This window comes from Sphaerisporangium sp. NPDC049457, from assembly GCF_055586705.1.
The window spans coordinates 1-44,879 of sequence record NZ_JBVJHR010000034.1 but is presented as its reverse complement, the minus strand read 5'-3'; the positions used below and the strand labels follow the sequence as shown (position 1 = coordinate 44,879).

Below are 44,879 nucleotides of genomic sequence, written 5' to 3'. Positions count from 1 at the left end.
GTGTAGTTGCCGTCGCCGAGTTTGCCGGAGGCGATCGCGGTGCCGAAGTACCGGCCGCTCTGCGCCGCCGCCGCACCAAGCGTGCTCTCGGCGGCACTGGCCGGAAAGGGCGCCGTCAGCGCGGTGATCGTGCCGAGTACGCCGAGCGCGCCGACGAGGAGGATCCGTAGACCTTTGCCAGGTCGCCGGGCGCCAGGTGGGGAGATGGCATTCGAGTCCATGCGTGAGCCTCCATTACTGGATGGACGAAACCGAAGCGAGAACGACAGAACGGCGGCATGCGGGACACGGCCCGCGAAATCGATACCGCACCTCGGGGACCGGAATGGCACCATAGGGACGCACGAAAGCACGGCTCCCGCCACGCACCACCTCTGAGCGGGCAGGAGAACACCGCCGTGCGACACAGTGTGGAAACCCTTCCGAAACATGTCAATACTCCCCAGAAAGTTTCGACCTTTCGGGGTGCCGCCGGACGCGCCGAGCTCGTCCAGGCCTTTCGGAATGGCCTATGGACCTTGCCTGGATGGGGCGGACGTGTTCATGAAAGTTTCAGGACGACGCCATCGCCGGTGAAGGGTGATGGCGCCGACAACGGCAGATGGGCCGCCCTGGGGCACCTCGTACACCTGCCATGCCGTGAACCGGCCCCTTGACGTCCCCTCCCGGCCTCGTATTTGCTCCGGTCACCACCCGCCCGGAGCGTCCGACGAGACAGGAAAGCGCCGACCGTCCGGCTGTGAGCGCTAACAGATGGCGTTACCCGGAACTGTTCGCCGATGCCGTGGAGAGGTCGAGCGCAACGGCGTCATCGCACGGCTCCGCATGGCTCCGTACGACGAAAGGACCCCGCGTGAGACGAAGGTTCAGAGCCTTGCTGGCGGCCGCCGCCCTGCCCCTGGTGATGATCGTGGGCATGCTGTTCGCGGCCCAGCCCGTCACAGCCGCGTCGCTGACCCGGGTGACCAACTTCGGTAACAACCCGACGAACCTGAACATGTACATCTACGTGCCGGACCGCGTCGCGGCACAGCCGGCGCTGCTGGTCCTGGTGCACTACTGCACCGGTACGGCGAGTGCCATCTTCAACGGCAACGGGCACGACTACGTCACCGCGGCCGACCGGTACGGGTACATCATCGTGCTGCCCGAGGCCACCCGCAGCGAGAAATGTTTCGACGTCTCAACCGCCAACGGGCTACGCCGCGACGGCGGCAGCGACTCGACCGGCATCATGTCGATGGTGTCCTACGCCCGGCAGCGCTACAACGTCGACCCGGGCCGCATCGTGGTCAGCGGCTTCTCCTCCGGCGCGATGATGACCAACGTGCTCGCCGCGCAGTACCCCGACGTGTTCTCCGCGGGTTCGGCGTTCTCCGGCGTCCCCGCCGGGTGCTTCGCCACCAACGACGGGTCGCTGTGGAACAGCCAGTGCTCCGGCGGCAACCTGATCAAGAGCGCCCAGCAGTGGGGCGACCAGGCCCGCGCCATGTACCCCGGCTACACCGGACGCTACCCGCGCATGCAGTTGTGGCACGGCACCACCGACACCACCCTCGCCTACCCCAACTACGGCGAGGAGATCAAGCAGTGGACAAACCTGCACGGGCTGAGCCAGACCCCGGCGTTCACCGACCGTCCCCAGTCGTCGTGGACCCGGACCCGGTACGGCAACACCAGCACCCAGGCCACCATCGAAGGCATCAGCATCAGCGGTGTCGGCCACCAACTGCCGATGAGCGGCCAGCTCGCCTACGCCATCTCCTTCCTCGGCCTCGACGGCACCTCACCGAGCCCCACGCCGACCCCCACACCCACCCCGACGCCCACACCCACGCCGACCCCGACTCCCACACCTACCCCCACGCCGACCACCGGCGGCGGTACCGGGCCGATGAAGGGTGTCGCCTCGAACCGATGCGTGGACGTGCCGAACAACAGCACCACCGATGGCACACAGGTGCAGTTGTGGGACTGCCACGGCGGCAACAACCAGCAGTGGACCTACACCTCCGCGCAGGAGATCAGGGTCTACGGCAACAAGTGCCTGGACGCGGCCGGCACCGGTAACGGGGTCAAGGTGCAGATCTACTCCTGCCACGGCGGCACCAACCAGAAGTGGCGCGTCAACTCCGACGGCTCCATCGCCGGCGTGCAGTCCAACCTGTGCCTGGACGCGGTCGGTGCCGCCACCGCCAACGGCACCAAGATCCAGCTCTACTCCTGCCACGGCGGCAACAACCAGAAGTGGACCTGGCTCTGATGACCCGCCGCCGGCCCGTGGCCCACTGACCACCACCCGGCGGACGAACATCGTCCGGTGACGAGGCTCCGGGTGACCAGCACCCGTGGCAGGACACCGGCAGAAGACGCCTCCGGTGCGACGCGACCCGTCGCACCGGAGGTCTCCGATCGATGCCGGGAGCGCGCCGACGACCCGCTCGCGGCCCTCCCACGTGCTGGCGGACACCGGGTTCCAGACGCGGTCTGACGGATCACCGGGCCCAGGGATCCGCCATTCGCGCCTGTCGCCCGGCGCTGCGGTCAGAACCCGAAGGACCGGCCGATGATCTCCTTCATGATCTCCGTCGTGCCGCCGTAGATGGTCTGCACGCGGCTGTCCATCCACGCCTTGGCCACCGGGTACTCCAGCATGTAGCCATACCCGCCGTGAAGCTGGAGGCAGCGGTCGATGACCTTGTGCTGCAGTTCGGTCGTCCACCACTTCGCCTTGGCGGCGTCCACGACCGTGAGCTCTTTGGCGTTCAGCGCGCGGATGCACTTGTCCACGTAGTGGCGGGCGATCTCCACCTCGGTCGACAGCTCCGCGATGACGAAGCGGGTGTTCTGGAACTTGCCGATGTTCCGGCCGAACGCCTGACGGGTCTTGCAGTACTCGATGGTCGTCTCCAGCACCGCCTCCGCCGCCGCGACCGCCGCCACCGCGATCGACAGGCGCTCCTGCGGGAGGTTCACCATGAGCTGGATGAAGCCCTGACCCTCCTCGTCGCCGAGACGGTTGGCCACCGGGACGCGGACGTTCTCGAAGAACAGCTCGGCGGTGTCCTGCGCGTGCATGCCGATCTTCTCCAGGTTGCGTCCCCGGGAGAAGCCCTCCATGCCGCGCTCGACCACCATCAGCGTGATGCCGCGCGCCCCCGCCGCAGGATCGGTCTTGGTGACGACCACGACCAGGTCGGAGTTGATGCCGTTGGTGATGAACGTCTTCTGTCCGTTGACGATGTACTGGTCACCGTCGCGGACCGCCGTCGTCTTGATCCCTTGCAGGTCGCTGCCCGCGCCGGGCTCGGTCATGCCGATGGCGGTGATCAGCTCGCCCGAGGCGAAGCCGGGGAGCCAGCGCTGCTTCTGCTCGTCGTTGGTGAGATCCACCATGTACGGGGCCATGATGTCGTTGTGCAGGCCGAATCCGATGCCGGTCGCGCCGAACCTCATGATCTCTTCGACGATGACCGCGTTGTAGCGGAAGTCGGTGATCCCGGCGCCGCCGTACTCCTCGGGGACCGAGAAGCCGAACATGCCGAGCTCGCCGGCCTTCTTCCACACCTCGCGCGGAACGATGCCGTCCTTCTCCCACTGCTCGTGGTGGGGGGCGACCTCGCGCGTCATGAACTCGCGCACGGTCTCCCGGAAGAGCAGATGCTCCTCCTCGAAGAGGTCTCGCTGCATTCGCTTCCTCCTTGGGGTTACCGCACCAGAATACGATTCTGGTCACCGCTGGACTCGGGGGACCCCGTACAGTCGAGAGAAGTTCCCCTTCGTCACAAATCAGCCACGTTATGCAGTGTTACTCCTGCATAAGCCCGCCATAACCCCTCAGAGTCATACGATCTACCTCCGGCTGCCAACAGCCGAACCGTGATCGGAGGCGATCGTGAACGGGTGGGGACCTAAGCTCCGCAGGTCACTGGCAACGGTCGCTGTTGGCGGCACTGCTGTACTGATGTCGTTCCCCGTCGGCCCGGCCGTCGCTGACACGGCCTATCACCATTTCGAGTACACCTGCGAACGAGGCGATTTCCTCCCGCCGGGCCCTCGCACTCTGCAAGTGCAGGTGGCGGTGCCTACGACCGTCCGAGTCGGCGAGCGCATCGCCTTGGAATGGACACTCAGCGGATCACCTTTGGCCTCGTCGGGGAGTTTCCCCGCTGGGGGCCGTCTGCTCGTCACCGGCAGTGCCGACGTCGCGGGACTCTTCCAGGGGAAACTTGACTCGACCGGGAGTAAGGATCAGGGACAGCTTCGCCTCAATGGGCCGCTGGAACTGCCGACGGCGATGCTCGGATCTGTCGGCAGCACCAAAGAGGGCAGGCTGCTGATCACGCCGCGTGACCTGGCCTTTGACTTCATTCCGCCTCAGCAGGCTGTCACCTTCAATGACAACAACACGGGGGCACAAGGACCGATCGCCTACAACGGAACTTGGGCGCCCTCTGGGGGTGACGAGCGCAAGGACTTCGGCGACCTTCTCGGCGATGTCCACCAGACGACGACGCAGAAAGACAGTGTCACGATTCCGTTCACTGGTACAGGCATCGAGTACATCACCGAGCGCCATCCCGATATGGGAGAGGTCGGTGTGAAGCTCGACGACGTCGTGCTAGATGTACACCCTGATGCCTCCCGAGAAGCTGATGGGCAGACCAACGTGACAGCCCGGAAAGCCCAGCAGGTCCTCTGGTCCGTGCACAATCTCGAGTACGGGGAACACGAGCTCACACTCACGAACGAGGCCCCCAACGGGAAGTACATGCTCGTCGACGCGTTCAAGGTGATCACCGATCAGATCTCGATCCCGCCGGTCCACTTCCGTACGAACTGTCATTTCGTCGGCAATCCGCGAGCGATGGTCGTGGACGTTGTTCATGCACAGAACAATCAGAGCGGCGGGAACGACGACGACAACGGGAACGACAACGGGAATCAGCAGGTCACGGATGGGGACGATTCGGCTCGGGGGGTGATTGTGCTGTCCGGGGGTGGATATGGGCATGGGGCTCCTACGGAGACCGCCAGTCCGACGCCGAAGGCTTCCAAGACCCCGAAGGCCCGTACGACTCCGCAGGTGCGGGTGACCCCGAGGGGCGGCGCGCACACCGGTGAGGCACCTCAATCTGCCCCGGGCGCCGGTGCGTTCCTCGGATACGGCTCCGCGCTGCTGCTCGGCAGCGTGGCGGGCGGGCTCGTGCTGAGACGCCGCCGGGGAAGCGCGGGTTGAGCGGGACGATCCCGCCGTTGCCGCAGGCCGAGGAGCCCCGGCGCGGGCGGTGGAAGGGCATGCTGGCGCCGGCGCTGGTGACGGTCGGCTGCCTGGCGGGCGTCGGGGCCGTGATGGCCGGGTCGCTGGCGTACCTGTCGCCGTCAGGGGACGCCGTTCCCGCGTCCGGCTCCGAGCCGACGCCGATCGTCGCGCAGATGTTCCCGGCCGGCGATTCCGGCGGCACCCCCGGCATCGGCGGAGATCAGGCCACGGCGGGGACGTCCAGGATGGACGGGTCCTCGGCGGGGTCCTCGACGGTGGACGGGGCCTCCATAGGAGCCTCTACGGTGGGCACGGCGACGGTCGGCCCTGGTGGAGTGAACGCGCCGTTGGTGGAGGCCGCGCCGGCCGCTTCGCCGCCGGCTCCGGTGGCCGCGCCGGTCAAGCCGTTGCGCAAGTCCGTGCCGACCCGTGTCCGCATCCCGGGCATCGGCGTGGACGCGGCGCTGGTGTCGGTCGGGGTGGACAGGAACGGCGAGATCGAGGTGCCCCCGCTGAGCAGGCCGAAGCTGGCGGGCTGGTACCGGCTCGGACCGGCGCCCGGGGAGATGGGCCCGGCGGTGATCCTCGGCCACGTGAACACTCGCAGCGGGCCCGCCGTGTTCAGCCGGCTGCGCGAGTTGAAGCGCGGCGACACGATCACGGTGCTCCGCGCGGACGGTTCGGCGGCCCGCTTCACCGTGGACGGGGCCGAGCAGGCGAGCAAGAACCGGTTCCCGACCAAGCGCGTCTACGGGCATGTCGACCGTCCGAGCCTGCGCCTGATCACCTGCGGCGGTGTCTTCAACGCCAAGGCCCACAGCTACACCGACAACATCATCGTCTACGCCACCCTCTCCGGCGCAGGCTCCTGATCCGGCAGCGTTCTCCGCCGATCGGATGGCGGCGCGAAAACTCGTTCAGATCGCATCGAACCGGTCACGCGAACTGCCCGTAGCTCCCCATGAACGGCCATCGTCGCAGCGGCGATGGATCGCGATCCCCCAGGGGAGAAGGGATCGGGTACAGATGCGACGCGCACGTACCACCTCGGTCGCCACCGTGGTTCTCAGCCTTATCGCGCTTCTGACCACCACAGCCTGCTCCAGATTTTCCGGCGAGCCGGTCGCGGCCGCCTCGACCGTGCCGAGCGCCTTGCCGGCGGAGCAGTTGGCGAAAGGGATCATCGCTTCGGCGCAGGAGGCCGCCCCTGAGGCTTCCGACTCCTCGGAGCAGGAACCCGAGGACGGATCGGCGCCGGAGGACGACGCGTTCCCGGTGGACGATGACGCGCCGGCGAACGGTGCGGCACCGGGCGACAAAGCGGTCCAGGACGGAGCGGATCAGGACAAAGCGACTAAGGGGACGGTCTCGACTCCGTGGGGCCCGCTGAGTCCGGCGGACCGTGATCTGGTGGTCAAGGTACGCCTGGCCGGCCTCTGGGAGATTCCGACCGGAAGGCAGGCTGCGAAGCGTGCCTTCCGGGCCGTCACCAGGAAGAACCTGGGGGAGATCGCCCGGCAGCACGAACTTCTGGACGCGGAGGTCCGGGAGGTGGCGGCGGAACTGCGCGTGCCACTCCCCGATGAACCCAACGAAGACCAGAAGGGGTGGATGGCCGAGATCTCCAGCAAGAAGGGACTCGCCTACGATCAGACGGCGGTCATGCGCCTGCGGATGGCGCACGGGAAGATCTTCCCCGCGATCGGCGCGGTCCGGGCCTCCACCCGAAACACCCTGATACGCGGCTTCGCCGAGAGCACGGCGAAGTTCGTGAACACCCACATGGGCCTGCTGGAGGGCACGGGCTTGGCAGGAGACCACGCGCTTCCCCCCGCCCCCACGGTGAGCCCCATTCCTCCGACGGTGCCCGAGGGAGAACCCGTACCGACCGCGCCCCCCGCCACCTCGCTGCTCGGCATGAAGGAAGGTCACCATTCCACCGACGGCCTATGACGCCCTCGGCAGACAGTGATCAGCGCGGGCGGTTCGGTGGGGATCTTCCGTACCGGTGGCTGCCCACCGTAGGCGTCAACGTGCTGAAACGGATCTGTTGCACACCGCAATCATGGTGCAGGAGAACGCTACGCGGGGGCCGGGACGGTCTCGACCCTGTCGGCGTCCCGGCGGACGCGGCGATAATGCGATGGACGCTGATCCGGGGGAGTGCGATTCCCCCGGATCAGCGTTCACTCAGACGGCGGTCAGGCTGAACCGCTGGTTCTCGGGGTCGATCGCGAGGATCCGGGCCGAGACGCGGGTGCCGACGGGCCAGGACTGCTGATAGGCGAGACCCGTGAAGCCGTCGGCTTCGACGAACGAACCGAACGGCACTTCCTGGGTCACGACGCCCTCGACGATGTCACCGACCTGGTGACTGGCGAGGAAAGACTGCCAACTCATGTATGTCACCTCCTTCCGTCACGAGTGGCTGTGCGCGCTTCTCGTGACGCGGCGGGCCTCTCGCCCGCGAGGTGATCAAGCGGCGGCCGGGCGCCCGTTCTGTGTGCGGCGCGTGGCCGACCCGGCAGTCATGGATCAATGGTAGCGAATCGGGCGCGCCCCAGAAACACCGCGACAGGGTGGTGTCAGGACGACCGCAGGCCCTTGACGGTTTCGGCGGGGACGATGGGCGGTTCGCGCGCTGCCGTCACCCCTTCACGATCGCGGCCACCCGCGCCTCGAGCATCGCCCGGCATTCCGGCCATTCCGCCGTGATGATGGAGAACATCGCGGAGTCGCGGAGCAACCCCTCCTCACCCGGCGCCCATGAGCGGGACCAGCTCCGCAGAACCCCTTCGAAACGTGCCCCCACACCCGCGATCGCCGCACGGGAGCGGCCGTTGCGCGCGTCCGTCTTGAAGTCGACACGGGCGGCGTTCCAGTTCTCGAACGCGTGGCGGAGCATCAGCAGTTTCGCCTCGGTGTTGATCCCGGTTCCCTGAGCCGACGCCGCGAGCCAGGTGAAACCGATCTCGATCGCGCACAGGCGGTCCGTGCCATCCGGCCACGGCCGGGGATCCCAGAAGGCCGTCACGCCGACCGCGCGCCCCGATGACCTGGCGACCTGCGCGTAGGGCGCCAGCTTTCCCGCGGCCGCCCGGTCGAGTTGCTCGTCGATGTACCGGCCGACCTCCGCGGCCCGGGGCACCCAGGTGAACGCGTACGAGCCGCGGTCCTCCTCCGCCGCCACCGCCAGATCCACGGCGTGATCACGGCCAAGGGGTTCCAGACGTGCCAGAGCGCCCTCAAGAACCGGCCCTGCCAGCTCGAAAGTCATCGATCCTCGTTTCACTGTGCGGTGATCCCGCACAATCGGCAGGAACAGAGGGTGACTCCCCGTCGCTGCTGAACGTCGTCCGAGGATCGGTCAGGGTCCCCGGTCAGATGAACGGGGACCTACGGCGTGGAGAGCAGGTGGTCCAGGACGGTGCGGCCGTCCATGCGCAGGCCGTCGTGCTCGAACTCGCTGGTCACCCACGGGCGCAGGCCCTTGATGGTGCGGGCCGTGCTCATCGACAGCTCACGGGCGACGTACATGTCGTTGTAGTAGACCGCCGCCGACACCGGCACCGTGTTGCGCTCCAGCCGGGCGACGTCGTACAGCGAGGGCCAGGAGGGCCGCTCGGCCAGCAGGTGCGCCGCCTCGCGCAGCGGTACGAGGGTGGGGTCGGTGTCGAACATCCACGGGTAGATCATCTCGCCGGTGAAGAACAGCGGCCCGTCGCCGTCCAGGGCGGCGGCCGGGTCGAACTCGGGGAACCGGGCACGCACCCGCTGCGCCGACCAGTTCGTCGCGCCCTCGCCCTGCGCGTAGGTCGCCTCGTGGATCAGCGAGTACAGCGGGGCCGCCGCCGTCCAGGACAGCTCGGCCTCGACCTCGTACAGGAAGGCGTCCGACAGCTCGTCTCCGCCGCCGAAGGGGTCTTCGAGCAGGTAGTGCAGGCTCCGGCTGCCTGAGCTGCCGCCCAGCATGTTGCCCAGCGACTGGAAGACCTCGACGGTGAGAGGCCGGCCGGTGGGCAGCCGCACGTCGTTGGCGCTCAGGTGGCGTGCCACGCGCACGGCCCGCTCGACGTCCTCGGGGAAGCGCTCGTAGTGCTCGGAGTTCTTGGTCGCCACCGTCGGATACAGCTCCTGGTACACCTCGTCGGCGGTGGCGTGGACGCCCGGCAGCCCGCCGGTCATGAACGCCTCCGTCAGCCCCTCGGGCGCGAAGGACAGGTAGGTGACGGTGCAGAAGCCGCCGAAGCTCTGGCCGAGGACGCTCCACGGCCGGTCGCCGATCAGCGTGCGGCGGATGAGCTCGGCGTCCCGGACGATGGAGTCGGCGCGGAAGTGCGACAGATGCTCCGCCTGGACGCCGGGCGGGCCGAGCCGGGGGATCGTGCGGCGGTTCAGCGGCGTCGACCGCCCGGTGCCCCGCTGGTCGAGCAGCAGCACGCGGTAGTCCTCGGCCGCGCGCTCCAGCCAGCCCTCCCCGCCGTGCGGGCGCGGAGCCGAGAACCCGGGGCCGCCGTTCAGGAACAGCAGCCACGGCAGGTCGTCGCCCGCGCCGCCGCCGGCCCGCACCTCGCGGGCGTACACCTCGATCTGGGCGCCGTCGGGCCGGTCGTGGTCGAGCGGGACGGGGAAGAAATGGTCGGCGAATACCAAACCGGACCGGCGGGCCATCATGTCGCGATCCTACTGTTCCGCCGTGAAGCCGTGACCGCCGTGCGCCGCCATCCCCTTCTCCAGGCCCGTACCTGGTGAGGGACGATCGCCCCCCACCTGGCTCCTCGGTCCGCCGTCATCAGTGCCGTACACACCTGTTGACCTGGAGTGCGCTCCACGATCTAGCCTTCGCGGCATGACCAGCCACAGGACCACCGACGCGAAACACGGTGCATCGCGCGCGGCCGGCACCGCTGACGACGTTCTCGCCGGCATCGACCTCACTGGTAGGACGGTGGTGATCACGGGCGGCTACTCCGGCCTGGGACTCACGGCCACCCGCGCGCTCGCGGGCGCCGGAGCCCATGTCGTGGTCCCGGCCCGTCGGCCCGACCAGGCGCGGCAGGCCCTCAGCGGCGTGGCGAGGGTCGAGATCGAGCAGGTCGATCTCGCGGACCTCGCGTCCGTCCGGACGTTCGCGGAACGGTTCCGGCGCGGCCATGACGCCCTGGACATTCTGATCGCCAACGCCGGGATCATGGCGTGCCCGCAGACCAGGGTTGGGCCCGGCTGGGAGGCACAGTTCGCCACCAACCACCTCGGGCATTACGCGCTGGCGAACCTGCTGTGGCCCGCCCTCAAGACGGCCGGCACGGCCGGGGGCAGGGTCCGCGTCATCTCGGTCTCCTCCGGATACGACCCGGACTGGCGCATCCGCTGGGAGGACGTGCAGTTCACGCACGGCTACGACAAGTGGGCCGCCTACGCCCAGTCCAAGCTCGCGAACATCCTGTTCGCCCGCCGGCTTGATCGGCTGGGCGCACCGCATGGCGTCCGAGCCTTCTCAGTGAACCCGGGCTGGATCCTCACCTCCCTGCAACGGCATCTGACGGCTGACGAGATGGTCGCCGCCGGCTGGGTCGACGCCGACGGCACTCCGGCGCCGGGCCTGTTCAAGACACCCGAGCAAGGCGCGGCGACCACGGTCTGGGCCGCCACCTCACCCGAGCTCGACGCGCACGGCGGCGACTATTGCGCTGATTGTCGCATCGTCGAAGGCGGCCCGGCGGACAGTGAGGAGGCGGCCCGTCTCTGGAAGCTCTCGGCCGACCTCACCGGCCTCGACCTCATCCCCTGACCATCCCCCGAATGCTTCAATGACAATATGATCACAGGGAAGCTGATGGTGACGGCCGCCCTGGCGGTCGCGACGGTCCCTCTCTCCACGTGCCAGGCCCAGGCTCGGACGTCATCCTCTTCCATCTCGGTGATGAGCTGGAACGTCTGCGCGGGCACCAACGCCGGTTGCCACTTCTACGGCAGGAGCATGCAGGAGGTGGCCGTGCAGGTCGGCTGGTATGCGACCACCCAGCCGATCAAGCCGGATGTGATCCTCCTGCAGGAGTTCTGTTCGGGCGGGACGGCCGCACTGGAAAGCCTGCTGGAGCAGAAGACCGCGCGCGCCTGGACCGTTCGGTCGTCGACCCTCACGATGAAGGACGGCTCGCCGAAGGTCTGCGCACCTGACCGGCAGGGGCGTTCGCGGGGCGATATGGCCGTCACCGTCGCGGTCGCCGACCACGCGGCCACCTTCCAGGCCCACGGGCTGACCTCCCCGCCGTGGTACGTCAAGCGCATGGCGCTCTGCGCCACCATCCCGGCCAGGAAGGTCAACGTCTGCGGCACCCACCTCAGCTCCAACCTGCCCTACGACGATATGGAGCCCGACGCGCCTTTCCGGACGAAGCAGGTCCAGGAATTGCTGTCGGCGGCGGCCAAGTCCGGCTACCGTTCCGTCTTCGGTGGGGACCTCAACCTGGCTCCGCCGGACAGCGGGCACAGCACCGCCGTGAAAGGACGCATCCTGGCGCCCGTCTATGCGGCCTACGCCGAGTGCGACCAGAACGGCAGCCGCGACGGACGATGGACTGAGAAGCACGTCAGCGAGGACGGCAGCGTCGCGAAGCGCAAGCTCGACTACCTGTTCGCCCCCAAGGGAAGCGTGACCCGGTGCCACGTGGCGCAGGGCACCGCCTTCTCCGACCACAAACCCATCTACCTCAGGGTCAGACTCGGCTGACACCGGTGTCATGGGTCCCCACCCAGGCGGCGAGCTGGAACCATACGGACTTGCCGTAGGGGTGCAGGTTCCAGCCCCATTTGTGCGACAGGCTTTCCACGATCGCGAGGCCCCGGCCGGACGTCTCCATGGAGTCGGCGCTTCTCAGCTCCGGAATGGCGATGCACGAGTCGTACACGTCCACGGTCATCAGGTCGCCGTCCCGGCCGATGGTGATTCGCACGGTGGTCGTGGCGGAGAGATTCACCGCGCCGTGCGTGAGCGCGTTCGTGACGAGCTCGGACGTCAGGAGTTCCGCGATTTCCTGCGACTCATCCGCCGCGCACCAGTCGAGAGCGACGTCCCGGACGAACCGTCGTGCGGACGCGACGCATTTGAGGTCGCGCGGTATCCATTTCTGCCCCAGCAGGGCGATGGGGGCACCGGGCCCGTAGTCGTATTCACATGACGTTCTCGAAGCCTCGACCGCCCCTGACATGATCGTTCTCCTCGCTGCGGAATTCGTATGCCAAGGGTGCCGAATGGTGACTACGCTCGGTAGGTGAACGGTTACCAGTCCGCCGGTTTGAAGGTCGGCGTCCGTTCCTTGAATCTCCGCGATTGGGGGCACGATGGTGGATCGGTACACACCTCAGGCCATCTGGGGCAGAGAACTACGGCACTACCGTCAGGCGGCGGGGCTCACCCAGGCCCAGCTCTCCCAGAAGATCCATTTCAGCGAGTCGCTCATCAGCGGCGTGGAGACCGGCCAACTCCCCGCCAGCCCCGAGTTCGCCCAGTCCTGCGACACCACCCTCAACACCGACGGCGCCCTCTCCCGCCTCCTGGACTGGAGGAAGGGCCAGCAGTTCCCTGTGTGGTTCGGCAGTTGGACAGAGAAGGAGGCGGCCGCCCTTGTCCTGCGTACCTACGAGCCGCTACTGATCCCCGGTCTGCTTCAAACCGAGGACTATGCACGGGTGGTTCTGCGTGGTGATGAGATCGCCGTCGCCGCGCGAATGCGACGTCAGCAGGTGCTCGCTCGCAGTGAGCCGGACCCGCCGATCGTGCGCTGTGTGATCGACGAAGGAGTTCTGTATCGTCCCATCGGTAGTCCGGAGGGCATGAGGGCTCAACTTGAGCATCTACTTCGGATGGTGGGGCCACAACTGACCATCCAAATCCTTCCGCACGGTATGCATTCGGGGTTGCTTAGCGGCTTCGTTATAGCGACGCTCGAAGGAGGAGTGGACGTAGTCCACGTGGACACGTCGATACGTGGGCTCACGGTCAGTGACCATGAGGAGATTTCACTCGCGGTCCAGCGATTCGAGAACATCCGGACCGAAGCGTTGCCTTTGAGCATGTCGCTGGATCTCATCAGAAAGGCGGCAGGAGAGAGATGGACATGAGTACCGAGCAGTGGCAAAGGTCCAGCTATAGCGGCAACAACGGAGGGGATTGTGTGGAGGTGACACGGTGGCGGAAGTCCAGCTACACCGGCGACAACGGTGGAAACTGCGTTGAGGTCGCCCAGTTACCGCACTTGATCGCTGTCCGGGACTCTAAGCGCCCTGACGGACCCAAGCTGTTCTTCACGCCGGGTGAGTGGAGCGCCTTCATCGGTGACGTGAAGGCGGGGCGGCTCGATCGGGCGTAGCCGGAGGTGACTTGGTCGCCTGGGAGGGCGCTCGGGCGACCAAGATCTCAAGTGAGCGGAGCCACTCCAGCACCGGCGGTCACAACGGCAACATGGCGGTGCACGCAGAGTGATGGATCCTTCGAACGGTCGAATGATCTTACACCTGAAAGTTAACTGGTAATAGTGTCTCTGACCTGCGGCGATGGGTTAACGATTTGAGAAGACCAGTCAAACCGCACCACGGCGACACGAACCCTCCGTAGGATCTGTACGGAACTGTGACCACAGACTGGAATCCTGATACGCCCTGGTACGCCGGTCACCGCCGCCGCTGGAATGGAGAAGTACGTGCTGAAGTCGCAAGCACGCCGTCGCATCGCCACCAAGGCAGCCATGGCAGCAACAGCGGGGGCGGGCGTCCTCTTTGTCGGTATTCCTCAGATGGCCTCTGCGGCCAACCCGGTGACCTATGGATGCTGGGCGGCAGGGGGGCCGACCAACCAAGCGGTATCAGTTGATCTTAGTGCTGCACCGGCTAGTCCAACTCCCAATCAGCCGTTCACGGTCACGGTGAAGGTCGCTCAGGGCGCCAACTCGGTTCTGACGGCGCCGCCCACCGGAGTGGCTGCCACGGACTACGTCTGGGTGCAAGGCGAACTGCAGGCGTCTCCGGTGGCAGGGACCCCGATAGCCACGCTGCAGGCAACGGCGACCGCCTCTTCCGGGCCGAGTTCTCTGGCACCCAATGCGACGCTTTCGCTGCCCGCTGCGGGAGGCGTGGTGACGCTGACGCCCACGGCGACCGGCAATGTCGGTATCGAAGCGGACAAGATCTACGTGGCGATTGGTCCCGCTGCCGCTGTCGGGGTTCCCCCAAACCTCACCACGTTGTATACGTGCTCGGCTCCCACCACGGGAAATAACACGACCCCGGCCAAACTAAACGTCATGGTCAAGACGGCTAGTCCCTCGGCGAGCGCCTCGACCACTCCTTCTCAGACGCCCACCCCTACTCCCACGCCTACGCTTACGCCGACTCCTCGGCAGACGCATACCGTGTTCGAGACGGTGACGCATAGTCCCAGGAACACGCAGCAGGTCACGCGGAAGCCGGTGGCGGGTGCGGCCACCGGTGGCGGCGGGGACGCGGGGCCTGATGGGCGGATGTTCGTGCTCGTCGGATCGCTCCTGGTCGGCGGCGCGGCCGTGGGCGGGCTTGTCATGCGGCGGCGTCGTCCGCAGCGGGGTTGATCGGGGGCTGATCGGGTGACGACGCCTCCCGAGTACCCATACCAGGATGGTCAGGGCGTTCCGCAGCCCGGCCAGCCGTACAACCCGCAGGTCTACTACCAGTACGCCGCGCCCGTCGGCGGGTACCACGAGCCCGAGCGGGCCGACCGCGGGCAGATCATGCGCGCCGTGCTCATCCTGGCCGCCGTCGCCGGCGTGGTGACGGTGGCGGTCGGCATGCTGTTCATGATCAGCTCGCCGGAGGAGTACAGCCTGGCGGACGATCGCACGCCGATGAAGATCCAGGGGCAGCCGCAGGCCGGGGCGTTCGCGCCCTCGGTCGGTCCAGGCGGGCCGGGCCAGCCGTTGACGCAGGCGGATCCGACGGCTGCGCCGCCCGCGCCGCCGCTCCCGGCGGCCCCGGCGATGCAGCCGTCCACGCCCAGGCGGCTCATCATCAAGAAGCTCGGCATCAACGCTCCCATCCAGTCGGTCGGACTGGACAAGAAGGGCGCCATCCAGACGCCGCCGATCAACAACCCGAATTTGGTCGGCTGGTACCGGTACGGCCCGACGGCCGGGCAGGCCGGCCCCGCGGTGATGCTGGGTCACAAGGACACGGTGTCGCGCAGCGCCGTGTTCGCCCGGCTGCGCGAGCTCCAGTACGGGGACACGATCGAGGTGACCCGGATGGACGGCACGGTGGCGGTGTTCACCGTGGGCGGCGTCGAGCAGGCGGCCAAGGAGACGTTCCCCACCAACCGGGTGTACGGGAACGCGGACGCGGCGGAGCTGCGGCTGATCACCTGCGGCGGCAGCTACAACCACATCACCGGCCACTACGTGGACAACGTCATCGTCTACGCCAGGATGACGAGCACGCGTCAGGCGTCTTCGCGGCGCTGACCTGCGCTTCCGCGCCCCCCGCCGGGTCCGTCGGCGCGGGGGCGTGACCGCACTCTGCCGTCCACGGAGGATTATTCTGTTATAACCTCGTATAGACCGAACATTGCTCGGTTTCATGTGGGACGGAACCCAGGAGGCACTGTGGCAGAGGCGTACATCGTCGGGGCGGTCCGTACCCCGGTCGGCAAGAAGAAGGGCGGCCTGTCCACCGTCCACCCGGTTGACCTGGCAGCCCACACCCTCAAGGCCCTGGTCGAGCGTACGGGCGTGGACCCCTCGGCCGTCGAGGACGTCATCATGGGCTGCGTCATGCAGTTCGGCCCGCAGAGCCTGGACATCGCGCGCAACGCGTGGCTGTCGGCGGGCCTGCCGGAGAACGTGGCCGGGGTCACCATCGACCGGCAGTGCGGCTCCTCGCAGCAGTCCATCCACTTCGCGGCCCAGGGCGTCATGTCCGGCACCCAGGACCTCGTCGTCGCCGCCGGCGTCGAGTCGATGAGCATCGTGCCCATGGGCTCCAGCATCACCGCCGCGCTGGAGAAGGGCATGCCCTTCCCGTTCGGCGAGATGTGGGTCGAGCGGTACGGCAAGCAGGAGATCTCGCAGTTCCGCGGCGCCGAGCTCATGTGCGAGAAGTGGGGCTTCAAGCGCGACGAGCTTGAGCGGTACGCCTACGAGAGCCACCAGCGCGCCGCCAAGGCCATCGCCAACGGCTACTTCAAGGACCAGATCGCCCCGATCAACGGCGTCGAGGACGACGAGGGTCCGCGGCCGGACACCACGCTGGAGAAGATGGCCGGGCTGAAGGCGCTGCGCGACGGCGGCCAGATCACCGCGGCCACGTCCTCGCAGATCTCCGACGGTTCCGGGGCCCTGCTGATCGCCTCCGAGCAGGCGGTCAACGACCACGGGCTGACGCCGCGGGCGCGCATCACCACGCTGGCGCTGACCGGCGACGACCCGGTGTACATGCTGACCGCGCCGATCCCGGCCACGCAGCGGGCGCTGAAGCGGGCCGGGCTGTCGATCGACGACATCGACGTCATCGAGATCAACGAGGCGTTCGCCCCCGTGCCGCTCGCCTGGCTCAAGGAGATCGGCGCCGACCCGGAGAAGACCAACCCCAACGGCGGCGCCATCGCGCTCGGCCACCCGCTCGGCGGTACCGGCGCCATCCTGATGACCAAGCTGCTGCACGAGCTGGAGCGCACGGGCGGGCGTTACGGCCTGCAGACGATGTGCGAGGGCGGCGGCCAGGCCAACGTCACCATCATCGAACGGCTCTGAGCGCACCCGCGCGAGACGACGGCGGCGTGCCGCTTCCGATGACACGGAGGCGGGACACCGCCGTTTCGCGTTTTCCCGAGGACATGACCGCCGGCCGGAGCGGACGTACCCTTCTCCGAAATAAGCGCAATTGTCGTCCTACCGGAAACGGTGCGCTTTTCGCAAGACGGGTCGATAGTATGCTGGCCGGTGTTCCGGCCGATCGACCGAGGAAGAGTGAGCCGCTTGGACGTGCTGCTGGCCGTTTCCAGAGATTTCAATCTCAGCGCCCCCGAGATTGTGCACGCCTGGAACACGAGCGGCGATCACACGAAGGTCGCCGTGGCCCGTCCGTACGGAGGGCGGCTCGACCACTTCGACGCAGCGGAATTCCTCGGGTCGGTCCTGGTGGTGATGGGTTCGCTGGCCTCCGGCGTGGCGGGCAACGCGCTGTACGAATTGCTCAAGGCCGTCCTGGTGCCGAAGGCTCGCGGTCGTGAGATCACGTACAAGGAGATCGATAAACCCGACGGCACCAAGATCATAGAAGTGCGCCTTTCCGAGACCGAATGACCGAATGACCGAGTCGCCGAATGATCGAACGGCCGAGTTGGCGATCGAGCACCTCGGAGAGCGGCGTGTCGTTCTCGCCCTCGACGGCGCCGCCGCCGCTCAGGTCGACTTCGACGATCCGTTCACTGCGGAGGCCGCCGAGACGCTGCGCTGGCTCCTGGAAGACTGCCCTGACCTGCCGTTCGGTCCTGAGCGGCAACGGTGGAGGGACGCGCTGCGCGCCGTCGAGGAACTGGGCGAAGCCCTGTGGAACGCGCTGGCGCGGACGGACGACTCCCGGACGGTCATGCGAGCCCTCGCCGAGCGCCGTCCCGATATCACCAGTGTTCGGGTCATATCGGACGATCCAGGATTTTTAGGAATACCGTGGGAGCTCATTCGCGTTCCCGGCGCCGGAGAGTATCCGCTGGTCGAGGTTCGCGAGTTCACCCGCTGCCGTCGCACGCGCCACGAGAGCCGCGTTGAAATAGACGCCCGGCAGGATGAGTGCCTTCGAATTCTCCTGGTGTCTCCCCGGCCCTTCGGAACCCAGGATGTCAAACCCAGGACGGTGCGCGGGCCCGTCATCGAAGCGGCCGCCCGGTCGCGGGGCGTCGTGCGCGTCGATCTGCTCCAGCCGCCGACCCTGCGCCGGTTCAAAGAGGTCATGGAGTCGCCGGCGCGATATGACATCGTCCATTTCGACGGGCACGGATACCTTTCGGAAAGCCCGGAAGAGGCCGGGAGCGGCGTCCTGTTCGAGAACGAGGACGGCGAGCCCGATCAGGTGTCCTCGGCCGAATTCGCCGGGGCGATACCCCTCGGCCGTGTTCCGGTGGTGGTTCTGAACGCCTGCCGTTCCGCGAAGGCGTCACCCGGAACGGCCGTCGGCTCCGTGGCGATGGCCCTGTCGGACCGAGGAGTCCCCGCCGTCCTGGGGATGACGCACAATGTGGGCGCCTCCCAGGTGTCGCTGTTCTCGCGGACCTTCTACGACGCGATGGCGGAGGGGCGGAGCGTCGCCGAGGCCGCCTCGGAGGCACGGCGGAGGCTGCTGCTGGAGCCCGACGACGAGGAGCGGAGACCACAGGTCCGGCGCCCGTTCCACGCGCTCCCCGTTCTTTACGCCGCCGACGGCCGGACGCGGTCCTTCCCGCTCGTCACCTCCGGTACTCCGGCGGCCATCCCCGGGGGGCAGGCCGTCGCCGGCGCGCCCGGCGCGCCCTCCACCGCTCCCGCGGCCTCCCTGGAAGTGGACGACGCCGAGGACCTGCGGGAGCTGATGTACAGGGACGACGAACTGACCGCGCTCGACCGGCTCCTCAGGGGGCCGGACCCCGTGGTCCTGCACGGCGTCGTCGGCGGCGGGAAGACGCGTTTCCTGCGCACGTATCGCCGGTACAACGAGCTGATCAACGCCTTCGACGAGGTCCGTCCGATCGCGGCCGAGGACCTTGCCCGTGACCCGTCGCTGCCGCTGAAGGCCGCACGGGACGCGCGGACGCGGGCGGGGCTCTCCGTCCTGCACGTCTGGGACGGTGTCGACGGCGCCTCTCTCGCGGCCGCCGAGCAGGCCGCCGGCATGCTTCCCAGCGGCCACCGGGTGCTCATCGCGACACGGCACGACGCGTTCACGGTGAAGCACCGTTCCCACGCTCTGGGCGACATGGGCACCGAGGTCGTCGGCCGGTTCATCGCCCGGATATTGCGGGACCGGCCGGAAACCCAGCAGTACGACCCGTACATCTTGGGCTTGCTGGGATGGCTGCCACGGTCGTCGGGCTGGCACGCGGCGAGCGTGCGGGCGATGGCTCGCGCGCTGGAGGGACAGGCCATCGACACGGTCTGCTGGAGCATGGAGATCGGTCACCCATCGGGCGAAGACGACCCGCTGCTCGACCCGGCGGTGGTCCGCTGCCTTGAAGGCCTCGACGGCGGGGGCGTCTCCAGCGGTCCGGAGAAGCGTGGTCCGGGGAAGCCTGGTCTGGAGAAGGGCGACTTGGAGGATGCCGGACGGCGGTGGCGTGAGCTGATTCCGTTCATCGGCCTGTTCGGTCACCGGGCCTTCCCGGGCCTGCTGGGTCTGGTGACCGACCGTGGTCTTGAGCGTGACCCTTTCGCCGACCTCATGGGCATCCGCGTGCCGAGCGACGAATGGCAGCAGGTGCTGCTCCTCGCCGAGACGATGGGTCTCGTCCAGCGATTCCACGAGCACGCCCAACTGGGCTTCAACGTCCCTCCGGCGGTGTCGTTCGCCCTGCGGGGAGTGCTGGCCCGCCGGTTCTCCCACGAAGAACTGCGTTCCCTGCGGCTCGCCGTCATCGAGGCCACGTTCGGGATGCTAGTCGGTATCGTCCCTGAGCCGGAAGAGGCCGACAGCACCGGCTACCTCTGGCGGCGGCGCCGCAACTTCTTCATGGACATGCTGGAGGACAGCGTCTGGCAGGCGCTGCTCAACGCGCTGGACCTCGGCGAGTACGAGACCGCGGCGAAGATCGCGGCCGAGTACGCGCGCGAGCCGCCGGGGTCGTTCGGCTGGTGGCGCGCGTACAGCATGCTCGATGACCTGTGCACCTACACTCGTCCCGCGCACGGCGGGCGCGACGAGGCCGCCGTCTTCTTCGGCACCGCCGACGACATCCTGAGCCGGGCGGCCGCGGAGCGGCGCGACTGGCCGACCGCCAAGACCCATCTCGAACGGCTGATCGGGCCTCCCCCCACCTCCTACACCGAACCGCGGCTGCTCACCCTCCTGCTCAGAGGCGCCCGCGTCATGCTGCACACCGACGGAGCCGAGGAGGGCAAGCGGTTGCTCGCCCTCGCCATCGACCGCGCGCAGGGGACGCCCGACGCCATCGTGCGGTGCCGATCGGTGTGGCAAGACCTCGTCGATGACATGGCGCTCGCCCCCACCGAGGCGAGGAGGCTGGCCGACGAGGTCGGCCTGCCGCCGCCGAGCGCCGAGGAGGAACGCCCGATGACGCTGGGCCGGATGTCGCGGGCGGAGCTGCTGGAGGAGTTGCGTGAGGCCGAACTGCACGACAGCACGGCCCGCATCATCACCCTGCGCGGCTACCTCGGAGAACGAGCCAGAAACGCCGGAGATCTGGAAGAGGCGCGCGAGTGGCTGCGCTCGGCCCTCGGCCTCGGCATGCGCAACCCGCTGGTCGGCAAGGTCGCGTGGACGGCCCATGAGCTCTCCATGGTCGAAGAGATGGCCGACAACCTCGACGACGCCGCCCACTGGGCCATGTTCGCCATCGAGCGTGCCCGGGAGGAGCGGGGCGCGGGCCGCACGGAGGCGGACGCCCACCACGAACTCGGCATCATCGAGATGCGGCGGGAGCGCCACACCGAGGCGGTCGAGGCGTTCGAGGTCGCGCTGCGCTACTACCGGGCCAACCACATGCCGGACTACGCCGATGACACCGAGTTCCTCATGGCGGTGCTCGAAGCGCAGCACGGCGACCGCGCGAAAGGCGTCGGCGCGTGCCGGCGGCTGGCCGAGCGCTTCGACCGGGCCGGCTCTCAGACGATGGTGGTGCGTGCGTCCCTGTTCATCATCGGCGACGCGCTGGAGCATGGCGAGATCGACATCGCCGAGGAATACCTCGCCCGTGCCAGGCCGGCGCTCAAGCACGTCAGCGGGCCTGACCGCGAGGCCATGGAGGAGGCCATCTCCGAGATGGCGGATATCGCCTCCTCCATGGCGAGGATCGTCTCGGAGATGGAGGAGCGGCGATGAGGCGGCGGCGTCCCGCCCCCGGGAAGGTGGGGGCGGACGCCGCCGCCTTCGGGTTCCCCGCGAGGAAGGCTGGGGAACCCCGGGCAGCCGGTCGGCGCGGTCTCAGCGGCCCTTCGGCTGGCGCCGCGGCGGCGTCACGCGCCGCACGGGCGCCGGCGGCACCGGAATACGGCGCGGGGCCGGCGGCGAATCGGTGGAAAACCGACTTTGCTTCATCTTGTTCGTCTTGGCGGACTTACCGCCCTTGTGGTGGCTTTTATGGGCACGCATACACGTCTCCTTACAGATGGCGACGCGGCAGAGGACTCATGCCGGTCGAAGCGTCAGCCGCCGCGTCTGGATGGACGGGACCAGAAAGCTGAGCGCGGACAGATCGGCCAGAGCGACCGACCTACGCCGTCAGTAAGGAAAAATGCGCATACCCCGACATTACGAACTCCCCGCGAACGCCACAACTGATTTATCCGCCCTGCGTCCCCTACGAGAGCGGACTGGTGTGACCCGGAGGCGCGGGAGGAGTCTCCGGGGTGGGGGGCAGGTCGGGGAGGTCGATGCGGACGAGGGTGCCCTGGCCGGGGAGGGAGCGCAGGGTGGCCTGGCCGCCGTGGGCGGTGGCGATGGCGTGGACGATGGCCAAACCGAGGCCGCTGCCCTCGCTGTGGGCCGAGTGGTGGAACCGGTCGAAGGCGCGCGCGGCGTTCTCCGGCGACATCCCTGGCCCATCGTCGCTCACCTCCAGGACGGCGGGCGGCGTCAGCCGTACGGTGGCGGCCGTTCCGGGCGGGGTGTGCGCGCGGACGTTGGCCAGCAGGTTGACCAGCACCTGGCGGATCCTGGCCTCGTCGGCGACGGCGACCAGCCGTGCGGGCGCCTGGACGGTCACCGGATGGTCGGGGTCCAGCGCGGTGAAGTCGTCGGCCACCTCAACCGCGACCGCCGTCAGGTCCACCGGCGCGACGGTGAGCGGCGCCCCCTTGTCCAGCCGGGCCAGCTCCAGCAGCTCCGACACCAGGCGCGTCATGCGCGTCGCCTCGTCCTCGATGCGGCGCATGACCTGCGGGATCTCCTCCTCCGGGATGGCCCCCTGGCGGTACAGCTCGGCGTACCCGTGGATCGTGGTCAGCGGGTTGCGCAGCTCGTGCGAGGCGTCGGCGGCGAACCGGCGCACCCGCTCCTCGGACGCCCAGCGCGCGGCGAACGCGTCCTGGATGCGGGTCAGCATGACGTTGATGGTCGAGCCGAGCCGCCCGGCCTCCGACCTGCCCTCGGGCATGCGGGCCGACAGGTCGCCGCCCTCGGCGACGAGCTGCGCCGTGCTCGCCATGCGCGACAGCGGCGCGAGACCCTTGCCTATCAGCGACCGGCCGAGCAGGGCCAGCAGCGCGATGAGCAGGGCGCCGGTGAGCAGCTCCGTGATCACCAGGCGGCGGATCGCGTCACGCACCTCGTCCAGCGGGACGGCGACGACCACGATGCGGTTGCCGACCGTCATCCGCGCCGCCGCGCCCCGCAGCCGGTCGCTGAGCGCGAACGGCCTGCCGCTGTCGGCGAGCTCGCGCAGCCGCGCCTCGTCCATCCGCTCCAGCATCTCGGGGACGTGCACGGCCTCGGGGTCGTCGCCGGACAGCAGCCGGCCCCGGTTGGTCGTCAGGTTGAGCAGCGCCACGGCGTAGGTGGGGCTGACGTTGATCAGGGCGATGTTCGACGCCCGCACCAGGCGGGTGGCGGACGCCTGCGCGGCGGTGGCGAGCGTCGCGTCCGTGCGGTCGAGCAGGTGGCCGCGCAGCATGAGGACGCTGACGACCGACAGCGCGGCCAGGCCGACCGCGGTCACCGACAGCAGCCCGGCGAGGAGCCGCCCCCGCAGCGTCACGGCCGGCCACCTCGCACTCCCGCGCGGGCACTCACCGGGTCAGCCGTCGGAGGCCGGGCGCAGGGCGTAGCCCACGCCCCGCTGGGTGTGGATCAGCGGCGGGCCGAGCGGGTCGAGCTTGCGCCGCAGGTAGGAGACGTAGGTCTCGACGACCTGCGACTGGGTGCCGAACCCCCACACGTGCTCCAGCAGCTGCGCCTTGGTGAGCACCTGGCCGGGGTGGCGCATCAGGAAGGCGAGCAGGCGGAACTCGGTGGGGGACAGGTCGACCGGCGTGCCGCCCCGGCGCACCTCCCAGCGGGACTCGTCCAGCTCCAGGTCCGCCACCGCCAGGATCTCCTGATCGGCGGAGATCGCCGCCGGATCGGCCCCCGCCGCACCCCGCCGGCCGCCCCGCCTGAGCACCGCCCTCGCCCTGGCCACCAGCGCCTCCACCGAGAACGGCTTGGTGACGTAGTCGTCGCCGCCGAGCGTGAGACCGTGGACGGTGTCCGCCGGGGTGTCGCGCGCGGTCAGGAAGATGACGGGGACGTCATCGCCGTCCGCGCGCAACCGCCGGCACAGCTCGAAACCATCCAGATCGGGCAGCATCACGTCCAGCACGAGCAGGTCGGGCGTCCCTGAGCGGGCGATCTCCAGCGCCTCGTAACCGCGCGCCGCGCTCACCACCTCGAACCCGTGGAAACGCAGTGCCATGCCCACCAGGTCGCGGATGTTGCGCTCGTCGTCGACGACGAGGACCTTGGGCTTGTTCGTCTGGTCGCTCATCCGTCCTTCGGTCAATCCTTGGGCTTCTTGGGCACCACCACTCCCTGCGCCGTCCGGGCGTCACCGTCGGGCTGTCCCAGGACGAAGACGCCGTCACCGGACGCCAGCGCAGAGGAGGCGGATTTGTCACCATTCTTGCGGACTCTGGTATCCGGGGTCAGCGCCCAGGTCCAGCTCGTGCCGTCGGCGCTCTTCACGGTGATCGAACCGGCGGACACCGCTGTGACTGCGCCGCGCTGCCAGGTGTAGGTGGCGTAGCCTCCGCCACGGGCCCGGATGGTGGCCTCGCCGTGCACGCCGATGAGGCCGCGCCGCAGGGCCAGGCGCACTCTGGGCCGGTCGCCCGGCGCCTTGGTGAGGGTGACGGCCTCGTTCGCGGCGGAGTCCGCCGACAGCAGTTCGTACGGGACGCCCGCCTGCTCGCCGTCCGACTGCCGCGCGACGGCGACGCCGCCCAGCGCTCCGACGGTCAGCGCGCCCGCCACCGCCCCGGCGACCAGCATTCTGGATGTTTTCCTCATGCTCCCAGCGCACCGGACACGGCTAGGAGAAGCGCGAGGAAATCCTGAGATATCCCGGAGAACCCGCGCCATGGCGGCATCCGGCCCGCTTTCGCTCTTGGGTGACCCCGGCCGCGCCGGAACGCGGCCGGACCGCCGTCACCGCTGCGGGACGCGGGCCACGCAGAAGACCGTCTGGCCGAACGGCGGGCGGACGAAGCGCTCGATGAAACGGGTCGTCGGCACCACGGTGCGGTCGTAGATCTTGACCAGCCGGGGGTCGGGGTAGCCGACGCCGCCGCGGCGCACGGCCGCCCACCAGGCGATGCCGCCCAGGAAGTTGATCGGCTTGAGCACCTCGGCCCTCAGCCCGGCCTCGGCGACGGTCTTGCCCAGCGTCTTCGGGGTGTAGCGGGTGACGTGGCCGACCTTGCGGTCGAAGTCGCCGTAGAGCTGCATGTAGCCGGGTACCCAGATGACGATGCGGCCGCCGGGCTTGGTGACCCTGGCCAGGGACCGCAGCGCCTCGACGTCCTCCTCGATGTGCTCAAGGACGTTCATCATGACGACGGTGTCGACCGGATCGGCGAGCGGGATGTCGGTGGGCAGGCCGAACTGCAGCACCTGGATGTCGTCGCGGCCCTCGAACCGCTTGCCGAGCTGCTCGACGCAGTAGGGGTCGAAGTCGCTGACGACCAGGCGGTCGAGGCGGGGGAGGAACTGCTCGGCGAAATGGCCGAGACCCGAACCGATCTCGAGCATGGACCTGCCGACGTGCGGGGCGACCATGTCAAGCTCGTACTGCCGGTAGTTCTTGGCCTCGTCGCCACCTAGGTGATTCTCCAGGGCCTCGTCACCGGCCGCAGGTTGCACCACGCGGTCATACCCAGACATGCGTCCCGCCCAGTTTCGTTCACTCAAAAACCGTGGCCCCGAACAAGGCCACGGCTACGGATGGGCAACGAGTCTAGCCGCCCTGATCCGCGCGGGTCCCAACTTCCCGTCGCGCACGCCCGGAAACACTTGGCGCGACTCTTGCCAGGTCTTTGCGCGAACATGCCGGTAGAAACTACCTTTTGTCGCTCAAGGATCTTCCAAGGAGCCCGCGACGGACGACGACGAGGCGATAACCCGTTCCCTGGCGGGTGATCTCGCCGCCTACGAGGTGCTGGTCGCGCGTTACAGCGCGGTGGCGCACCGTACGGCCGCGCTCCTCGGCGCCGGGCAGGAGGCCGAGGACGTCGTCCAGGAGGCCTTCGTCAAGGCGTTCCGTCACCTGGCGACCTTCCGCCGCGACGCGGCGTTCCGGCCGTGGCTGCTGCGCATCGTGGCCAACGAGACCCACACCATGACCCGTTCCCGGGGACGCCGCGCCGAGCTGGTGCTCAAGGCCGGCGCCCAGCCCGACCTGCGCGTCCCTGAGGACCCCGAGGGCGCCGCCATCGCGACCGACCGCCGGGCCAGGCTGCTGGAGGCCGTGCGGGGACTGCCCGAGATGGAACGCAGGGCGGTGGTCTGCCGGTACTTCTTACAGCTGTCCGAAGCGGAGACGGCGGAGGTCCTCGGCTGGCCGATCGGGTCGGTGAAGTCGCGTACCTTCCGAGGGCTGGCGCGGCTGCGGAAGGAGGTGGGCGGTGAACTCTCCTGACGGCACGGACAACGGCGCGGACAACGGTACGAACCATGACGCGAACCATGGCACCGACAACGGCGCGAACCATGGCGCGGAGCACGGCGCGGGCGGTGACGCGCGCCACCTGGACCCGCTGGAGGCCGAACTCCTCGCGCTCGGCGTGGCGCTGGACATCCCCGCGCCGCCTTTCTCCGATGTCGCCGGCGCCGTACGGGCCCGGCTCGAAGGCCTCACCCCGGACGAACGCTCCTCCGCGCCCGCGTCGCCGCCGCGACGGGGGCGAGGGGCGCGGCGGCCGCGGTGGCGCTGGGTGGCCACCGGCGTCGCGCTGATCGCGGCGGCGCTGCTCGGGCTGACGCCGCAGGGGCAGGCCGCCGTGGCGCACGTGCTGAGGCTGGCCGGGGTGGAGATCCATGCCGGCGAGCCGCGACCGCTTCCGTCCGGCGTCGCGAGCCCGCTGCCCGGCGAGAGGCGCGTGAGCCTGGACCAGGCCCGGCGGATGGTGGCGTTCCCCGTCAAGGTGCCCGCCGTGCTGGGCGAGCCCGACGACGTCCGCGTGAGCGACGGGGGACGGGTGCTCTCGCTGTTCTGGCCGGGCACCCGGCTGGACGCCTACGACGGCACGCTGGAGGTCGTCTGGCGCAAGGACCTCGGCGGGCCGTTCCCCGACCAGGTCAACGTCGGCTCGGCCTCCGGCTGGTGGGTCTCAGGGCCGCACGGGCTCACCTATCTTCCCCGCACCGGCGCGGGCGTCGAGCCGGTGGAGCGTCGCGCGGCCGCCACCCTGATCTGGCAGCAGGACCGGACCGGCTACCGCCTTGAGGGCCCCGCCACCGTCCCCGAAGCCCTGAAGATCGCCACCTCCCTCCGCTGACCGCGGACTCCAAGGCGCTGGGACCTGGTACGGCGACGAGGCCGGACGGTCAGGTGCCGGGCGGTGGCGGGGGAAGGTCGGGGCCGCTGGTCTCGGGGGGCGATGTGGGGACGGCGGTGCGGGAGGCCGGCGGCGGGGGAGGAGCCGTGGGGCCCGTCTGCGAGGTCGGCGTCCTCCTCGGGCTGGAGGTGCGGGTCGGCTTGGCGGTCCGGGACGGCGCGGCGGTCGTGGCGGAGGCCCGGGGCCTCGCGGACGTCACCGGAGGCGGCGGCGGATCGGTGTCCGCGGCACGGGGAGCGGCCGTCCGCTTCCGCGCCGGACTGCGCTCGGCGACCGGCGGCGGGGGCGACTCGACGCCCATGGGCGCGGACGTGGACGGCTTCGCGGTGGGCGAGCCGGAGGAGGTCTGGATCGCGGCCGGCGCGCCGGACCCGCCGCCGTCGGAGGACTCCGGCCAGGCGAACCAGATGCCGGATCCGACGGCCACCAGCAGCGTCAGCCCGATCACGATGGGGCCGCGCCGGTCGGTGCCCAGCCACCGGCGGATCGGCCCTTCGTCGTCGTCCAACTCCATCGACGTCTCCCACGTGCGCCATCGGTCCGCGCGGGGACCGCTTCCGGTGGAATTCTTGGCATACGGCGGACGACGTCGCGGTGAAGAAGGTTCATCCCAGTTGTCTCGCACGATGCTCGTCTCCGGGGGCGGGATCCACGTCGGTTGCCCGATGCACATCGCGGCGGTCGTCACTCCATGTGCATTCAGGTGTGGGTTAAGACCGCAACGCAGTCAACACAGTATAGAAGTTTGTTATGTGATGAAAGTGATATGAGCAGCTGGGGCGACCTCCCGTATATTTCTGACTGCTTTGCCACTACCGGATTTTCCTTTTGCATCCAGTCAGGAGAGCTGATCCCCGTGCTGAGGAGGGATGACCCCGCTGCGCTGGAGCGGCTCTGCCGCGAGTATGGAGATCATCTCTACGACTACTGTCAGTCGTTGCTCGATGATGAGGACGCGCTGTCGGCGACGGTGGGGGCGTTGTACGGGGCGGTGGCCCATACCGATCGGTTGTACGACGCGACGCGGTTGCGGGCGTGGTTGTACGCGCTGGCGCGGGCCGAGTGTCAGGCCCGGCTGGCCGGGGTGGTCCACAAGGGGTCCTATGCCCGGCAGGGCCGGGGTGGTTCGCCGGAGCTGGGTGTGGAGGTTCTGGCGTGTCTGGAGCCGCGTGAGCGGGAGATTCTGGATCTGACGCTGCGCCATGGGTTGAAGTCCGATGAGGTGGCCCGGGTGCTGGACATCTCGGTGGACGCGGTGGAGGGCGCGGCCCGCATGGGGCGGCGCAACGCCGAGCGGTGGCTGGCGGCGGTCATGGACGCCCGGGGTGAGCGGCCGCGGTGTGCGGTGCTGCCGGGGCTGGTGAAGTCGTGGGCGGAGTCGCCGACGCGGCTGTTGCGCGCGCACATCACCCGGCACATCCGTTCGTGCAAGCAGTGCGGGTCGGCCACCTCCGGTGTGACGATGACCGCGTTGATGACCCGGATGCCGATCCTGGCGGGTCCGGCGCCGGCGGAGCGGTTGTTCTCCGGCGCGGACGCCTCGTTCACCGCGGCCGAGACCCGTACCGAGAGCTGGCATCCCGATGGGTTCCCGGTGCAGCCGGACGCGTTGGAGGATCCGCCGCCGGCGCAGGCTCCGCTGTCGGTGGAGGAGGGGTTCACCCCCGAACGCCGCGAGGGCGCCAAGGCCGAGCCGGAGTTCTGGGAGCCTGATCCTGAGGCGGACGACCCGGAGAGCCGGATCCGCTGGGGGCGGGTGTCGCTGGTCACGGTGGTGTCGGTGGCCTCGGCCGGGGTGATCTGGTCGCTGCTGTTCGCGCCCACCGGCGCCCAGGGCCCGGTCGATGTGGAGGCCGCGGGCGGCACCGTCGTGGTCAGCCCCGGCGAGTCCCTGCCGCCCCTGGTCGACTCCCCGCCGCCTCCGCCGCCCGGCGGCACGTCCGCCCCGGTGGCCAGTCCCGGAGCGACCGCGCCCGCCGCGACCCGTCGCGGCGTGGCCGCGCCCACCGCGTCGACGCCGGTGGTCCCCCCGCCGACCAGTTCCCGCCCCACGTCCACGTCCACCCCCAAGGTCAAGAAGTCCTCCGCCCCGACCACCAACGACGGCCCCAACGACCCGCCGCCGCCGAAGACCAGCTCGGCGCCGAGTCCGACTAAGAAGTCCACGCCGCAGCAGAGCTCGCAGCCGCAGAGCAAGCAGACCACCTCCGCTCCGCCTCCGCCGCCCCCTCCGCCGGCCTTCACCGCCGCCACCACCTCGATGGACGTGGGCGGCAACCGTGACGGCTCGGTGAGCGTCCGGTCGCAGGCCGGCTCGATCACCTGGGAGGCCGTCGGCCGCGACATCCTGGTCTCTCCGGGCTCGGGCAGCACCGGCAGCGGGCAGACGGCCTCGATCTCGTTCAGCGTGCGCTCGTCGGCGCCCTGCGGGCAGCAGCAGGAGGCCTACATGTCCATCAAGTGGTCCGGTGACAACCAGGGCACCAAAGGCTCCGGGACCATCGGCGTGAACATCACGTACACGAAGCCCTGCTGATCCGACTTAGTACGAGGAGACCGCGCATGCCCCGACTCCGCAAACGCGAGTGGATCATCGCCCTCGTCGCGGTGCTCTTTACGCTGACGATAGGCATTCCCACAGGTATGGCCCTCGCCGACCCGGCTCCCACGACCGATGGGGGCAACAGCGAGTGCGACGACATCCTGGGAACCGGCACCCCCGAGTACATGTACTGCTCCTGGATGGCGAAGACGCCCAAGGACGCCCTGGACGTCGTGCGCTTCTGGGGTCGCAACGACGGCGAGAAGCTCAAGGATGCCGTGCCGTACCCGGGTCCTGTGCTGTTCTGCACGGACAAGACCAACAAGGGTCCCGGCATGCAGGACTGCGCCGATGAGGACCAGGTCCTGTGCAAGTACGACCACTCGGCCGGCAAGTACGTCTGCAAGGACACCGACGGCAACATCACCAAGCCGCCGGCGAAGGCCTGCCAGGGCGGTGAGTTCGACTGCTCGGGCGGCGGAGGCTCCTCGGGCACGCCGACGACCACCTCCGGCGAGACCACCTCAGGGCCGACGGACACGACGCAGAACCAGGCCGACCCGAACGCGCAGACGCTGAACGACCCGAACGCGCAGACCCAGACCGAGGCCGACCCGAACGCGCAGACGCAGACCCAGACCGACCCGCAGACGCAGACGCAGGACGACCCGGACCAGCAGGCGCCGCAGGTCGAGACCTCCAACGCGCCGCAGACCCAGGAGTCGGTGGCGCCGCGGACGGACGCCTCCACCGAGCCGCAGCCCGACCCCTCGACCCAGCCCGAGCCGAGCGCGGCGCCCAAGGCGTCCAAGCAGCCGCTCGCCGCGCCGAACGACGCCACCGGCAAGGCCGCCGCCGCCGCGATCAAGCTCGGCATGCGGGTGTGGATCGAGAGCGAGCTGGCTCCGGCGTGGACGGCGGGCAAGGACCAGTTCGACGCCGCGGTCGCCTCGATGGCGGCGCAGGCGAGCCGGCCGGGCGTGGTGGGCGTGAAGTTCGCCCAGGACCTCGGCTACTGGGGCTTCAAGTCGGCCACCGATGTGCGCAGGTTCGTGAAGGAGTCCTCCGCGGCTCTGCGCGCCGCGATGCCCGCGGGCAAGCAACTCGCCGTCGACGTGGTGGTGCCCGAGATGGGCTGCGGGGTCTCCGAGCCCTGCCAGGCGGCGCTGCGCGCCAAGTACCCGCTGATCAGCCGCTCCAACGTCGAGAAGTACGTGCTCACCGGCGATGTGGACCACGTGAACGTCTCCAGCGGCCTGTTCGCCAGCGAATACGCCAAGTACAAGATCACTCCGGACAAGGCGCTGCGCAACCAGTGGATCGCCGTGCGGGCCCGCGGCTGGGACACCCGGGTGCACGTCGGCGCCCGCGAGGTGGGCCTGGCGCACAGTGGCGCCAACAAGCTCACCGCCGCGCAGGCGGAGGCCGCGGCCAAGCTGCGCGTCGACCTGCCGCTGCAGGCCGGCGTGCAGACGGTGATGCTGTGGACCCACCGCCAGGAGTGGGACGGCGCGACCTGGCGTCTGCTGGACCAGGGTCTGGCGACCAACACCATGTGGAAGGCCCTGCAGGCCCGCAAGGGGCTCGGCCGGATGTCGGTCACCTTCGACGCCAGCGACCCCGAGAAGGGCATCGCGCAGGACCTGAGCAAGCTCGCCGAGGTCTTCGACGAGGTGTACATCCACTCCCAGTGACCGGCCGCGGACACGCGTCCGCACCACGATGACGGCGACCGCGGGCCCCGAAGAGGGAACCCGCGGTCGCCGCGTCATGTGGTTCCTGAGGAGCCCGAGCGAGGCGAGGAGCGCGACCGAGGGGAAGGCTGCCGGAACGCCGGCGGCCGGCGATGCCACTGACCGGCGCTGCCGGCGACGCCGCCGGTCGGCACGGTCACGTGCGGTCGGTCAGCCAGGTGTCGATGGCGGTCAGCAGTTCCTTCTTGTACCCGTCCGGGGCCCTGGACGACCTGATCGACTGGCGGGCCAGCTCGGCGATCTCGGGATCGCTGAAACCGTAGACCTCGCGCGCCAGTTCGTACTGCGGCAGCAGCCGCGCGCCGAACAGCAGCGGGTCGTCGGCGCCGAGGGCGATCGGCACCCCGGCGTCGAACAGCCGCTTCACCGGGACGTCCCCGCTGCGCTGGGCGACGCCGAGGCCGACGTTCGAGGTGGGGCACACCTCGCAGGCGATCTGGCGGTCGGCCAGGCGCTCCATCAGCCGGGGCGACTCTGTCGCCCGGATGCCGTGGCCGATGCGGTCGGCGTCCAGGTCGTCCACGCACTCGGCGACGCTGCCCGCGCCCAGCAGTTCGCCGCCGTGCGGCACCGCGATCAGCCCCGCCCGCTTGGCGATGCGGAAGGCCCCGTCGAAGTCGCGGGCGCGGGCGCGGCGCTCGTCGTTGGACAGGCCGAAGCCGACCACCCCCTTGTCGGCGTACTGCCCGGCCAGCCGGGCGAGGGTCTTGGCGTCGAGCGGATGGCGGGTGCGGTTGGCGGCCACGATCACCCCGATGCCGACGTTGCTCGACGCCGCCGCCTGGGCCGCCGCGTCCAGCACGAGCTCCAGCGTCGCGGTCAGCCCGCCGAACCGCTGGGCGTAACCGGACGGATCGACCTGGATCTCCAGCCAGCGGGACCCCTCGGCCGCCTCGTCCTCGGCGGCCTCGCGCAGCAGCCGGTAGACGTCCTGCTCGCGGCGCAGCACCGAACGCGCGATGTCGTACAGCCGCTGGAAGCGGAACCAGCCCCGCTCGTCCGTCGCCCGCAGCCGGGGAGGCCAGTCCTCCACGAGCGCGTCGGGCAGATGGACCCCGTGATCGCGCGCGAGCTCCAGCAGGGTGGTATGCCGCATGGAGCCGGTGAAGTGCAGGTGGAGGTGGGCCTTCGGAAGTTCGTCGAGCGGGCGTGCCATTTCCATATCTTGCCGTACGGCGCCGTGGCGTCGTTCCGGAAACGCCTCTCAACCTCCCGCGGCGGCGGCGCGTTAGGGAGGGCGAAAGGGGACTCGCCATGACGGAAGAAGACGAAGCGGCCTTCGATGAGTTCTTGGCCGCCCGAAGTACCGCCCTGCTGCGCACGGCCATCCTCGTCTGCGGCGCTTCGGCGCACGACGCCGAGGACCTGGCGCAGGGGGCGCTGGAAAGGGTCTACCGGCACTGGCCGAGGATCCGGCACGACAACCCGGAGTCCTACGCCAGGCGGGTCGTCGTCAACGCGGCCATCTCCCGGGCGCGCCGCCGCAAGGTGATCCAGGAGATCACCTTCGCGCGCCCTCCGGAGACGGCGGCGCCGCAGTCCGATCCTGACCTCCGGGACACCCTCCTCGGGGAACTGCGGCGTCTTCCGGCCCGGATGCGCGCGGTCGTCGTCCTGCGCTACTGGGAGGACCTGTCGGAGATCGAGACCGCCGCGCTGCTCGGCTGCTCGGTCGGAACGGTGAAGAGCCAGGCCGCGCGCGGCCTGGCTCGGATGCGGGCGCGCGTCGGCGCCCTGAAGGGAACGACGGTATGAACACCGAGGACGCACCTGAGGGCATGAACATCGAGGACGCGCTCAGGGACGCCATGTCCGCCCACGTCGCGGACGTGCGCGCGCCCGCGATGATGGGCCAGGCGGTGCGCAGGAGACGCCGCGCGCACGCCGCGCGGTTTCGCACGGCGAGCGCGGTCGCGGTGACCGTGGTGGTCGCGGGGGCCTTTCCGGCCTACACGGCGCTGACCTCGGGGCCGTCCTCCGCTCCCGGCTTCGGCGGCCCGGCCGCCGCGCCGTCCGACACCTCCGGCCCGTCTGATCCGTCCGCCCCGTCGAACGCCTCCAACCCGTCCGACACCTCCTACCCGTCCGACCCGCCGTCCGACACGTCACGTCCGTCCGACACGCCCTACCCGTCCGACTACCCGTCCGACCCGCCGGCGCCGGGGGCGAGCGGCACCGCCGGTGAGGGGCAGAGCTTCCCCGACGAGCAGCTCGCGAGTCAGCCGCAGGACCTCGGAGATCTCGGTGACGGGCGGGCCTTCGGCGGGGTCCGGGTGGACTACCTGCCCGAGCGCCTCCAATGGGGGAAATGGTCGGGCAAGAACGGTTTCGGAAAGACCAGTTACACCACCTCGTGGGACGAACCGGGTGCCCTTCCCGGCATGTACGGCGTGCAGATGGTCGTCTTCGAGGGCGAGGCGGCAAAGCACATGAAGGGCCTGCTGCGGGAGTACCGGAACGGCAAGGGCGCCAAGCGGGTCACGGTGCACGGCGCGCAGGGCGTCATCGCCAAGCTGGGGGAGGGGTCGGATATCGACGACGAGATGGGCACATCCACCATCCTCTGGATGCTCAAGCCCGATCTCGCGGTGGAGGTCATGATCAGCCCCACCATGGCCGAGCGGCTCGGCGCCGAGGGCGTCGAGACCGAGCTCAAGAAGATCGCAGACGGCGTCCGCGCCACCGGCTGATTCGTGCGGAGCGCCCGGCCTCCGGGACCCTGGAGACGCCTGGCCGTCCGCCGGACCATTGGGGAGATGGACAAGGCCCGGGCCGATGGCCCGGGCCTTTGGTACTTCTCGTACTTTTGATGCTTCGGCGGTTCCGGCGATTGCGGGACGAGCCAGGCGACATCGCCCGGAGACATCAGGAGTCAGTGGGCCTCGGCCAGCAGCTTGGCCAGGCGGCTGACGCCCTCGACCAGGTCGTCGTCGCCCAGCGCGTACGACAGGCGGAAGTAGCCCGGGGTGCCGAACGCCTCGCCCGGGACCAGCGCGACCTCGGCCTCCTCCAGGATCAGCTCGGCCAGCTCGGCGGAGGTGCCCGGACGCCGGCCGCGGATCTCCTTGCCCAGCAGGCCCTTGACCGACGGGTAGGCGTAGAACGCGCCGAACGGCTCGGGGCAGAACACGCCCGGGATCTCGTTGAGCATGCGCACCATGGTCTGGCGGCGCCGGTCGAAGGCCTCGCGCATGCGCGCCACGGCCGACAGGTCGCCGGACACGGCCGTCAGGGCCGCCGCCTGCGCGACGTTGGAGACGTTGGAGGTGGCGTGCGACTGCAGGTTGGTCGCGGCCTTCACCACATCCTTCGGCCCGATCAGCCACCCGACCCGCCAGCCGGTCATCGCGTAGGTCTTGGCGACGCCGTTGAGCACGACCACCTTGTCGCGAAGCTCGGGGACGGCGGTGGCGATGCTGGTGAAGGTCACGCCGCCGTAGACCAGGTGCTCGTAGATCTCGTCGGTGACCACCCACAGGTCGTGCTCGGCGGCCCAGCGGCCGATCGCGGCGACCTGGTCGGGAGAGTAGACCGCGCCGGTCGGGTTGGACGGCGAGACGAACAGCAGCACCTTGGTGCGCTCGGTGCGGGCGGCCTCCAACTGCTCCACCGACGCGAGGTAGCCGGTGGTCTCGTCGGTCACCACGTCGACCTGGACCCCGCCGGCCAGCTTGATCGCCTCGGGGTAGGTCGTCCAGTAGGGAGCGACCACCAGAACCTCGTCACCCGGGTCGAGCAGCGTCGCGAACGCCTCGTAGACGGCCTGCTTGCCGCCGTTGGTGACCAGCACCTGCGAGGCGTCGACCTCGAAGCCGGAGTCGCGCCGCGTCTTGTCGGCGATGGCCTGCTTGAGCTCGGGGAGGCCGCCCGCCGGCGTGTACTTGTGGAACCTGGGAACACGGCACGCCTCGACGGCCGCCTCGACGATGTAGTCGGGCGTCGGGAAGTCGGGCTCGCCGGCTCCGAACCCGATGACAGGACGGCCGTCCGCCTTCATCGCCTTGGCCTTGGCGTCCACGGCCAGCGTGGCGGACTCTGAGATGGCGGAAATGCGCGCTGAGATGCGAGGACGGGTCATGCCTTCCATCGTTCCAGACGTCCCGCACCGCCGCCGCCCTATATCCACGAAGTGGACGAGCCGTGTCCGTCAGGACGTGTCGCACGAGTTGGTTCGACGTGAGGCGCATTCCCCCGTACACTTCTGCAACTAGTGAGCGACGCGGCCCCGAGCGCACGGGGTAGGGTGGTTCACGGCAGAGGGCACTAGCGCAATTGGTAGCGCACCGGTCTCCAAAACCGGCGGTTGGGGGTTCGAGTCCCTCGTGCCCTGCGGAGTGCGGTCCGCGCACGATGGCGTGTATGCCGCCGATAGTTGCGTAGGAACGACGGATCAGGTGAGGACTGTGGCGATCGACACACGCGGCGAGGCCGCCGACAGGCCGAGCAAGCCATCCGGCCAGACCGTTAAGAAGCGCACTACTCCCGCACTTTTCTACCGGCAGATCATCGCCGAGCTTCGCAAGGTGATCTGGCCGACGCGCAAGGATCTGATCTCTTACACCACGGTGGTCCTCGTCTTTGTCTTGATCATGGTCGGGCTCGTGGCGGGGATAGACTTCTTGCTCACGCAGGGTGTGCTGGCGGTCTTCGGCGGAGCCTGAGCCGGCCGCCGCGCGACAGCCGTCCACGGCTGGGCGAGCGCCGTCCTGAACGGTGGTCGTCCTCGGTGGGCGGCTAACCGTCCTTGCCGGGCGGTACAAGATCGCAACATCGACGAGAGAAGAAAGAGTCACCGTGTCCGAGTCCCCACTGTCGGCTGGCACATCCCACGATGAGTGGGAGGGCGAGCCGGAAGAGGCGATCGAGATCACCGACGAGCCCGGCGAGTCCGCGGCCACCGGTGATGCCGACGAGTCCGGCGAGGCCCCAGAGGCCGCCGAGGCTCCGGTCGGCGCCGTTGACGAAGACGGTGATCTCGTTCCCGATGTCGACCCTGTCGAAGAGTTCAAGCGCACGATGCGCGGCCTGCCCGGCGAGTGGTACGTCATCCACTCCTACGCCGGTTACGAGAACCGCGTGAAGTCCAACATCGAGACGCGCACCCAGTCGCTCAACATGGAGGACTACCTCTTCCAGGTCGAGGTGCCGGTGCACACCATCACCGAGATCAAGGGCGGCAAGCGCACCCCGGTCAAAGAGCGGGTGCTTCCCGGCTACGTGCTGGTGCGCATGGAGCTCACCGACGAGTCGTGGTCCGCGGTGCGCAACACGCCCGGCGTGACCGGGTTCGTGGGCCTGTCCAACCGGCCGAGCCCGCTGAGCCTCGACGAGGTCGCCAAGCTGCTCGCGCCCGAGCCGACCGAGCAGACCAAGACGACCGCCGCCAAGGCCGCGGCCGCCACCGTCGACTTCGAGGTCGGCGAGTCGGTCACCGTCATGGACGGTCCGTTCGCCACGCTGCCCGCGACGGTCAGCGAGATCAGCGCCGAGTCCCAGAAGCTCAAGGTGCTGGTGTCGATCTTCGGTCGTGAGACCCCGGTCGAGCTGTCGTTCAACCAGGTTTCCAAGATCTGACATGCGCCCAGGTCTCGGCGATCTGGCGGCGCGTTTACACTGATAAGTCGTCCCGCGGGCTGGCCGTTAGAGCAGCCGCGGGGTTGGTCCCGAGGGAGCACGGCCACCTGGCCCTCGCGCGCCCTCGGGGGGCTTCCACGCCCTGTGGGAGTTTCACAGGAGTTCAGGACCCGGAGTAGGACAATGCCTCCTAAGAAGAAGATCGCGGCTCTGGTCAAGGTCCAGCTTCCCGCTGGTCAGGCCACGCCCGCGCCGCCGGTCGGTACCGCCCTCGGTCCCCACGGCGTCAACATCATGGACTTCGTCAAGCAGTACAACGCTGCGACCGAGGCCCAGCGGGGCAACATCATCCCCGTCGAGATCACCATCTTCGAAGACCGCAGCTTCACCTTCGTCACCAAGACGCCGCCGGCGCCTGAGCTGATCAAGAAGGCCGCGGGTCTCGACAAGGCCAGCGCCAACCCGCTCCGCGACAAGGTGGGCAAGCTCACCAAGGAGCAGCTGCGCCAGATCGCCGAGACGAAGATGCCCGACCTCAACGCCAACGACATCGAGGCCGCCGAGAAGATCATCGCCGGCACCGCCCGGTCGATGGGCATCACGATCGCCGACTGACCCCGCCGACGCGCCGCAGAGCGCGGCGAGGCATCGAGAACACCGTGGGAGGGCCACGCGCTGGCCCACTACCACACGCTCCAGAAGGAGAAGCAGTGAAGCGCAGCAAGACCTACCGCAAGGCCGCTGAGCAGATCGACCCCGAGGCGCTGTACAGCCCGGTCGACGCGGCCAAGATCGCCAAGGCCAGCTCGGTCACCAAGTTCGACGCGACCGTCGAGGTCGCCCTGCGGCTGGGCGTCGACCCCCGCAAGGCCGACCAGATGGTTCGCGGCACCGTCAACCTCCCGCACGGCACCGGCAAGACCGCCCGGGTCCTGGTCTTCGCGACCGGCGACCGTGCCGAGGAGGCCCGCGCCGCGGGCGCCGACATCGTCGGCGCCGACGAGCTGATCGAAGAGATCGCCAAGGGCAACCGCCTCAACGAGTTCGACGCCGTCGTGGCCACGCCCGACCTCATGGGCAAGGTCGGCCGCCTCGGCCGCGTCCTCGGCCCGCGCGGTCTCATGCCGAACCCCAAGACCGGCACCGTCACCCCCGCCGTGGGCAAGGCCGTGACCGACATCAAGGGCGGCAAGATCGAGTTCCGGGTCGACCGGCACGCCAACCTCCACTTCATCATCGGCAAGGTGTCCTTCCCCGAGCGCCAGCTCCTGGAGAACTACGCCGCCGCGCTCGACGAGATCGTGCGTCTCAAGCCGTCCGCGGCCAAGGGGCGCTACCTCAAGAAGGTCACCTTCTCCACGTCGATGGGCCCGGGCATCCCGGTGGACCCGAACGTGACGCGCGGCATCACCGCCGAGCTGGACGCCTGAGGTCTCCCTTCCGTCCCTGGAACGGCCGCGCGGCACGCGCCGCGCGGCCGTTCCGGCGGTCAGGGAGCCCCGAGAAGGGCCCGCGCCTTTGGCACGGGCCCTTTCTTCGTTTTCCGGTGTCCCTTTCTCCGCAGGTGACCGGCCGATTCGTCATGGGCGGCATCGATCTCAAGGTGGAGGGGCATCAGCCGAAAGGCCGATCTATGCACATAGTCCGCCGCACGGGGTAGTGCTGCCGCGTAGGGTAAAAGCGACTTATGGGGGATACAGAAGGGTTGCCTTGTGAATCGGCGAATGACACCCGCGATCGTGGCCGCAGGCTCGGCCATGCTCATCGCGGTATCGGCATGTGGCCAGACCTCGCAGAAGCCCGCCGAGTCCCTCGGCGCGGTCCAGCTTTCCGCCGCTGAGACTCTGCAGCAGAGCGCCAAGAGCACCGAGGGCGTGACGTCCTACAACGCGCAGCTCGCGCTGGACTTCAGCGCACCCGGCGAGGGCGCCGGAACGGTCAAGGGCTCGATGGTCGTGCACCAGAAGCCCCAGCTCGCCTCCGACGTCACCCTCGACACGATCAACGTCCGCGGGCAGAACATCCCGGGCGGGGTGCGCGTCATCCTCGTCGGGCAGACCGCCTACCTCAAGGTCGACATGCTGAACAAGCTCGTCGGCGGGACCAAGCCCTGGATCAGGCTCGACCTCGGCCGGGCCGGCGAGAAGGCCGGCGTGGACGTCGACCAGTTCCTCGCCCAGGCCCAGCAGGTGGACCTGCAGACCAGCGTTCGCATGCTGACCAGCTCCAAGGACGTCACCAAGGTCGGCACCGAGACGGTCGGCGGCGTCGACACCACGCACTACAAGGGCACCTTCACGGTGGCCGAGGCGGTCAAGCAACTCACGCCCGAGATGCAGAAGCGCGTCGAGGGTCAGCTGGACAACGTCAAGGACATGAAGTTCGACGCCTGGATCGACGGGCAGAGCCTTCCGCGCAAGGTCGAGATGAACGGCGGCGCCGCGGACGGCACCTTCAAGCTGACGTCCCTGTTCACCTCGTTCAACGAGGCCGCGGAGGTCACCGCGCCCCCGGCCGACCAGGTGGGCGAGCTTCCCGAGCGCCTGAACGGGGTCGGCGGCGCGGGCGACGCCGGCACGACCGGAAGCTGACGCCAGGGGCCGTGCTCCGCGCCGCCGTCCGCGAGTTGGCGCGGAGCGCGATGCCCAGGTAGAGTGTCCAACGCCGAAGACCGCCGGTCGTCGCCGGGCCATTCATGGCTCGGAGGCCCAAGGATCCACAGTTGTGGATGGCCCGCGTAGGTGTGATGTGAGTTTCCATGTGGTTGCTCGCGCGGCTCGTCCGCGCGACCTCTGTGTGTGAGCCCCGTGCGCCTGCGCCGGGGCTTGTTCTCGTTCATGGACTCCTGGGCCCCTTCGCCGGTGGCACATCTGGAAGGAGGCCCATGGCGAGGGCGGAAAAGGCGACCGCGGTTGCCGAGCTCAAAGATCGGTTCGAGAGCTCCAGCGCCGCTGTCCTGACCGAGTACCGCGGTCTCACCGTGGCGCAGCTCAAGGAGCTGCGCGTCTCGCTCGGTGGGAATGCGAAGTTCGCCGTGGCGAAGAACACGCTGTCCAAGATCGCGGCCAACCAGGCCGGGGTCACCTCCCTGGACGATCTGTTCCAGGGTCCGACCGCGATCGCGTTCGTCAGTGGCGACGTGGTCGAGGCGGCCAAGGGTCTGCGTGACTTCGCCAAGGCCAATCCCCTCCTGGTCATCAAGGGTGGTGTCGTCGACGGCAAGTCGATGACCCCGGCCGAGATCGCGACGCTCGCCGACCTCGAGTCGCGCGAGGTCCTGCTCGCGAAGCTGGCAGGCGCGCTGAAGGCGAAGCAGTCTCAGGCCGCCGCCACGTTCAACGCGCTGCCCACCAACCTGGCCCGGCTCGTCGAGGCCCTGCGCGAGAAGCGCGCGGCGGCCGACGGCACGGAGGCCGGTACGGACGCCGCCGCGGACGCCGCCGAGTAGTTCCGGCGCGAAAGCGACCAAAGCAGGGGATTGCGGGCGCATACCGCGGTCCGATTCATTTTTTGCAATTCATATGGAGGAACCACTCATGGCGAAGCTCAGCACCGACGAGCTGCTCGACGCGTTCAAGGAGATGACCCTCCTCGAGCTGTCCGACTTCGTGAAGCTCTTCGAGGAGACCTTCGACGTCAAGGCCGCGGCCCCGGTGGCCGTCGCCGCCGCCGCCCCCGGTGCCGGTGGCGCCGCCGCCGAGGAGGCCGAGGAGCAGGACGAGTTCGACGTCATCCTCGAGGCCGCCGGCGACAAGAAGATCCAGGTCATCAAGGAGGTCCGCGCGCTCACCAGCCTCGGCCTCAAGGAGGCCAAGGACCTCGTCGACGGGGCTCCCAAGCCGCTGCTCGAGAAGGTCAACAAGGAAGCCGCTGAGAAGGCCAAGGCCGCCCTTGAGGGCGCCGGCGCCACCGTCACCGTCAAGTGACCTCACGCGTCTGAAGCTCCACGCGAGCGATCGAGGCTCCCCGCGAGCCTCGTGAAGCCTTGAACGATGGGAGCGGTCCACCCTGGTGCCGGGTGGTCCGCTCCTTTCGCTTTTCCGGCCCGGAATTCCACCGTGCCGCGCACCGCTTGCGACCGTTCCCCGGTCTCCTCGGGGACGCCGGGCCGCGGGTATTTCCGGACCGTCCTGTACGGGCAAAGAGGATGATCGCCCATTTGGGATCATGATCCCGGGTTATGATCCGGCGAACCGCCGGGCGGCCGGGCACCGCGTCCGGCGCGGCCGTGCCGTCGTGGCGCCGAGCGGCGCCGTCCGGGCGATGGGAGGGGACACATGGCGCTGCACGCGGCCCGTTCTCCCCGCAGAAGACGTCTTCTGACGCTCCTGACGCTGTTCGCCCTCGTCGCCGTGCTCGGCGCCGCCTGGGTGCGCGTCGGCGACGACCTCGGCCGGGCGCGGGCGGTCGCCCACGATCGCCTGGCCGCCGTCGAGGCCGCCAAGAGATACGCGCTGAACCTCATGGCCGTCGACTACCGCACGGTCGAGCGCGACGTGCGCCGGGTCATCGACACCTCCACGGGCCAGGCCCGCGAGCAGTTCGCCAGGGACGCCGCGAACCTCAAGGAGGCGACCCTCAGGAACAAGGCCGTCAAGACGGGCGTCGTGCGCGCCGCCGGCCTCGCCTCCATGAACGACCAGAGGAGCGCCGCGCGTGTGCTGGTCGTGGCCGACTCGGTGATCCGCTGGGACGAGGCGCGCACCGCGCCGCAGGAGCGCTTCTACCGCTGGAACATCGAGGTGACCAAGGTGGGGCAGGGCTGGGCGGCCTCGAAACTGGAGCTGGTCGAGTGACGGCGGAAGGCGGCCCGGTGTCCCCTGAGGGCGGCGCAGCGCCCCGTTCCCGGTCGCGGGGGTTCGTGGCCGCGGCATGCCTCCTGAGCCTTCTGGCGGCCGTTCTGGCCGTGCTCACGGTGGTCGCCTATTCGCGGCTGCGCGAGTTGCGCGAGAGCGAGTCGGCCGCCGCCGAGGCGCTCGCCGCGGCGCGGGCGTACGCACCGGACATGCTCTCCTACGACTACCGCACCATCGAGGCCGACCTCGCCCGCGCGAAGGGGTACGCCACCGGCGACCTCGCCGCCCACTACGGCGAGCTGGCCCGGGTGCTGACCCCGGTCGTCAGGCGCGAGCAGACCGTGCAGCAGGCGGCGGTGGTCGCCGCGGCGGTGGAGTCCGCGACGCCCGAGCGCGTGCAGGTGTTGTTGTTCATGAACATGGGAACGTCCAAGCTGGTGCCGGGCGAACGGCAACCTCAGAAGCAGGTTTCGCACAACCGCGCCCGGTTCGTGCTGATCAGAGGCCAGGAGCACTGGCTGGTGTCCGAGCTGTCGACGTTGATCGGAAATGCGCCCGGCGGCTGAAGATCGAGGACTGCGGTGAGGGCCGTCCCGGCATGGCGCGTTATTCAATTGTTAGTAAAGCTTGGGTTTGAGCAACGCGAGGGCTGGGCATGACAAAGGCCACGACAGTGTCGTGGGCCGGCAAGCCTTCGACCCTCCGTGTGACTGAGCGTTAGCCGATCCGCAGCGCGGGTATCGTCAGGACTCGGCCGGCCACCTGGTCTCCGGAGGGAAGAAAACCCAGCGTGACGGGCCTTACGGGCCCCGAATGTGTGGCTACGGGCTTGACGTTTCGCCGCTGACGGGCGATGCTGCGTCCAGTGTGGGTGCGCAGAGCGAGACTGAGTGGACAGGTGTATGCCCATCGGCTACACTGCCCCTTTGCGCTGCCCTTTGACGACCCGCTTCTCTAGGTAACTTTGATGCATGGTCGTCTGGCGTGCGTGTAGTCAGTCCGCGAGCCCTCGGAAGGACATCTGTTGGCAGCCTCGCGCAACGCCTTCGCCGTACCCGCTGGTCCCCGCCGCGTTTCTTTCGCGCGCATTCAGGAGCCGCTCGAAGTTCCCGATCTTCTCGCCCTGCAGACCGAGTCGTTCGACTGGCTGCTCGGCAACGAGAAATGGCGGTCGCGGGTCGAAGCGGCTCGCCAGGCCGGGCGCAAGGACGTTCCGGCCCAGTCCGGTCTCGAAGAGATCTTCGAAGAGATCTTCGAAGAGATCAGTCCCATTGAGGACTTCTCCGGAACGATGTCCTTGTCGTTCCGCGATCACCGGTTCGAGCCGCCCAAGTACTCAGTCGATGAGTGCAAAGACAAGGACATGACCTTCTCCGCCCCGATGTTCGTCACGGCGGAGTTCATCAATAACACCACCGGCGAGATCAAGAGCCAGACGGTGTTCATGGGCGACTTCCCGCTCATGACCTCCAAGGGCACCTTCATCATCAACGGCACCGAGCGTGTCGTCGTCTCGCAGCTGGTGCGGTCCCCGGGTGTCTACTTCGACCGCTCGGTCGACAAGACCTCCGACAAGGACCTGTACGGCTGCAAGGTGATCCCCTCGCGCGGTGCGTGGCTCGAGTTCGAGATCGACAAGCGCGACAGCGTCGGTGTCCGCATCGACCGCAAGCGCAAGCAGGCCGTCACGGTGCTGCTCAAGGCCCTCGGCTGGACCAACGACCAGATCCTCGAGCGGTTCGGCCAGTACGAGTCGATGCGCGCCACCCTGGAGAAGGACCACACCTCCGGCCAGGACGACGCCCTGCTCGACATCTACCGCAAGCTGCGCCCGGGCGAGCCTCCGACCAAGGAGTCCGCGCAGACGCTGCTGGAGAACCTCTACTTCAACCCCAAGCGCTACGACCTGGCCAAGGTCGGCCGCTACAAGATCAACAAGAAGCTCGGGGTCGACTCCGACATCAACCAGGGGACGCTCACCGAAGAGGACATCGTCGCCACCATCGAGTACATCGTCCGGCTGCACGCCGGCGAGGTCGAGATGCCCGGGGCGAACGGCCAGATCGTCGTCGAGACCGACGACATCGACCACTTCGGCAACCGCCGCCTGCGCACCGTCGGCGAGCTCATCCAGAACCAGGTCCGCCTGGGCCTGGCCCGCATGGAGCGCGTCGTCCGCGAGCGCATGACCACGCAGGACGTCGAGGCGATCACGCCGCAGACCCTGATCAACATCCGCCCGGTCGTGGCGTCGATCAAGGAGTTCTTCGGCACCTCGCAGCTGTCGCAGTTCATGGACCAGACCAACCCGCTGGCCGGCCTGACGCACAAGCGGCGTCTGTCCGCGCTCGGCCCCGGTGGTCTGTCGCGTGAGCGGGCCGGCTTCGAGGTCCGTGACGTCCACCCGTCGCACTACGGCCGCATGTGCCCGATCGAGACGCCCGAAGGCCCGAACATCGGTCTGATCGGCTCGCTCTCGTCCTTCGGCCGGGTCAACTCCTTCGGCTTCGTCGAGACGCCCTACCGCAAGGTCGTGGACGGCCGCGTCACCGAGGAGATCGACTACCTGACCGCCGACGAGGAGGACAGGCACGTCATCGCCCAGGCGAACACCCCGCTGAAGGCCGACGGCGCCTTCGCCGAAGACCGCGTCCTGGTCCGCCGTAAGGGCGGCGAGGTCGAGTTCATCCGGCCCAACGAGGTCGACTACATGGACGTCTCGGCCCGCCAGATGGTGTCGGTCGCGACCGCCATGATCCCGTTCCTGGAGCACGACGACGCCAACCGCGCGCTCATGGGCTCCAACATGCAGCGCCAGTCGGTCCCGCTCCTCAAGAGCGAGGCGCCGCTGGTCGGCACCGGCATGGAGTACCGCGCGGCGACCGACGCCGGCGACGTCATCACCGCCGAGAAGGCGGGCGTCGTCGAGGAGGTCTCGGCCGACTACGTCACCGTCATGAACGACGACGGCACCCGCACGACCTACCGGGTGGCGAAGTTCAAGCGCTCCAACCAGGGCACCTGCTTCAACCAGAAGCCCATCGTCCGCGAGGGCGACCGGGTCGAGGTCAACCAGGTCGTCGCCGACGGTCCCTGCACCGACGACGGCGAGATGGCCCTGGGCAAGAACCTCCTGGTGGCGTTCATGCCGTGGGAGGGCCACAACTACGAAGACGCGATCATCCTGTC

General features: G+C 68.9%; 41 protein-coding genes, 1 tRNA gene and 1 pseudogene. 29 read left to right on the top strand and 14 right to left on the bottom strand.

The window, feature by feature from the left end:
* Window positions 1-221, bottom strand: a pseudogene (locus ACZ6QO_RS36630) (endo-1,4-beta-xylanase); the annotation flags it as partial.
* A 632-nt stretch (window positions 222-853) separates the two neighbouring features.
* Between ACZ6QO_RS36630 and ACZ6QO_RS36625 the strand changes: the two are divergent.
* Window positions 854-2,263, top strand: a complete 1,410-nt coding sequence (locus ACZ6QO_RS36625; protein ID WP_465857907.1) for an extracellular catalytic domain type 1 short-chain-length polyhydroxyalkanoate depolymerase — start codon at window positions 854-856, stop codon at window positions 2,261-2,263.
* 281 nt (window positions 2,264-2,544) lie between these two features.
* On the opposite strand, the gene ACZ6QO_RS36620 is transcribed toward ACZ6QO_RS36625, so the two are convergent.
* Entirely contained in the window at window positions 2,545-3,690 is a 1,146-nt protein-coding gene (locus ACZ6QO_RS36620) for an acyl-CoA dehydrogenase family protein (protein ID WP_465857905.1), read from the bottom strand.
* A gap of 274 nt (window positions 3,691-3,964) precedes the next feature.
* Here ACZ6QO_RS36620 and ACZ6QO_RS36615 point away from each other — a divergent pair, with 274 nt between their 5' ends.
* The 3 genes from ACZ6QO_RS36615 to ACZ6QO_RS36605 all read left to right on the top strand — a co-directional run bounded on the left by ACZ6QO_RS36615 (window position 3,965) and on the right by ACZ6QO_RS36605 (window position 7,216).
* Window positions 3,965-5,239: a hypothetical protein gene (locus tag ACZ6QO_RS36615; RefSeq protein ID WP_465857904.1), complete on the top strand. Its 1,275-nt coding sequence runs from the start codon at window positions 3,965-3,967 to the stop codon at window positions 5,237-5,239.
* Window positions 5,236-6,135 (top strand): class F sortase, encoded by a 900-nt coding sequence (locus ACZ6QO_RS36610; RefSeq protein WP_465857902.1) that lies wholly within the window; start codon window positions 5,236-5,238, stop codon window positions 6,133-6,135. The genes ACZ6QO_RS36615 and ACZ6QO_RS36610 overlap by 4 nt, the downstream gene beginning before the upstream one ends.
* A gap of 154 nt (window positions 6,136-6,289) precedes the next feature.
* A complete protein-coding gene (locus tag ACZ6QO_RS36605; protein WP_465857900.1) occupies window positions 6,290-7,216 on the top strand; it encodes a DUF4142 domain-containing protein in 927 nt (308 codons plus the stop codon).
* Window positions 7,217-7,453: 237 nt separating this feature from the next.
* Here ACZ6QO_RS36605 and ACZ6QO_RS36600 read toward each other — a convergent pair whose 3' ends face one another.
* The 3 genes from ACZ6QO_RS36600 to ACZ6QO_RS36590 form a co-directional block, all read right to left on the bottom strand.
* Window positions 7,454-7,663, bottom strand: a complete 210-nt coding sequence (locus ACZ6QO_RS36600) for a hypothetical protein (RefSeq protein ID WP_465857898.1) — start codon at window positions 7,661-7,663, stop codon at window positions 7,454-7,456.
* Between the two features lie 247 nt (window positions 7,664-7,910).
* A complete protein-coding gene (locus tag ACZ6QO_RS36595; protein WP_465857896.1) occupies window positions 7,911-8,540 on the bottom strand; it encodes a GNAT family N-acetyltransferase in 630 nt (209 codons plus the stop codon).
* Between the two features lie 119 nt (window positions 8,541-8,659).
* Complete coding sequence (locus ACZ6QO_RS36590; protein WP_465857894.1) at window positions 8,660-9,937, bottom strand: alpha/beta fold hydrolase; 1,278 nt, start codon at window positions 9,935-9,937, stop codon at window positions 8,660-8,662.
* 175 nt (window positions 9,938-10,112) lie between these two features.
* Between ACZ6QO_RS36590 and ACZ6QO_RS36585 the strand changes: the two genes are divergently transcribed.
* Window positions 10,113-11,054: an SDR family NAD(P)-dependent oxidoreductase gene (locus ACZ6QO_RS36585; RefSeq protein ID WP_465857893.1), complete on the top strand. Its 942-nt coding sequence runs from the start codon at window positions 10,113-10,115 to the stop codon at window positions 11,052-11,054.
* Between the two features lie 27 nt (window positions 11,055-11,081).
* A complete protein-coding gene (locus tag ACZ6QO_RS36580) occupies window positions 11,082-11,996 on the top strand; it encodes an endonuclease/exonuclease/phosphatase family protein (RefSeq protein ID WP_465857891.1) in 915 nt (304 codons plus the stop codon).
* On the opposite strand, the gene ACZ6QO_RS36575 is transcribed toward ACZ6QO_RS36580, so the two are convergent.
* Entirely contained in the window at window positions 11,983-12,474 is a 492-nt protein-coding gene (locus ACZ6QO_RS36575) for an ATP-binding protein (protein ID WP_465857889.1), read from the bottom strand. The two genes, ACZ6QO_RS36580 and ACZ6QO_RS36575, sit on opposite strands and share 14 nt — an antisense overlap.
* 133 nt (window positions 12,475-12,607) lie before the next feature.
* On the opposite strand from ACZ6QO_RS36575, the gene ACZ6QO_RS36570 reads away from it, so the two are divergent.
* From ACZ6QO_RS36570 to ACZ6QO_RS36545, 6 genes are all read left to right on the top strand, one after another.
* Entirely contained in the window at window positions 12,608-13,387 is a 780-nt protein-coding gene (locus tag ACZ6QO_RS36570; protein WP_465857887.1) for a helix-turn-helix domain-containing protein, read from the top strand.
* Entirely contained in the window at window positions 13,378-13,635 is a 258-nt protein-coding gene (locus ACZ6QO_RS36565; protein ID WP_465857886.1) for a DUF397 domain-containing protein, read from the top strand. Before ACZ6QO_RS36570 ends, ACZ6QO_RS36565 begins: the two co-directional genes overlap by 10 nt.
* Before the next feature lie 1,248 nt (window positions 13,636-14,883).
* Window positions 14,884-15,753 (top strand): class F sortase, encoded by an 870-nt coding sequence (locus ACZ6QO_RS36560; protein ID WP_465857884.1) that lies wholly within the window; start codon window positions 14,884-14,886, stop codon window positions 15,751-15,753.
* 141 nt (window positions 15,754-15,894) lie between these two features.
* The gene (locus ACZ6QO_RS36555) at window positions 15,895-17,040 is read left to right on the top strand and encodes an acetyl-CoA C-acetyltransferase (RefSeq protein ID WP_465857882.1); all 1,146 of its coding nucleotides are present in this window, start codon (window positions 15,895-15,897) and stop codon (window positions 17,038-17,040) included.
* Between the two features lie 225 nt (window positions 17,041-17,265).
* Window positions 17,266-17,592, top strand: a complete 327-nt coding sequence (locus ACZ6QO_RS36550; protein ID WP_465857880.1) for a hypothetical protein — start codon at window positions 17,266-17,268, stop codon at window positions 17,590-17,592.
* A gap of 4 nt (window positions 17,593-17,596) precedes the next feature.
* A complete protein-coding gene (locus ACZ6QO_RS36545; protein ID WP_465857878.1) occupies window positions 17,597-21,316 on the top strand; it encodes a CHAT domain-containing protein in 3,720 nt (1,239 codons plus the stop codon).
* A 102-nt stretch (window positions 21,317-21,418) separates the two neighbouring features.
* On the opposite strand, the gene ACZ6QO_RS36540 is transcribed toward ACZ6QO_RS36545, so the two are convergent.
* The 5 genes from ACZ6QO_RS36540 to ACZ6QO_RS36520 all read right to left on the bottom strand — a co-directional run bounded on the left by ACZ6QO_RS36540 (window position 21,419) and on the right by ACZ6QO_RS36520 (window position 25,351).
* Window positions 21,419-21,586 (bottom strand): hypothetical protein, encoded by a 168-nt coding sequence (locus tag ACZ6QO_RS36540; RefSeq protein WP_465857876.1) that lies wholly within the window; start codon window positions 21,584-21,586, stop codon window positions 21,419-21,421.
* A 208-nt stretch (window positions 21,587-21,794) separates the two neighbouring features.
* Window positions 21,795-23,189 carry a sensor histidine kinase gene (locus ACZ6QO_RS36535; protein ID WP_465857874.1) on the bottom strand — a complete coding sequence of 465 codons (1,395 nt, stop codon included), beginning with the start codon at window positions 23,187-23,189 and terminating at the stop codon, window positions 21,795-21,797.
* Between the two features lie 39 nt (window positions 23,190-23,228).
* Window positions 23,229-23,957: a response regulator transcription factor gene (locus ACZ6QO_RS36530; RefSeq protein ID WP_465857872.1), complete on the bottom strand. Its 729-nt coding sequence runs from the start codon at window positions 23,955-23,957 to the stop codon at window positions 23,229-23,231.
* 11 nt (window positions 23,958-23,968) lie between these two features.
* Window positions 23,969-24,478 carry a hypothetical protein gene (locus ACZ6QO_RS36525; protein WP_465857870.1) on the bottom strand — a complete coding sequence of 170 codons (510 nt, stop codon included), beginning with the start codon at window positions 24,476-24,478 and terminating at the stop codon, window positions 23,969-23,971.
* A 138-nt stretch (window positions 24,479-24,616) separates the two neighbouring features.
* The gene (locus tag ACZ6QO_RS36520) at window positions 24,617-25,351 is read right to left on the bottom strand and encodes a class I SAM-dependent methyltransferase (protein WP_465857868.1); all 735 of its coding nucleotides are present in this window, start codon (window positions 25,349-25,351) and stop codon (window positions 24,617-24,619) included.
* A 271-nt stretch (window positions 25,352-25,622) separates the two neighbouring features.
* Here ACZ6QO_RS36520 and ACZ6QO_RS36515 point away from each other — a divergent pair, with 271 nt between their 5' ends.
* Entirely contained in the window at window positions 25,623-26,105 is a 483-nt protein-coding gene (locus ACZ6QO_RS36515) for an RNA polymerase sigma factor (protein ID WP_465857866.1), read from the top strand.
* Entirely contained in the window at window positions 26,092-26,964 is an 873-nt protein-coding gene (locus ACZ6QO_RS36510; RefSeq protein ID WP_465857864.1) for a hypothetical protein, read from the top strand. The genes ACZ6QO_RS36515 and ACZ6QO_RS36510 overlap by 14 nt, the downstream gene beginning before the upstream one ends.
* A 49-nt stretch (window positions 26,965-27,013) precedes the next feature.
* Here ACZ6QO_RS36510 and ACZ6QO_RS36505 read toward each other — a convergent pair whose 3' ends face one another.
* On the bottom strand, window positions 27,014-27,538 hold the full coding sequence (locus ACZ6QO_RS36505; protein WP_465857863.1) for a hypothetical protein: 525 nt from the start codon (window positions 27,536-27,538) through the stop codon (window positions 27,014-27,016).
* A gap of 342 nt (window positions 27,539-27,880) precedes the next feature.
* Between ACZ6QO_RS36505 and ACZ6QO_RS36500 the strand changes: the two genes are divergently transcribed.
* Entirely contained in the window at window positions 27,881-29,560 is a 1,680-nt protein-coding gene (locus ACZ6QO_RS36500; protein WP_465857862.1) for an RNA polymerase sigma factor, read from the top strand.
* A 26-nt stretch (window positions 29,561-29,586) separates the two neighbouring features.
* The gene (locus tag ACZ6QO_RS36495) at window positions 29,587-31,260 is read left to right on the top strand and encodes a hypothetical protein (protein WP_465857860.1); all 1,674 of its coding nucleotides are present in this window, start codon (window positions 29,587-29,589) and stop codon (window positions 31,258-31,260) included.
* Between the two features lie 196 nt (window positions 31,261-31,456).
* Here the strand turns inward: ACZ6QO_RS36495 and ACZ6QO_RS36490 are convergent, their stop codons facing one another.
* Complete coding sequence (locus ACZ6QO_RS36490) at window positions 31,457-32,476, bottom strand: adenosine deaminase (RefSeq protein WP_465857858.1); 1,020 nt, start codon at window positions 32,474-32,476, stop codon at window positions 31,457-31,459.
* A 98-nt stretch (window positions 32,477-32,574) separates the two neighbouring features.
* On the opposite strand from ACZ6QO_RS36490, the gene ACZ6QO_RS36485 reads away from it, so the two are divergent.
* Window positions 32,575-33,075: a SigE family RNA polymerase sigma factor gene (locus ACZ6QO_RS36485; protein ID WP_465857857.1), complete on the top strand. Its 501-nt coding sequence runs from the start codon at window positions 32,575-32,577 to the stop codon at window positions 33,073-33,075.
* Window positions 33,072-34,010, top strand: a complete 939-nt coding sequence (locus ACZ6QO_RS36480; RefSeq protein WP_465857855.1) for a hypothetical protein — start codon at window positions 33,072-33,074, stop codon at window positions 34,008-34,010. Before ACZ6QO_RS36485 ends, ACZ6QO_RS36480 begins: the two co-directional genes overlap by 4 nt.
* 182 nt (window positions 34,011-34,192) lie before the next feature.
* Here the strand turns inward: ACZ6QO_RS36480 and ACZ6QO_RS36475 are convergent, their stop codons facing one another.
* The gene (locus tag ACZ6QO_RS36475) at window positions 34,193-35,398 is read right to left on the bottom strand and encodes a pyridoxal phosphate-dependent aminotransferase (RefSeq protein ID WP_465857853.1); all 1,206 of its coding nucleotides are present in this window, start codon (window positions 35,396-35,398) and stop codon (window positions 34,193-34,195) included.
* Window positions 35,399-35,577: 179 nt separating this feature from the next.
* On the opposite strand from ACZ6QO_RS36475, the gene ACZ6QO_RS36470 reads away from it, so the two are divergent.
* The 11 genes from ACZ6QO_RS36470 to rpoB form a co-directional block, all read left to right on the top strand.
* A tRNA-Trp gene (locus ACZ6QO_RS36470) sits at window positions 35,578-35,650 on the top strand.
* A gap of 73 nt (window positions 35,651-35,723) precedes the next feature.
* Window positions 35,724-35,981 carry a preprotein translocase subunit SecE gene (secE, locus tag ACZ6QO_RS36465; RefSeq protein WP_465857852.1) on the top strand — a complete coding sequence of 86 codons (258 nt, stop codon included), beginning with the start codon at window positions 35,724-35,726 and terminating at the stop codon, window positions 35,979-35,981.
* A gap of 133 nt (window positions 35,982-36,114) precedes the next feature.
* The gene (gene nusG, locus ACZ6QO_RS36460; protein WP_465857850.1) at window positions 36,115-36,894 is read left to right on the top strand and encodes a transcription termination/antitermination protein NusG; all 780 of its coding nucleotides are present in this window, start codon (window positions 36,115-36,117) and stop codon (window positions 36,892-36,894) included.
* Window positions 36,895-37,077: 183 nt separating this feature from the next.
* The gene (gene rplK / locus ACZ6QO_RS36455) at window positions 37,078-37,509 is read left to right on the top strand and encodes a 50S ribosomal protein L11 (RefSeq protein ID WP_114028424.1); all 432 of its coding nucleotides are present in this window, start codon (window positions 37,078-37,080) and stop codon (window positions 37,507-37,509) included.
* Between the two features lie 95 nt (window positions 37,510-37,604).
* Entirely contained in the window at window positions 37,605-38,324 is a 720-nt protein-coding gene (gene rplA, locus ACZ6QO_RS36450; protein ID WP_465857847.1) for a 50S ribosomal protein L1, read from the top strand.
* 294 nt (window positions 38,325-38,618) lie between these two features.
* Complete coding sequence (locus ACZ6QO_RS36445) at window positions 38,619-39,485, top strand: SCO4651 family lipoprotein (RefSeq protein ID WP_465857846.1); 867 nt, start codon at window positions 38,619-38,621, stop codon at window positions 39,483-39,485.
* Window positions 39,486-39,778: 293 nt separating this feature from the next.
* The gene (gene rplJ / locus ACZ6QO_RS36440; protein WP_465857844.1) at window positions 39,779-40,342 is read left to right on the top strand and encodes a 50S ribosomal protein L10; all 564 of its coding nucleotides are present in this window, start codon (window positions 39,779-39,781) and stop codon (window positions 40,340-40,342) included.
* 88 nt (window positions 40,343-40,430) lie between these two features.
* Window positions 40,431-40,820, top strand: a complete 390-nt coding sequence (gene rplL, locus ACZ6QO_RS36435; protein ID WP_465857842.1) for a 50S ribosomal protein L7/L12 — start codon at window positions 40,431-40,433, stop codon at window positions 40,818-40,820.
* 351 nt (window positions 40,821-41,171) lie between these two features.
* Window positions 41,172-41,690 carry a hypothetical protein gene (locus ACZ6QO_RS36430; protein ID WP_465857840.1) on the top strand — a complete coding sequence of 173 codons (519 nt, stop codon included), beginning with the start codon at window positions 41,172-41,174 and terminating at the stop codon, window positions 41,688-41,690.
* Between the two features lie 17 nt (window positions 41,691-41,707).
* A complete protein-coding gene (locus ACZ6QO_RS36425; protein WP_465857839.1) occupies window positions 41,708-42,256 on the top strand; it encodes a hypothetical protein in 549 nt (182 codons plus the stop codon).
* A 458-nt stretch (window positions 42,257-42,714) separates the two neighbouring features.
* Window positions 42,715-44,879, top strand: a 2,165-nt coding sequence (rpoB, locus tag ACZ6QO_RS36420) for a DNA-directed RNA polymerase subunit beta (RefSeq protein WP_465857837.1), incomplete at its 3' end; no start/stop codon positions are given.

What these genes read in the sequence shown, in the direction of transcription:
- ACZ6QO_RS36620 (WP_465857905.1), bottom strand. Translation starts at nt 3,690, where the DNA reads ATGCAGCGAGACCTCTTCGAGGAGGAGCATCTGCTCTTCCGGGAGACC.
- ACZ6QO_RS36615 (WP_465857904.1), top strand. Translation starts at nt 3,965, where the DNA reads ATGTCGTTCCCCGTCGGCCCGGCCGTCGCTGACACGGCCTATCACCAT.
- ACZ6QO_RS36605 (WP_465857900.1), top strand. Translation starts at nt 6,290, where the DNA reads ATGCGACGCGCACGTACCACCTCGGTCGCCACCGTGGTTCTCAGCCTT.
- ACZ6QO_RS36600 (WP_465857898.1), bottom strand. Translation starts at nt 7,663, where the DNA reads ATGAGTTGGCAGTCTTTCCTCGCCAGTCACCAGGTCGGTGACATCGTC.
- ACZ6QO_RS36595 (WP_465857896.1), bottom strand. Translation starts at nt 8,540, where the DNA reads ATGACTTTCGAGCTGGCAGGGCCGGTTCTTGAGGGCGCTCTGGCACGT.
- ACZ6QO_RS36590 (WP_465857894.1), bottom strand. Translation starts at nt 9,937, where the DNA reads ATGATGGCCCGCCGGTCCGGTTTGGTATTCGCCGACCATTTCTTCCCC.
- ACZ6QO_RS36585 (WP_465857893.1), top strand. Translation starts at nt 10,113, where the DNA reads ATGACCAGCCACAGGACCACCGACGCGAAACACGGTGCATCGCGCGCG.
- ACZ6QO_RS36580 (WP_465857891.1), top strand. Translation starts at nt 11,082, where the DNA reads ATGATCACAGGGAAGCTGATGGTGACGGCCGCCCTGGCGGTCGCGACG.
- ACZ6QO_RS36575 (WP_465857889.1), bottom strand. Translation starts at nt 12,474, where the DNA reads ATGTCAGGGGCGGTCGAGGCTTCGAGAACGTCATGTGAATACGACTAC.
- ACZ6QO_RS36570 (WP_465857887.1), top strand. Translation starts at nt 12,608, where the DNA reads ATGGTGGATCGGTACACACCTCAGGCCATCTGGGGCAGAGAACTACGG.
- ACZ6QO_RS36565 (WP_465857886.1), top strand. Translation starts at nt 13,378, where the DNA reads ATGGACATGAGTACCGAGCAGTGGCAAAGGTCCAGCTATAGCGGCAAC.
- ACZ6QO_RS36545 (WP_465857878.1), top strand. Translation starts at nt 17,597, where the DNA reads ATGACCGAGTCGCCGAATGATCGAACGGCCGAGTTGGCGATCGAGCAC.
- ACZ6QO_RS36540 (WP_465857876.1), bottom strand. Translation starts at nt 21,586, where the DNA reads ATGCGTGCCCATAAAAGCCACCACAAGGGCGGTAAGTCCGCCAAGACG.
- ACZ6QO_RS36530 (WP_465857872.1), bottom strand. Translation starts at nt 23,957, where the DNA reads ATGAGCGACCAGACGAACAAGCCCAAGGTCCTCGTCGTCGACGACGAG.
- ACZ6QO_RS36525 (WP_465857870.1), bottom strand. Translation starts at nt 24,478, where the DNA reads ATGAGGAAAACATCCAGAATGCTGGTCGCCGGGGCGGTGGCGGGCGCG.
- ACZ6QO_RS36520 (WP_465857868.1), bottom strand. Translation starts at nt 25,351, where the DNA reads ATGTCTGGGTATGACCGCGTGGTGCAACCTGCGGCCGGTGACGAGGCC.
- ACZ6QO_RS36505 (WP_465857863.1), bottom strand. Translation starts at nt 27,538, where the DNA reads ATGGAGTTGGACGACGACGAAGGGCCGATCCGCCGGTGGCTGGGCACC.
- ACZ6QO_RS36495 (WP_465857860.1), top strand. Translation starts at nt 29,587, where the DNA reads ATGCCCCGACTCCGCAAACGCGAGTGGATCATCGCCCTCGTCGCGGTG.
- ACZ6QO_RS36490 (WP_465857858.1), bottom strand. Translation starts at nt 32,476, where the DNA reads ATGGCACGCCCGCTCGACGAACTTCCGAAGGCCCACCTCCACCTGCAC.
- ACZ6QO_RS36485 (WP_465857857.1), top strand. Translation starts at nt 32,575, where the DNA reads ATGACGGAAGAAGACGAAGCGGCCTTCGATGAGTTCTTGGCCGCCCGA.
- ACZ6QO_RS36480 (WP_465857855.1), top strand. Translation starts at nt 33,072, where the DNA reads ATGAACACCGAGGACGCACCTGAGGGCATGAACATCGAGGACGCGCTC.
- ACZ6QO_RS36475 (WP_465857853.1), bottom strand. Translation starts at nt 35,398, where the DNA reads ATGACCCGTCCTCGCATCTCAGCGCGCATTTCCGCCATCTCAGAGTCC.
- rplK (WP_114028424.1), top strand. Translation starts at nt 37,078, where the DNA reads ATGCCTCCTAAGAAGAAGATCGCGGCTCTGGTCAAGGTCCAGCTTCCC.
- ACZ6QO_RS36445 (WP_465857846.1), top strand. Translation starts at nt 38,619, where the DNA reads ATGACACCCGCGATCGTGGCCGCAGGCTCGGCCATGCTCATCGCGGTA.
- rplJ (WP_465857844.1), top strand. Translation starts at nt 39,779, where the DNA reads ATGGCGAGGGCGGAAAAGGCGACCGCGGTTGCCGAGCTCAAAGATCGG.
- rplL (WP_465857842.1), top strand. Translation starts at nt 40,431, where the DNA reads ATGGCGAAGCTCAGCACCGACGAGCTGCTCGACGCGTTCAAGGAGATG.
- ACZ6QO_RS36430 (WP_465857840.1), top strand. Translation starts at nt 41,172, where the DNA reads ATGGCGCTGCACGCGGCCCGTTCTCCCCGCAGAAGACGTCTTCTGACG.